The sequence below is a fragment of the Chryseobacterium gleum genome, from assembly GCF_900636535.1.
Lineage (GTDB): Bacteria > Bacteroidota > Bacteroidia > Flavobacteriales > Weeksellaceae > Chryseobacterium > Chryseobacterium gleum.
Genome location: NZ_LR134289.1, coordinates 4,690,356 through 4,732,500, shown reverse-complemented (window position 1 = coordinate 4,732,500; position 42,145 = coordinate 4,690,356). Strand labels below are relative to the sequence as shown.

Genomic DNA, 42,145 nt, shown 5'->3' with positions numbered 1-42,145 from the left:
CCTTCCTCTCTACTTGCGTAGGCAGTCTCACTAGAGTCCCCAACTTAATGATGGCAACTAGTGACAGGGGTTGCGCTCGTTGCAGGACTTAACCTAACACCTCACGGCACGAGCTGACGACAACCATGCAGCACCTTGAAAAATGTCCGAAGAAAAGCCTATTTCTAAGCCTGTCATTTCCCATTTAAGCCTTGGTAAGGTTCCTCGCGTATCATCGAATTAAACCACATAATCCACCGCTTGTGCGGGCCCCCGTCAATTCCTTTGAGTTTCAAACTTGCGTTCGTACTCCCCAGGTGGCTAACTTATCACTTTCGCTTAGTCTCTGAATCCGAAAACCCAAAAACGAGTTAGCATCGTTTACGGCGTGGACTACCAGGGTATCTAATCCTGTTCGCTCCCCACGCTTTCGTCCATCAGCGTCAGTTGTTGCTTAGTAACCTGCCTTCGCAATTGGTGTTCTAAGTAATATCTATGCATTTCACCGCTACACTACTTATTCCAGCTACTTCAACAACACTCAAGACCTGCAGTATCAATGGCAGTTTCACAGTTAAGCTGTGAGATTTCACCACTGACTTACAGATCCGCCTACGGACCCTTTAAACCCAATAAATCCGGATAACGCTTGCACCCTCCGTATTACCGCGGCTGCTGGCACGGAGTTAGCCGGTGCTTATTCGTATAGTACCTTCAGCTACTCTCACGAGAGTAGGTTTATCCCTATACAAAAGAAGTTTACAACCCATAGGGCCGTCGTCCTTCACGCGGGATGGCTGGATCAGGCTCGCACCCATTGTCCAATATTCCTCACTGCTGCCTCCCGTAGGAGTCTGGTCCGTGTCTCAGTACCAGTGTGGGGGATCACCCTCTCAGGCCCCCTAAAGATCGTAGACTTGGTGAGCCGTTACCTCACCAACTATCTAATCTTGCGCGTGCCCATCTCTATCCACCGGAGTTTTCAATATTAAGTGATGCCACTCAATATATTATGGGGTATTAATCTTCCTTTCGAAAGGCTATCCCCCTGATAAAGGCAGGTTGCACACGTGTTCCGCACCCGTACGCCGCTCTCAAGATCCCGAAAGATCTCTACCGCTCAGCTTGCATGTGTTAGGCCTCCCGCTAGCGTTCATCCTGAGCCAGGATCAAACTCTCCATTGTATGTTTGTCTGACTCACTCAAAGTTTTTAACGCTTTAGTTTTTCCTTACTTGGTTGTTATATTGTATGTCAATGATCTTTATATCTTCCGCTTTTCCCGAAGTACCCTCTCTGTCAGTAGCGCTCCGTATTTGCGAGTGCAAAAGTAAAACTTTATTTTTTAATGACCAAATGTTTTTGAAGAAAATTTTAAAGTTTTTTAAGTAACCTTAATCCTTCTCAAACCCTCAATCTCTCTACTCCTGCGCTCCGATTTATTCGGACTGCAAAGATACAAACTCTTTTTTATCTTACAACTCTTTTTGCAAAAAGTTTTAAAGTTTTTTTTCGTCTGTCTCTTGTGAAGTAAATAATGTTCCTGCTTACCTAAAAGCTCTTCTGCGCTTACTGTTCTACTCTCGTTTTCAGTGGGGCAAAGATAGCAACTTCTAACAACGCAAAACAAGTTTATTTAACATAAATTTTACCGTTTCGTAATATTTACTCTTAAAGCACTGGATTGCAGGGAGAAAAATTTTAAACATTTGTTTGGGGTATTGGGTTGGAGGGTTGGAGAGTTTACGCGTTGGAGAGGGTGAGAGGGGATGATTCGCGATGCGGGGTTTTCGGGGTGTGGAAGGATGAAAAATAAGGTCTATAGAATTATATAGAATAGCTTTTTTTAAGTAAATAGCCTATATATATGCTTTGGCTACAGCCGAATTATCATATATATATAATGAAGGGAGATTGTTGATTTTTATGTATGGGGTGATGATTGCCCACAGATCTCGCAGATTGACACAGAGAAGGAGTTCTTGTTATATACATTTATACTATATATAGAACGGTAAGCCTTGGAAATGCTAAAGAGTATACTTATATATATAATATAGAGTGATAAGGTGTAACTCCTATACCCGTAAAATGCCTCGACTCAGCTCAGCATGACATTGCTAATACTAACGGCTAAAAGGTCTGAGACTCTATACTATCATTTTACTTCCTTTAAGACTCTCGTAAAGAAGTTGGGATTCCTGCGGAATGACAAAAGGGAAATGGAGGTATGTTCGTATACTAACCACTTTCTATAGAAATCAGAAATATTGAGAACGCAATACTAATGTTACTGCTCTACCCGGCAACCCGAAACTCAATAACCCGAAACTCATCATTCATCATTCATTATTAAAGACTCCTACCCTAGCCTTGATAGGAATGGCTACCCGCAGCAGGAGCTGGAGCGTGGGTGGGTTTGAGCGTGGGAGTGAGAAATTATAAAGGGAAAGAAAATCGTAATTGCTAATCTGAAACTCCTTATAGTAATGGTTTTCTTTTGATGATTCAAGTTTTCAACTATAAGAATAGATGTAATAATGATAAAAAGCAGCTGACATTTTTTTTGATTCCTTACATTTGTACTGCATTCCGGTTTCTAAGGAATGAAATGAGTTTTATATATGACAGACAGAAAATATAAGGAAACGGTTCACACAGATAAAAACCATTACGAATATATTACAGTAACAAACGACGAAAATAACGTCCGAATCTATACTTTGAAGAATGGATTAAAGGTTTTTCTCGCTCAGAATTTTGATGCTCCGAGAATACAAACCTTTATTCCGGTAAGAACAGGAAGTAATAATGACCCTGCCGATAATACTGGGCTGGCTCATTATCTGGAACATATGATGTTTAAAGGGACTTCCAAAATAGGAACCCAGAACTGGGAAAAAGAAAAGGAACTTCTTGATCAGATTTCAGCATTGTATGAAGAACATAAAGCAGAACAGAATCCTGAGAAGAAAAAGGAAATCTACAAAAAGATAGATGAAATCTCACAGGAAGCCAGTCAGTACGCCATTGCCAATGAGTATGACAAGGCAATTTCTTCTCTGGGAGCAAGTGGAACAAACGCACATACCTGGTTTGATGAAACGGTTTACAAAAACAATATTCCAAACAATGAGCTTGAGAAATGGCTGAAAATAGAAAAGGAAAGGTTCTCTGAAATTGTCCTTCGTCTTTTCCATACTGAGCTGGAGTCGGTATACGAAGAATTCAACAGAGCACAGGACAATGATACAAGACTTGTAAGTTATGAGTTGATGGATGCTCTTTTCCCTACTCATCCTAACGGACAGCAAACCACCCTTGGAAAACCGGAACATCTGAAAAATCCTTCAATGAAGGCTATTCACAAGTACTTTGATGAATATTATGTTCCTAATAATTATGCCATGGTACTGGTGGGAGATCTTGATTTTGAAAAAACGATTCAGTTGATTGATCAGTATTTCGGTACTTTACCTTATAAAGAACTTCCTAAAAAGAACCCTGTTATTGAACAACCTCTAACAGAAATTGTCACAAGAACAGTAAAAAGCCCTACTACTCCACGGACTCAGATTGCATGGAGAACGGAAAGCTATGGGACAAGAGAAGCTATGCTGGCCGATATTGCAGCCAATATACTCAGCAACAGAGGAGAAGCCGGATTATTGGATTTACATATCAATCAAACGCAGAAAATGCTATGGGCACAGGCCTTTTCTGTGGGATTAAGACAGTACGGCTACTTTTCCATCGTTGCTGTTCCTAAGGAAACACAAACGCTGGAGGAAGCAAAGAATATGGTACTTGATGAAATTGAACTGATCAAAAAAGGAGATTTTCCGGATTGGATGCTACCTGCCATCATCAATGATTTCAAGCTTCAGAGAATGAAAGGGCTTGAAACCGCAGAAGGACTCGCCACTACACTTTATGATTCTTATATAAAAGGAAGAACCTGGGAACAGGAACTGAATGAAATGGATGAATACGCCTCTTTCACCAAGGAGGATGTAGTAAATTTTGCCAATGATTTTTTCAGGGAAAACTATGTGGTAATCAATAAAGAAAAAGGAGTAAATGATAAGTTGATCAGAGTTGAGAACCCCGGTATCACTCCTGTTAAGATTAACCGTGATACCCAGTCTGAGTTTTTAAAAGAGATTTTAGCGGATAAAACTGAGGATATTAAGCCTGAATTTATCGATTATCAGAAAGAAATCATCACTGATCAGCTGAATGGGAAAAAATTAAGTTTTGTAAGGAACAAGTACAACGATATTGCCCAGCTGCATTTTATTTTTCCTATGGGAAGTGATCATGACAGAGATTTAGGAATTTCCACTCAACTGCTTCAGTATTTGGGAACCGATACGCTTTCGCCGGAAGATCTGAAAAAAGAGTTTTTCAAAATAGGAATCAGCAATGATTTTAAAACAACGAATGATCAGCTGACCCTATCTTTAAGCGGACTGGAAGAGAATATTGAAAAGGGAATTGCCCTTCTTCAGCACTGGATGCATGATGTAAAACCTGATCAGGAGATCTATAACCAATTTGTAGGAACAGTACTGGAAAACCGCCAGGCTGTCAAGAAAGACAAAAACCGTATTATAACAGCCCTGAACAACTATACAAAATTAGGAAGCAATTCACGTTTTACGGATGTTATTTCGAAGGAAGAACTTGAAAACAGCAATGCGGAAGTTTTTACAGACAGAATGAAAAAGCTATTCAAATATCCTTACCAGGTATTTTTCTATGGTAAAGACTTTGAAAATTTCAAGGAATATATCGGAAGGTATGTAGAACCTGAAAGTCTTAAGATCCCTGATGCCAAGGAATATCCTGAACCTGCGACAGGAGGAAACGTCAATTTCATCAATTATGATATGGTTCAGATGGAAATGAGTAAGATCGGGAAAGGAAATGAGGTGAATCCTAATCATTTTGGAAAGATCAATGTATTTAATGAATATTTCGGAAGAGGATTGTCTTCGATTGTATTCCAGGAGATCCGTGAAAGTAAAAGTCTCGCCTATTCAGCGTATGTTTCCTATGCAGCGAATTCTGAGCTTAACCATCCTGACTACGTGACTACTTATATCGGAACCCAGCCGGACAAACTGATGATTGCGGTGGATACCCTGAATGAACTGATGACAGAACTTCCTGAAGTACCTATTCAGTTTGAAAATGCAAAGAATGCAGCCCTGAAACAGATTGCTTCAACAAGAGTTACCCGAAACAATATATTTTTCAACACTTTAAGATTGAGAAAGCTTAATATTTATCATGATTTCAGAAAGGATATTTATGAGCAGATCCAAAGCCTGAAATTTGAAGATATCAAACATTTCTATCACACAGAAATCAAACCGGTGCAGTTTAATACAGCCATTATCGGGAAAAAAGAAAATCTGGATATGGAAGCCGTCAATAAAATGGGAACATTTAAAGAAGTAAGTCTGAAAGATATTTTCGGACATTAAAAAAACAAACGCCTGAAAAGATTATCAGGCGTTTGTTTTTTTATAAATGATGAATGATAATTGATAAGTGATAATACCTTATTCTACTTACGTCATCATACAATCTCCGTCGCCATCCTGATAGTTTGGGTTAAAATTATCGGGTAATAATGCCAAAAGGTTCTTATGGAAAAGATATTCTCTTCTGAAATCACGCTCGTAGATATGGGAAAATACTTTTGAGTTTTGTATCGCTTTGTTTAATCCGGTTTGATAAGAGGTGAAGCCTTTCACTTTATGGGTAATGATGAAGTAATTTAAAAAACGGACAACCTCATCTGAATTACTATCCGTAAAAAGATAAGGTATTTTAAGATAGCCATCACGGAGCTGCAACAGAAAACAAGATGTAAGTTTATTGGTTTGATCAAAGATTTTAATCCAGAAGTATTTAAATGTCCCGGCAAAACTCGAAAAAAAGTATTGGTCATCTTTTTTGCCCTCCAGCACCCAGGGGTTGTCTATAAAGATGTTAATCTCATCTGCATTACGCCTGTTAGGAAATCCATTAATGAAAACAGCACTTTCCTGATCGATTCTATCCAGCATTTCATATTTGAAATCCGGTTTCTGTGTGGAAAGATTTTTTATTGAGATCAGTCCATTGGCTGTAACATCCAGAATTTTTAAAAGTGGCTTCAGGGATTGCGTTCCCGGCTTTTTTTCAGGAATCATTTTAGCAGCATCTGTTCTGAAATAATAGCGCTTTCCTTCTTTAGGAAAAACATACTCAAACACTCCCATAATATTGTAAAGTGCCTCTGCTTCTTTGGTAAATTCTGTAATGGCAATTCTTCCTTCGTACTCTTCAAAAACTTTTTTCAATAATGCTTTTGCCGGTCTTTTCTTTCTGTATTCCGGATTCACATACAATGTACTGAGCCAGGCATAACGGATTTTTTTTCCATCAATTTCAAAATGATCTGGAAAACACCCCACATAACCCACCAGTTTTTCTTCATAGAAAGCCAGAATAAGAAGAGTGTCTTCAGCTGATGCTTTTGGATTCTGGATATGAGACAATGAACGATGCCTGGTAACCGGAAGAAAATCATATTGCTGAAAATCTCCGGAGGATATAAAATCTCCCAGTTCTTTTCTGTTGTATGTTTTCAGTGTTATCATTTTCTCAGAATCATATTTTTATTGATCAGCTTTTTCAGCCTGAAATAAGCAATTTCCTTTTTCAATATCTGTGCTCCGCTCTCTCCCATTTCCATCGGAATTCTTTGAAAATTTTTCTTTACACTGTCCAGCTTTATGCCGGCACATCCGAAGCTGCAGTAAATTTCTTCATTTTTATAGAGTTCATCAAAAAAATCTTTCTTGACTTCAAAATCGGTAAACGGGAATGCAAAACTTTCGTACAAAAAACCATTTTCTTTTACATAAGCAAAAGCTTTATCTGTTGTTTCCATCTGTTCTTTCAGAGATAACTCTCCGTATTTCGGGTGGTCCCAGCTGTGCGATGAGATTCCAAAGCCTTTGCGGGTAAGATCTTCTAATTCTTCTGTTGTTAAATAAGGTTTAAATTCCTTTGAATAAGCCTTAAAATCTATTTCAAGTTTTTCAGCAAGCTGATACAGAATATTTCTTTCCTGATAATTTACGGATAAAATTTTCTTTTGTAGAACGCGTCTATCTATGTTTTTTAAGGATAGAATAAAATAAATTTCAGGATCTATGGTTTTTCTTTTTTCAACAGCATCGGCAAGCAGACTCGCCTTACACCTGAACATCATCTCTTTGTTATCAATGAAAGCAGGATTGATAAAATTACAGGCATAAATTCCTTTACGTTCCAAAACAGGAGCCGCAATATCATAAAACTCTCTGAAACCGTCATCAAAAGTAAGCAAAGCAATTTTTTTTGCAGGCTTAAAATTTCCTGACATAAAATCTTTGAACTCCTGCCAGTTTACAAACTGAAAATTCTTTGAGAGATGATCTAGATCTTCTTCAAACTGCCTGGTATTCTTATAGCGGATTATGTGTTTCAAATGAGGAAGTTCCTTGTCTGAGACACTATGATAAAGAGGCAGACAGTAATCCAGCGGAAAAGATTTCCCGATATGATCAGATCCGAAGGCTGCCAGTACATTGATGATCCTGTCTTTCATCTTATTTAAAATAAAAAAGAATCTATTCAAAACTCAATTCAAATAGATTCTTAAAGGTATAACTTTTAAATTATTTTATAATTTTCATTTCATCAATAAGCCACTTTGAGTCAGCAAACTTATCAATGATGAAAAGGATATATTTCGTGTCTACCATGATGTTTCTGCTGAAACGCGGATCATAGTTTATATCACTCATAGTACCTTCCCACTGTCTGTCGAAGTTCAATCCGACAAGGTTTCCGTTGGCATCCAGAGCAGGACTTCCTGAGTTTCCTCCGGTTGTATGGTTGGTTGCTGTAAATCCTACAGGAACATCACCTGTTTTATCTTTATAAATTCCGTAGTCTTTTTTGTTGTAAAGATCAATCAGTTTCTTTGGAACATCAAATTCATAATCTCCAGGAACATATTTTTCCATTACTCCTGCCAGGTGAGTCTGGTATCCGTAAGATACGGCATCTCTTGGTGTAGAGCCTTTCACTTTACCATAAGTTACACGAAGCGTTGAATTCGCATCCGGGAAGAACTTTCTGTCCTTATCCGTCTGCATCTGCTGAGCCATGAACGTTTTCTGTAAAGCATCGATTTTTGCCTGCATTGAAGTATATTGAGGATCTGCAGTTTTCATATAGGTTTCCTTCATGGCAACATACAGCTGATAAATCGGGTCTTTCTTTAAAGTTTTGATCAATTTATCCTGATTGGAAAACGCTTTATCAATATCTGTTGTCAAAGTTGCTCCGTTTACAGCAGTTCTTCCTGTGACAACAGAGTTTTTAGACATATCTTCCACTACAGGAATGTTGGCATTCTCATCTTTATATTTGTTGAAGCCTGCCGGTAAAAACTGTGGTGCTGTTTTATTAACGTACAATGCCAGTAACTTTGCCGTTACTTTAGCATCAAGCTCTGCACTGTAGTCTTTATAAAAAGAAGTTAATTTTGATTTTAATTTTGTAAGCTCCTTTTCATCCATTCTTCCGGCTTCCACAGCAGCTACGAAATCATAATAGTCTCCTGCAAGCTTTAAAGTCTCTGCATTTCTGGTTACTTCTGTATAGTAAGCATTGTTTAATGCATAAGGAGCCTGATCATTGTATAGTTTATTCAGCTGATCCAAAGTATTCTTGATCTCAGGATTTTTAGCCACCAAAGAGCCTTCGTACATTACTTTCTTTTCTACAGCATTGGATTTTTTCAATCCTTCAACTTCACCAATCCACTTTTTCCAGTAATTGGCTACTGAAGCATATTTTGAAGCGTATTTGATACGTGTTTCATTATCAACACGCATTTTCTCATCTAATGTTTTTAAAGCCACATCACGTACGGCAATCTTAGCAGGATCAATATCTTTCATGATCTTTTCTACCGCAACGGCAGGAAGGTATTCCGTAGTTCTTCCCGGGAATCCGAATACAAAAGTAAAATCGTTTTCGTTTTTATCTTTTATGGAAACCGGTAAATAGTGCTTAGGTACGTAAGGTACATTGTCTTTTGAATATTCCGCAGGTTTGTTGTTTTTGTCTGCATAGATTCTGAACATAGAGAAATCTCCGGTATGTCTTGGCCAAACCCAATTGTCCGTATCACTCCCGAATTTCCCGATACTTTGAGGCGGTGCTCCTACAAGCCTGATATCTTTATACGTTTCGATGGTATAAGCATAGTATTTGTTTCCATAATACATAGGCTTTACCATGATCGACTGGTAAGATTCAATTTTCTGGGCGTTTTTATATACCTCAATATTATTATTGATCTTTTTGGTAAGTTCCGGTTCTGTAAGATTGTCCGTACCTTCCAAAATATGATCCGTAACTTCTTTTATATCTACAATAAAATCTACTTTTAGTCCGGGATTAGAAAGTTCCCCTTCTGTATTTTTTGCCCAGAAACCGTTTGAAAGAAGATCATTCTGAACGGTAGAGTGCGCCTGAATCTGGCCGAAACCGCAGTGATGATTGGTTAACAGCAATCCTTTCGGTGAAATAATTTCCGCAGTACATCCGCCGTTAAACTGTACTACTGCATCCTTAATGCTCGGTTTCTGAGGGTTGAAAATATCTTTAGCAGAAATCTTCATTCCCAAATCCTTCATTTCCTTTTCATTCAGCTCTGTAGGAATCCACATTCCTCCATATTGTTGTGCAAATGCCATTGCAGCTGGCAAAAGAAATACAGATAAAAGTATCTTTTTTGTCATAATCAAAATTTTGCCCCAATTTACGAAGAAAAATATGAACAGGCTTTATAAAACAGGTGGAAAAGTTATTAAGAGTAGGTTTTTGAAAATAAGGAGAGTCAATAGTGAATTTTGCTTCGCAAGTGAATGGTGAATTTTTATAATCAAATGATAAGTAATTTCATTAAGAATTAACAAGCAAGCGAATTGCCTATGCACCATTCCTTAGAGATGATGTTGAATGCTCTTCTGGCTCAGTTTTTGTTGATTGGAAGTATCTTTATTATTAAAAACATACTTAAATCTATTATTATGATGAAAAGCAAAATGCTCATCTTGGGAATGGGAGCCGCTCTGTTCCTTGCTTCATGTTCTAAAAAGGAAACAACTGAAACAACAGCAACAACAGATTCTGCTGCCACTGTTCAACCTACCGCAACAGACAGTATCACAAAAGCAACTCCAACTGCTGCCGGAGATACTTCAGAGAATGCACTGGACTGGGCCGGAACTTATGAAGCCACTGTTCCATGTGCCGACTGCCCGGGAATCAAGACTTCTTTAACGTTGAATAATGATAAAACATTCAGCATTACGGAAGAATATCTTGAAAGAAACTCTAAAAATCAGGATAAAGGATCTTTTACATGGGATGCAACAGGAAGCATAATCATTTTAAAAGGTAAATCGGCAAACTACAAATATAAAGTGGGTGAAAATATGTTGATCCAGCTGGATATGGAAGGAAAGGAAATAGACGGTCCGAACAAGGATCTTTATGTATTCAAGAAAAAATAAAAATAAAGGCTCCGGCCTTTATTTTTTTGTTCTTATAGTCTAGAACTGATAAGCAGTAATTTTAGGATCATTTACCAGACGCCGTATTACTTCTTCATGGTGACTGTTTTTTCCTACCAGCCTCCAGACAACAGTAAAATTGTCCTGTGAATATTGTTGCCTGATCATCTGATATCTTAAATGATGTTCTTTAAAGATATTCTCGCAATAGCTGATGTCTTCTGCCCTGGTTACAGCAATTCTGTATTCCCTTACTTTATTATAATCATCAATAAAATTCTGAAGATAGGTTAAGGCACTCAGAACGATGAGTACCAAAGCGGTTCCGAGCATGGCAATATAAACATATCCTGAACCAACTGCCATTCCTATAGAAGCTGTAGCCCAAATGGTTGTTGCGGTCGTAATACCTTCAATTTTATTATCTCCTTTGAAAATGACTCCTGCTCCCAGGAATCCGATTCCGGTAATGATATTGGCAGCAAGGCGGTCCGGGTTTTCAACTCCTATCTTTATAGAAAGAATGGTAAAAAGACAGGCTCCAAAACATACGAGAATAAATGTTCTTAGACCGGCAGATTTATTCCGGTATTCCCGTTCAGCACCAATGAACAGTCCCAGAATAACAGAAATGAGAATCAGCAGTAATTCATTTTTGACAATATAATGGTCCTGAAGGAAATCCATAGCTTTTAATTTAAACCAGGAATAAATTTACAATAAAATACAATTAAAGAACTACTTTTGCCACTCGGATTTTGTCTCGTACATTAAAAAAATATTTCACGAAAAACTTTTGTAATATTACACCTTAACAGCAACAATTCCTGAAATAAAGAATTATGAAGGTAATCAACAGCAAATTCGCTCAAAAAAGATCAAAAAATAATACTTATATACATTATGGATAAAGAAATTTCACACTTCTGGTTAGGATATTTTAAAAATGAAGAAGACTTTTACAGTTTCGTTGAAGAAGACGAAAATTATTATATCGAGGAGGAAAGCGAAGATCAGTACGTTTCCAAGTTTGCGGAATCACAGAATATCAAATGGTTTGATGATGATTTTATAGAATATGGTTTCGAAGATGAAAGCCTAAGTCTTTATGACAAGTTTGCAGAATATTCTTATGCTGACCAATGGCTCCCGATCCTGGAAAGAAAACTGAATGAATTAAGCCTGGATACTCCTGTGAATGCCATTATTTTCGCCACAAGATTTGTAATTCCCAATCCTGTTTCTGTGGAAAATGATGATTTTTCACTGCATTATGTGGGTGAAATAGAATATGATATTTAATATCAGAGATCAATCTGCTCAATAATTGCTGGCAACAAGTGATTTTATTATACTGATCATCTGTTGCCATTTTTTAATCAATAAAAATGAAGATAATAAAGCTATATATTTGAATCATGAAAGAATCTAAACCTAATCAGTTCTACTCTTTTCTGAAGAAATGGTTCATTAGTACTGCTTTTATTTCATTGATTACATTCTTACAATTTTACTGGTCAATGGGAACCTTTTCAGACCGTATTTCAAGCGGTTGTCCGGAGTGTTCATTTTTTGAAGATGCGGTATTTATATCGCTTATAACCGGTAGCTTTTTATCAATTGTCTTTTCTCTGTTTTTCTTTGTTAAGAGAATCATCCTTAGGGCTTCTGTTGAGTTCTTATTACTGATCTTGCTTTGGTTATTTTGGAACTACACCATATTTGTAGACAGAGAATCTTCCTGGAGCACTTACGACGTCACTTCGGAAATTCAATATACTGTTTCGCTTTCTTATCTTTCTGTTATCTTGCTGGGATGTTTGTGTATTTGGATCTTACATTATCAGGAAATAAAAGCTAGATTTGTATTTTGTAAAAATAAACACCATTGAAAAAAAACATTTCTATTTTACTTTTAGCTTCTTTAATTGCTTATTCATGTAATAAAACCCAAACAGATCCTCCTAAAGCCTCTACAGCCTTAAAAAAAAGAGATACAGCACAAGCTCAGAAGGAGCAATCAGCAGCAGGAAAACAAGTGTCAGATTTTGTTTCCAAGGAGTATGAAATCCAATATGAAACAGAAGGTGACCTCAACCAGGACGGATTTCCCGATAAGGCTTTAGTTCTAAGGAAAAAAGACGACACTTTAGCACAGAGAACAATGATTGTCCTTTTAAAGAATCCTGACAAAACTTACCGTCTATATAAAACTTCCAAAACAGTCCTGCCCGCCGAATACAATGATTCAGGTTATAAGATGCATGATCCTGAAGACATCAGTATTGAGAAAGGGGAATTACATATCAGTTTATATGACATCGGGCCTTACGGCAACCAGTTCAGTAAATTCAAATATATGAATGACAACAATCTGGTTCTCACTTATATCGAAACCTATAATATGGGAGCGGGTTCTCATTCTGCTCTCTATTACGAACCAGTGAAAGGTAAAGTAACGCTTGAAACGGTAAATACTATGGAAGAAGAAATGCCGTCAGAAACTAAAAAGGTAATCTTGAAGAAAGAAAGATTCTTATTTGAAAACGTTTCTCCTGATGATGTTGTTACCAATGTTTACCATTCTGTAGAACAGCAGGAGTAAGCTGTCCCGATCTAATAAAATAAAACTTCCGTCTCCAGGACGGAAGTTTTTTATTTAAGGTATTATTTTTAGTCTGATTAATGGGCTTCCAGCCAATTATCCCCTACTCCAATCTCCACCAATAACGGAACCTGTGTTTTTAAGGCATTTTCCATTTCTGTTCTGATCAGATGGGAAGCAGATTCAATTTCATCCGCCGGGGCTTCAAACACCAATTCGTCATGGACCTGAAGAAGCATTTTTGTTTTCAGCTGCTGCTCTTCCAGTTCCCTGTCAATTTTAATCATAGCAATCTTAACAATATCTGCTGCACTTCCCTGAACTGGTGCATTTACAGCATTTCTTTCAGCGTGGCCTCTCACCACAAAGTTGTTTGAATTGATATCTTTCAAATGACGTTTTCTGCCTAATATTGTTTCTACATAGCCTAACTGACGTGCTTTGTTCACCTGTTCTGCCATGTATTCCTTCAACTTCGGATAAGTCTCGAAGTAGGCTTCGATCATCTGCTTGGCTTCTGTACGGGATAGCCCAGTTTGTTCTGCCAATGCAAAAGCTCCCTGACCGTAGATGATCCCAAAGTTCACGGTTTTGGCCTGGCTTCTCTGGGTTTTGGAAACTTCAGCTAATGGAATTTTAAACAGTTTCGCGGCTGTGGAAGCATGAATGTCCTCTCCATCCTGGAAGGCTTTGATCATGTTTTCTTCTCCTGAAATTTCTGCAATAAGACGAAGTTCAATCTGAGAATAATCGGCAGAGATAATCTTTTTTCCTTCTCCGGAAACGAAAGCTCCACGAATCTGCTGTCCTCTCAGCGTTCGGATCGGGATATTCTGCAGGTTTGGGTTTACACTCGCCAAACGGCCTGTTGCGGCTGTAGTCTGTGAGAAATTGGTATGTACTCTGTTGTCGTCTTTATCGATCTGCGACGGTAAGGCATCTACATAAGTTGATTTCAATTTCTGGTAAGTTCTGTACTCCAGAATATGTTTGATGATCTCATGTTTTGAAGAAAGCTTCTGAAGAACATCTTCCGAGGTTGCATACTGCCCGGTCTTTGTTTTCTTGGCTTTTGGATCAAGCTGCATTTTTTCAAACAGGATTTCTCCCAGCTGCCTTGGTGAATTCATGTTGAACTCTTCGCCTGAAAGTTCAAAGATTTTTGCTTCTAATCCTTTCAGATCATTTTCAAGATCTACACTTTCCTGTGCTAGCCATTTTTCATCCAGGGAAATACCAGACAGTTCCATTTTGGCAAGTACTTCCATCAGAGGCATTTCGATATTGTAGAAAAGTTCTTCCAGGTTTTCTTTTTTAAGCTGTGGTGCAAAAAGTTCATACAACTGGAATGTTACATCTGCATCTTCGGCCGCATAATCGGTCTGGGTTCTGAGATCTGCATCTCTGAAGTTTCCTTGTTTTTTACCTTTTTTTCCAATGATGGTTTCAATGGATACAGGCTTGTAGTTCAGGTACACTTCAGAAAGATAATCCATCCCGTGTCTTCCGTCCGGATTCAGCAGATAATGGGCAATCATGGTATCAAACATGGCCCCTTTCACCGTAATATCGTATTGTTTTAAGACTTTATAATCAAATTTGAGATTGTGTGCTACTTTCAGCAGGTCTTCTTTTTCAAAAAACGGTCTGAAGATTTCCAGGGTCTGCAAAACTTCTGCCCGGTCTTCGGAAAGCGGAATATAATAGGCAAGCCCTTTTTTATAAGAGAAGCTCATTCCTACCAATTCAGCTTCCAGCTCGTTCAATGAAGTGGTTTCTGTATCGAAACAAACCACTTTTTGCTGTAAAAGATTATCTACAAGTTTTTTCTGAGCTTTCGGATTATTGATAAACTGATACAGATGATCGTTATGCTCAATAGTTGATTTTGTAGAAGTAGCCTGCTCCAGCTCTTCAAAATTAGCAAAAAGGTCAAGCTGCATTACCTGTCCCTTAACTTCTGTTCCTGCCGGAGTCTGTTTTACTTCTACCTCGCTTACGACAATAGTTTCTGCCGGCGCAGGAGCAAAAGCTCTGTAAAGGTTTTCGTACAGCCTTCTGAATTCTATTTCATCAAAGACTTCTTTTACTTTTTCAAAATCCGGAGTTTCAAGATCATATTGTTCCTGATGGAATTCTACGGGAGCATCACAGATAATGGTTGCCAGTTTTTTAGACAAAATTCCACGTTCTGCGGAGGCTTCTACTTTTTCCTTCAGTTTCCCTTTCAGCTTATCAGTATTGGCTAACAGGTTTTCAATGGTTCCGAATTCTTTAAGGAACTTCATCGCCGTTTTTTCTCCTACCCCTTCCAGTCCCGGAATATTATCTACCGCATCTCCCATCATGGCAAGAAAATCAATAACCTGTTTAGGGTCTTCAATTTCATATTTTGCCTTTACTTCTTCTACTCCGAGAATTTCGATATCACCTCCTTTTAAACCTGGCTTATAAATTTTAATTTTATCCGTAACCAGCTGTGCAAAGTCTTTATCGGGTGTCACCATATACGTGGTATATCCTTCTTTTTCTGCTTTACAGGCAATAGTACCTATTACGTCATCTGCTTCATATCCTTCTACTCCAAGAATTGGAATATGCATTGCCTCCAGAATTCTGTGGATGTATGGAACAGCAATTTTGATTGCTTCGGGAGTTTCACTTCTGTTGGCTTTATAATCAGAGAAATCATCCGTTCTTACGCTAGCTTGTCCTACGTCAAAAACTACGGCCAGATGAGTAGGTTTTTCTCTCCTGATCAATTCAATTAAAGAATTGGTAAAACCAAAAATAGCAGAAGTATCCAGCCCTTTGCTGGTGAGTCTCGGATTCCTGATTAATGCGTAATATCCTCTGAAAATCATCGCATACGCATCGATGAGAAACAGCCTTTTATCTTGTGTTGCGTCCATATTATCTATAATGAACAAATATAAGAAAATAGGAGTAAAAGTTGATAGTTTGAGGAAGGGTTTCAGGAATGAGATTGGGGTTTCGGGGATATGGGATACGAGGTGCGGGATGCGGGATACGGGATACGTATTATAGTAACCACTTTTTAGCAGTTATTGTTTTGAAATGGAATTGTTCATTCTTATCTCGATGGCTTTCCATTTTTATTATTTTAACAACCACTTTTTATAAAAATAAAACAGCATATCCAAAGACATGCTGTTTCTTTTTTTATTTAAGTTTATGGGATTATTTACCAGATGTAGGCCATAGTCCTGCGTACTGAGAATTACCGTAGTCAATAGTTTCAGCACTTACTACGAAGCTGATCAGCATACTGTTGCTGTCAATGGCATCAAAGTCTACTTCGTGCTGGATTACATATCCGTTTTCCCATTTCAAAGTAATTAATGTTCCTTCTTCGTGAGATTTATTGAATGTGATTTCTCCTACTGTAGGCTTATATTTACCGTTTAACAAGCTTTCAAGGATGTCTGATTTTTCAGTAGCTTCTACCGTAACCTTGATTAATGCATTGGAAGGATCTGATGCTACACGTCCTGATACGTCTGTAGATCTTGATACACTGTAGTTCATTTTTAACAGCTTCTGCCCTTCTCCGTTGTTGAATTTTAAGATTCCTCTTGAATTTCTTTCTGCCATGATTGTAAATTTTAATCGTTAGTAATAAATTGTAATTCAATAATTATATAACAAAGATAAAACCCTTGTTTTTGAAAAAAAAGCATTTGAATCTAAATCTGAAAAAGTGTCGTAATTGTACGATTTGATGTCGTAGTTCTACGATTTATTGTCGTAATTCTACGACAACAGATTTAAAAACAGAACATAAACGCCTTATTACAAACATATTAAAAGAGAAGTTATTACTACACTATAAAGAGATATATTACCTCTGAAATTATCCTCAAAATCTGATAATGTTAAATAAAAAACAGAACAGCGTCTCTTGCCCGCTGTTCTGTACCAATTTTATTTTTACTAAGATGATGAATAGGCTTATTTACCTGCTGAAGGCCATAATCCTGCGTACTGAGAAGTACCGTAGTCGATGGTTTCAGCACTTACTACGAAGCTGATCAGCATACTGTTGCTGTCAATGGCATCAAAGTCTACTTCGTGTTGGATTACATATCCATTTTCCCATTTCAAAGTAATTAATGTTCCTTCTTCGTGAGATTTGTTGAATACAATTTCCCCTACTGTCGGCTTATATTTACCGTTTAATAAACTTTCAAGGATGTCTGATTTTTCAGTAGCTTCTACCGTAACCTTGATTAATGCGTTGGAAGGATCTGATGCTACACGTCCTGATACGTCTGTAGATCTTGATACGCTGTAGTTCATTTTTAACAGCTTTTGTCCTTCTCCGTTGTTGAATTTTAAGATTCCTCTTGAATTTCTTTCGGCCATGATTGTAAATTTTAATCGTTAATATTTTGTGATTCGGTGATTGTGTTAACAAAGATAGAGGCTCTTTACCGCTAAAAAAAACTTTTCAATATAAATCTGAAAAAGTGTAGTAGTTCTACGATTTGTTGTCGTAATTCTACGATATTAGATTTATATACAACATTAACATTCTGTTTATAAGTATATTACATAAATTTAACAAGAATTATAAAATTAAAATATTTCACTCAAAAAAGATAATTAACATACGGAAAATCATATTATTAACCCTTTATTATGTTATTTTCCTTTAATTCTGTTTAAATCCTCCTGATAAAGATTTTCTCCGTAATTGTTCTTAAAATTTACTGATAGCTTATCTTTAGAACTTAAAGACTCATATTGTTTTATTCTGAGTTTTGCTTCTTCCAATGTGTCCTTCTTATATGGAAATGCTACATTATATTTCTCAACCAGCTGTCTTTTAATTCTGAATAATTTTTCATAATAAGGAGAATCAGGCAGGTTACGATCATTTTTCTGCTTTTCCTTATACTGAATATAATCTGCGATCGGGCAAAGGTTCGTTCCTTTAATTTTAGGCAATCCTCCTTTAGTTAAAAAATATTCTGCCATATCCAGATCGTCTCTGGCAGCACTTTCCATAATATTGCTTCCATTATAGGAGACATTATTGATGTCAGCTCCATTCTGAAGTAAGTAATCAATCATTTTCTTTTCGGTACTTTCATCACCTCCGAGGGTCATCGCATCAGATAAGGGGGAATTCCCTAAAGCCGGGTTAGGACTGGCTTTATATTTAAAAAGCAACTGCAGCATTTCGTAATTATTAAGTGCTACAGCATGATTCAAAGGAGATTCAAGACCTTCATGTGGCACTACGATATTGGGATCTGCCCCAAGTTCTAAAAGCTTTTCCATTGCTTTTAAATCTTCAATAATGGAAGCATACATCAGTAAGGTATAACCTGTATTCTCCTGCAGTTTATTGATGTCAATATGTTTTTTCCTAATGAGCTCTTCCATGCCTTTAAGATCTCCATCAAACATTTTCTGGGCTGCTGATAAAGCGTCTCCAGCAAACATTCTTGAAGGAGGATATTGATTTCTATTTTCGTTTTTACGCGACCTAAGATTAAAATCTGAACAGGAAAAAAGTGTCATGATGGAAAATATTATTAAAATAATTGGTTTCATATTATATATTATTAGCTACAACATCAGTATTTATAGTGGCCAGCATTGCCTGGAACGCGTCATTATATGCGCTATGACCGCTTCCAATGGTTTTAATTCCAAGCCCTTCATTATCATCAATATACCCGAAGATTTCATGCTGTTGTCCTAAAGCCCTTGGAACTCCTCCCGTGAGGCCTCCAAAAATTGCAATTTTGTTAAGCCCCGGAATTCTGGATAAAGCCAATGTAGAGAGCAGACCTTCCCTGTTATTTTGCAGCCCGTTAAGAATATCATTACTTGTACTGTAATTGATAATGTTTGAAGTTGATTTTACAGCTCCTTTTTTATCGAGATAATCAAGTGTATTGCCATGTACTCCTCTTGCATTGAAGGTATATCCCGGAAGACCGGTATAATAGGAAGCCATGGCGCTGTTTCCTCCTCCTAATGAATGTCCGGTGAATTTCACTTTTCCTCCGGTAGCATTATCCATTTTTTCAGCGAGCATTCTCGTTTTTTCTATCTGAGGGGTTGCAAAGCCAAGAGCCTGCCCTCCATCTTCAATAAGCCAGTCATGATAAAACTGCATTCCTTTAGGTTCGGATCCCCTGAATGCTACAAAATAATCTCCTGTTTCTTTGTTATAATATAAAGAGGAAAAGAAACCGTTATCTTTATTGGTGTTGAAATCTTTGCTGTTTAACACTCCGGGACCGAACAGCTTATCCAGCTCGGCCTGATCATCTGTATTGATTCTTGTATATCCTTCAATATTGGTATTCTTCCCGTTATCCTCGTAAGAATCCTGGGCCATTCTACTGGCAATAGAGGCTTCCTGTAACTGGGCAACGGGTAAATGAAAGGTTATTTTACCTCCAATGAAACAGTGTAAACTGGAATTTTGCAACAGAGGTTTTTTATTTTCAATTTTTACTTTGGGATGGGTATTTTGCCAGTCGCTTCCCTTGCATAAAAAGGAACAGATATTAAGGCAGTCATCTATGAGAGCGCTTCCTGCCCAGGCTGCGGCTGCCAAAACAAAAAGCCCTCCGGAGAAAGCTGCTGCTACTGCCACACCTGCTAATGCTCCTGCCATCATCATTTCGGGACAAATAAAATTATCTTTAAACCGGTCCTTTTCCGTAGCCATCAGCTTAGCTCCTTTTTTCAACTTTACTGAAGACTGGGAACTGACCCCAATTCCTATAAGTCTCCGGCCTTTACTACAAGTAAGCGGAGTATCCTGTGCGATATATAATTGACTCATAGTGACGGTATTAATTGTTATTTTTTATTTAACTTTATCTGGTATCTGCAAACATAGATCATCTTTTCATTGAGTTCTTCTTTCACATGGAAGATCACCTCTGATAATACAGAATCTTCATTGTAAGTATACTCACCTTCAATGGTGTACTTATATTCCAGAGCATTTCCAAGTGTTCTCTGATATTTATCTTTATAAATACTTTCAAAACGGGACTGGTTCCCCTTACTTTTGCCATCCAGTTTGACTATGAAACCTCCTTTATTTTTTAAAATTTTGTACGAGGAACTATATTCAAGTTCTTCTCCCGGGAAAAGGGTTGACAAAGTTGTTCTTGCAGGAATTTCATCTGTAAAACTTCCTCCGCTGAATATAGGTAAAGGATAAAACATGATCTGATACAAAAAATTTCGACTGATATTACGATCTATATTGTTAAATTCCTGATCATAGATCTGAATAAATGCCTTGTAACTTTCTTTTATCAGTTCAAAAAAATGCAGATCCTTTTTTATCTCTTCCCACCTGCGTAGAATTTCATTTTTATTGGTGACTTCATGAATACTTTTATCGGTATTTAAAGATAGTTCAACAACTTCCGTTGCTTTGTTTATTTTCTCAAGAATTTCATAAAACGGCTGCATTTGTCCGTCTGCCTGAATATATCTCTGGGTAGAAGAATGGATGTTAATATGATTGTATTCTCCAGGTGTTACGATCCAGTCTTCTTCTATTTCTGTCTGGTTAGCTTTCCCTGTTCCCAACGTAAGATAGGATTTGATATTGATGTGATATTCTCCTTTTTTATACCAGGCATATTTAAATCCTGACAGATGGTCATTTTTTTCAGCTTTATTCGGTTCCAAAGTCATGTTTTAATACGTTTTAGAATACATTCACGATATTAGTTGATATCAACATTACTTCCGGTAATAAATATATCTCCTGTCGCATTCATTGAAGTGACTGCTTTACTGTGAATACTCAGGTTATCCTGTGTTACCAATAATGCATTTTTCAATGAATTCAAATCCAGCATTCCTTCTTTTGCAGATATAGTAATGCCTTCTTTAGTAATTGTGATACTGTTTTGACCTACCCTTAATTCAATTTTTGTTTTTCCTTCGAGAGAAATATTTCCGTCTGCGTCCATTGTCAGGACAGAATTGGCTGCCCCGCCTTCTTTTCCTCCGACATTAATGGAATTTGTACTGCCGGCATTTACCGTATTATTATTTCCTACGTTTACCGTTTTATTGTTATTAGCATTAGTCTGGACATTTCCTGCCCCGTCAAACTTCATATTGGCTCCGCCCTGATCCGTTAGAAATACAGATCCTTCACCATCATTTAATTCTAATTTATTTCCACTTCTGCTGCTCAGGCTCTTTATATTGTTACCGGTTCCTCCACCGCCGCCGATTCCACCATGGAACATTCCTCCCATCACAAACGGACGATCAGGATGCTGATGTACAAAGTTGACAATAACCTGGTCTCCTACTTCCGGAACAGCCATAAATCCTCTGTTCTTACTTACTTTATCACTACTTCCGGCATCCGGAGTCATTACGCGGATAAATTCGGTAGTATCAGGTCCGTTTTGCCAATCGAACTGCACCCGTACTCTTCCCTGATTTAAAGGATCGGTATTTGAAATTACTTTTCCAAACTGGGCTTCTGCTTTTGGCATCTGAAATTCGGGACGCGGAATAAATCCTGTATCTGCGGCAATTGCTTCAAATTTACCATCGTAATAGCCTCTGGCATCTACTTCGTGAGTGACTTCAATAATCATCAGCTTGGTAAAATAAGCCGTTTCATTACTCCCGGATTTGCGCATTTCGATATCTGCTGTACATCCCGGGTATAAGAAAGGAACTGTTGTAGTTCCTGAAGTAACGAAAACTTCTGAAGCTTTGCTTCCTGCGGTTCCCTTCTGCGAAGCATCAATATCCATGAAGGAAGAAGCTTTGATAGGAGCAACCCTCAGAGAAGGGGTTGTAAAAGTTTTTTCTGATATTTCGTAAGCACGTCTTGCAATATCTGATGTATGGTTAATTTTTGAACTGCCAGTTGTCAGCTTCTCATTTTTACTGCTGTTATAGCCATAAAAAGTAGGACTTACATGCTGGGCCTTCATTTTGATGGCAATATCACTTACACTGCTTCCATAAGTAAGCCTTACAGGTTTTTCCTGAGGCGGCAGTTTTCCGAAGTGCAGAACTTCCCCATCATAATAAAACTGCTCTCCATAGGCTTCGGCCATTCTGGCGAGATAGTTATAATGGGTTTCTTCATATTGTGAGCTATAGGATATATTTCCATGTTGTGCATCTACTCTGAAATCGAATTTATGCTGTCCCAGTCCTTCTTTAATTACCTGATCAGCAATACTGTTCAGACTTACAGGCTGGCTTCCTCCAAAGCTCTGAATATGAGGAGCAGCATCTAAAAGTACAGTTGGGCTGTAGCCTTTGATCATAATATTTCCAAGACTTCCTTTTTCCTGGCTGAATCCCACTTCTGTAATCACTCCTACAAAATTACGTTCAGCACCTTTCTCAATATCTTTATATTTGAAAACAACAGTAATTCTTTTTCCTAAAAATCTCTGAGCTTCTTCCAGGTTATGATTTTCCGGTTTACCTAAAGTATCATGGGCCAGCATCAGACTGAATTCATGATGCCTGGTAGCACTCTGTACCAGCTTAAAATGATTAAAATGATTAATGATCTGTCCTTCTATGATGACATCGAGCTTGATGACCCGGTTGATTCCTGCTATATAACTCTGAGAAATAGCTTCTGCATTATGTATTTTTGAAGTAGGCTGCCTGGCCCACACTTTTGTCTCAACAACGGAAGGATCATTGGAAACCAATGTTTGATTCAGAAACTTACCTGTTTCCTGTGCTGAGTTTACATGCTGTGCGGTTTCTGCTGTCTTTTTTATTTTATCCCCTGCTTTGCTTACTTTTTCCTCTGCTTTCGCAACCGCATTTTCCTGTGCAGTTTTTTTGATCGTCTCTGTATCCTGGCTGATAGATTGTTGAGAATTCTTTATTTTGGTTTTATCATCTTGAAACATAGTGTTACGTGTTTAAGTTAATAAATATTGAATTGAAGCTGTCGGTATTATTACCAGCTCGTTAAATTCCAGATATCGTTTTCTATGTACTGGATTATTTATCTGAAACTTATTGTAAAGCAGAAAACAGAACAGCAAACTTTTACAAGGGCTGTTCTGTACCAATTTTATTTTTACTAAGATGATGAATAGGCTTATTTACCTGCTGAAGGCCATAGTCCTGCGTACTGAGAATTACCGTAATCAATAGTTTCAGCACTTACTACGAAGCTGATCAGCATACTGTTGCTGTCGATGGCGTCGAAGTCTACTTCGTGCTGGATTACGTATCCGTTTTCCCATTTCAGAGTGATCAGTGTTCCTTCTTCATGAGATTTGTTGAATGTGATTTCTCCTACTGTTGGTTTGTATTTACCGTTTAATAAACTTTCAAGGATGTCTGATTTTTCAGTAGCTTCTACCGTAACCTTGATTAATGCGTTGGAAGGGTCTGATGCTACACGTCCTGATACGTCTGTAGATCTTGATACGCTGTAGTTCATTTTTAACAGCTTTTGTCCTTCTCCATTGTTGAATTTTAAGATTCCTCTTGAATTTCTTTCGGCCATGATTGTAAATTTTAATCGTTAATATTTTGTGATTCGGTGATTGTGTTAACAAAGATAGACGCTCTTTACTGCTAAAAAAAACTTTTCAATATAAATCTGAAAAAGTGTAGTAGTTCTACGATTTGTTGTCGTAATTCTACGACATTGGATTTAACAAATTCATTATAAACACGATTAATAAAGGCTTTCAACACATTTAAAAAGGATAATTAAAATCAATAATTTTACACATTACTGAGAAATATTAAGATTCTTTTAATAAAATTAGTATGTTTTTAACAATACAAAAAAGCAGCAAGTAAGAAACCTGCCGCTTATTTATTTTATTCAATTTTATTTACTGTTTACTGTTGAGTCTTTCCTCCTTCTTTTATGGAACGAACCAATATTTTATTTTTTCTCAGCAGAAAATCGGGCATCAGATCAACCGGAAGATAGAAAGGGCTTTCCCCTTTTTTCTGCAGTTCTTCTACAATTCCCGGATTCCAGGCAAGAATTTTATCTACTCCTATATTCAGTTCGGCTGCAACTACGTTAAGATTAAATCCGGCATTGATTTCTGTTTCTGAAAGTGCAGCAGCAGTTTCTTTCCGGTCTCCTTCAAAAAATACCTTATTGATCCTTGATGAATTATAATTATTCAGCACACTCTGAAGCTCTCCGGTAGCATAACATGCATTCAGGTATTTCTTTACGTGATTAATAGTTTCCCCCGGAAGATATTTATAAAATTCATGATATTGAGAGGAACCTGCAGCTTCCATTGCTTTCGCTATATTTCCTTCGCCACAGTTGTAAGCAGCTACTACCGTCACCCAATTATTATACTTTTTATAGAGGTTGCTTAAAGAAATAGCCGCTGTTTTGGTACTTTTATAGAGATCCGTACGTCCCTGCTCAGTAAGTCCGTACTGGTTGGCGTGTGCAGTCATAAACTGCCAAACCCCTACAGCTCCGGCTCCTGAGGTGATATTTCTGTCAAAATTAGACTCAATCAGAGCCAGGTTTCTCAAATGTTTGGGAAGTCCTTTCTGGAGAAGTAACTGCTCAATAAATTCTACCAGATCTTTATTGGCATTAATGATACTTCTGTACTTTTTCACACTGCTTTCCGAGGTATCGGAAGCGGCAAGAAACTGTCCGTTTACCAAAACAACAGTTCCTATTAATAGTAAACCTGTAAAGATATTTCTGACAATCGTTTTCATGTTAATTTTATTTATAAGCAAAAGGCAAAAAAGCGGTTTGCAGATCTGCCTTTTTACTGTATACTTAATCTACTTTCCAGCTTAGTTTTTCTTCTTCTTTATTCCAATCTACATGGATAGTCTGCCCGGATTTCACTTCTTCTCTGACAATCATTTTAGAGATAGGTCTTGCCAACTGTGCACGAATGACTCCAGAGATCTGTCTTGCTCCGTACTTACTGCTGAATCCACCTAAAGCAAGGTTTCTCACAGCATCATCACTTATTTTTAAAGTGATACCGAGCCTTGTCAAGGATGTATGAAGTGATTTCAGCTGAATATTAAAGATTCTCTCTGCAATGGATTCTGTAATTGGTGCAAAAGGAATGATCTCTGTAATTCTTGCCAGGAACTCAGGTCTGAACCGTCCTGAATTTGACATAATCTGCATCAGTGAAGATGATTCCGGAATTTTTCCTTCTTCAAACTGTTTTACAATTTCTTCACTTCCGATATTGGAAGTAAACAGAATCAATGCATTACTAAAATCTCCTTCTTTCCCTAATTTATCATGAACTTTCCCTTCATCCATAATCTGAAGGAATACATCAAACACAGAATGATGGGCTTTTTCAATTTCATCAAATAAAACTACAGTATAAGGCTGTTGTCTTATTTTATTTACCAGCATACCCCCTTCTTCATATCCTACATATCCCGGAGGCGCTCCGTATAGCAATGCTGCGGAATGTTCTTCTTTAAATTCTGACATATCAAAGCGTACCATTGCCTTTTCATCGTTGAAAAGTAATTCTGCCATTGATTTCGCGAGCTCTGTTTTACCGGTTCCGGTAGGTCCCAGAAGGAAGAAGGATCCGATAGGTTGCCCCGGCTTATTCAATCCGCTTCGATTTTCAACAATAGCGTCCGAAAGGATTTTCAATGCATGGTCCTGTCCTACCACTCTGTTCAACAGAAGGGATTCCATATTGAGGAGTTTTTCTTTTTCCTGGGCCTGGATTTTCCCGATTGGGATATTGGTTTTTGCAGCCATTACAGCAGCCAGTTCCAATCTGTCTACCTTTTCTCTTTTCTTGGCCGCATGTTGCAGAAGTTCTGCATAAGTATCTTCAATAATCTTCTGGATCTGATCTACGGGCATAGAGTTGTCAATCGAAGGCTGTTCACTCAGTGATCCCCAAAGAATCGGGCTTATTTTGTCTCTCAACAGGTTGTAAGTCCAGATCAGTTCATCTGCTTTATCTTTGCTGTCTGCATATTCTTCCTTCAAAATTGCATCATAACTTTCTTTCCAGCTTTCAAGTTCTTTTTCGGAAAGTTCATCAAGCATTTTGATCGCGGCCATTGTTCGGTCTAACAAATCAATAGCTGCATCCGGCAATTTTTTACCTTTGGCATATCTTTTTGCAAGACGTACGCATTCCGGAAGGGCTGTTTTTTCTACTTCAATACCGTGGTGTTTTTTGTACCCTTCAAGGAGTACATCTATCATTTTGACACAGGTCTTCTCGTCCGGTTCAAGAACGGTTAACACTTCAAAACGACGGTTGAAAGCCTGTTCAGGCTCAATAATTTTTCTGTATTCTTCCTGTGTCGTGGCTCCAATTACGGTAATTTCACCTCTGGCAAGCTCAGGTTTCAGGAGATTGGCAACGTTTCCGATGCTTCCTTTCGGGTCTAATAGGGTATGGATTTCATCAATGAAAAGAATGGCTTTTTCAATTTTCTTACATTCATTGATGACTTTTTTCAGGCGGTCTTCAATTTCACCTTTATAAGAAGTTCCGGCTAGCAATGCTCCGGTATCAAGTTCTAAAAGGGTTCCGTTTTTAAGCATTTCAGGAACATTTCCTTTAATAATTTCTGTAGCAAAGCCTTCTACCAAAGCTGTCTTTCCTACTCCCGGCTCCCCGATGATGATCACATTCGGTTTGCTTCTGCGACAAAGAATTTCCACCAGCATTCTGAGTTCTTTGTCCCTGCCGATGATATTTTCGATTTCTCCTTTTCTTGCCTGTGCCGTTCTGTCTACACAGTAGCTTTTAATAGAAGGAAAGGAAGAATCTGAATAGTCTGAACCATTTGAAAATAATGATGAGAAGTTCCCATCTTCTGAAACAGTAAACGGAGTATCTTTTCTATATAGATTAAAGATTTCATGTTCTCTCAAAGGAAGTGATTTTAACTGCTGAAGAGAGAATACAACCTGTGGTTTTACAATGGCTGTAAGGATGCAGATAGGAGTAATCTCATCCAGTCCTAATTTTAAACGGATATCGTCAGCTTCTTCAATAAGGGTATCCACTGCATCATCCTGCCCTACTTCATCGGGAAGATGACTGGTTTTCGGATATTCTTCGATGCGGACATCTGCCCATTCATAGAAGTATCCCGGATCTTTATCTATGCTTTTCAGGAATTCATTAAGTCCGATATCTTTATGCATTAAAGCCTGCAGGATGTGCGGGCCACCATAAGTTCCATTATAATTTTCCTTCGCTATCGACTGAGCAATGTGAAATAGTTGCTTTACGGTTTCGTTGGTTACTAGTACTCCCATTTATAATTTTCTTATATTAATATATTTGCGTTCTGTTTTATGTGCTGATTTGATGGTTTCGATCCATATTTTCCATCCCTTTTATCAGGGTATAAAAAATTGTTCTTTTTATGATGCTAAAATTAGTTATTTTATTCTAAATGATATAAAGATAGTTAATTCTTCAAATAGAGAAGAAATATGATTTTTTGTTTTACCCTGATGACCTCTATCGGATTATAACTAAAAGAGGTTATTAATATTGCTGAATTAATGAATTCACCCTATCTACTTCATAATCAAAAACAAATTCTTTATTCATTTCTTTTTTTGAATGATATTGTCTGTTTTTTTCCTCCTCTTTATGCCCATATTGCTGATATTCGCTTTCTATTTTTCCAACTCTTACAAATTTATTTTGCTTCCAATCCTGAAAATAAAATTTTGCAACAATATTTTCTTTTACTGTAGAATTTGTAAAATCTGTATGTTCTGCATTCGTTATCGTATTTTTTTCTCTAATAATCAATATGGGAACTTTATTTTTGAGATAAACAATCAGGTTGTCATGACTCCATTCTTCTCCGGCGGATTCTATTTTTATGATATCAGGATCTGATAGTTCTTTATTTATTTTAGATATCAATTTTTGCTCAGATTTATTTTGAGAAAAAACTAAAACGGATAAAAAAATTAAGGACGTTTTTATTACTTTTTTTATCATAAGTAATCTTTTCAAATTCATTACTAACTTTTGGAATCATTGTTTTTTGTAATTCCTGAGATTGGCATTGTAGAAAAGACCCAACAAGAATTATGGATTATAAAACGGTACTGTTTTTTTCTGAAGCTCTTTTCCTGTTTTACCATCCAGAATGATTTCTTCTATTTTGTCGCCTGCAATTTGATGAGAAATTCTCCATACTTTTTTGCCTTCAAAATCCTGTTTTAATACTCTGGACTGGTAACCAGAATCATGGTAGCCTTTAGGCAGATCAATTTTATTCTTTTCGCAGTATGCAATAATATCTGCAGGTTTAAAGTCGTAGCCTTCATCCATGTTTTCCTCTTTAAGGAGCTTACCAGATTCGTCAAAATGATACCAAATACCAACTACTGAGCCTTCATTGAACAAACATCCTTTTTTCTCAATATTACCATTACCATAGAAAAATTTAGTGACCTTATAAAACAAATTATCATTATAAATTATTTCTCTATAACCTGGTGATTGAAAATCCTGAATGTAGGTATTGTTATTTTCCCGCACTTTCAAGTATCCTCTTACTGATTTCTTTTGGAAATTTTCGATATCAAATTTTTCATACTTATTATCAACAATTGGTATCATATATTTGTCTATTTTTTGAGATTGGCATTGTATAAACATACTCAACCACATTAACACTATTATTTTATTCATAACAACCTATTTTATAGATGAATTAGCTTTTTTCCATTGCCAATAATATAATGAACATCGCTTATTATCATTTCCTCCATGATGCGAATAATCTAATAAATTATCTGTCTTTCTATATTCATACGTATACAATGCATGAGAAGATGCCTCCTTATTTGCAAATGTATGGGCTAAATTCATTGAATGAAGAAATTCATGTGCTGCTGTCTGCTCGTTTTTACTTTTAAATACGACCACATAATCTGCTCCATAATTTGAATATCCGGAAACGTGCCCTCTTGCAGCATAACCATGCTCAGCAAAATAAAATGCTTTGAAATGCTTTGTATATTTCTTAGGATAAGCCTTTTCCAATTGAACTTTCAAATAATCCTGTAGTTCTTTTCCACCACTCATTTTACCAGGATCTACTTCACCACTGGTTACGAAGTCAATAAAATTTTTATCTGCTGTTAAATCTAATTCAACAATATCTGAATCATCCGATAATTTGATATATGCTTGCTCAAGATATTGATTTATCCTATTTTTTTCATCATTAATATTAGGTTTATTCTTCCCTGATCCTGTTGACAATTCCGGAGTTTTTATCTCAACAAATACAACATCTTTTTTCTTCTGTTTTGTATTATCATTGGCCCAGACATTTATTTTCCCGGCAATTGATTCAACAGTTGCTCCTGCTTCAGTTTTAAAAGCTTTTAACTCTATAGTCTGGTTACTTGTTAACTCTTTTATGCATTTGATTGTAACTTCATAATCGTTCAAAGCTATTTTCTTTTTACCTTTTATTTCTATTTTATCAGGAGTAAAAGTAAAATAATCAGATTTGGTAAACTCCAAATAATCAGCTTCTTGTTGGATTTCCGCAAAAAAAGTAATCTTAATTTCTTTATCTTTTAGGATAGATAGCCACGGTATGAAGTATTCTTCAGGAACATCTTTTCCTGTTTTATCTTTTTTCGTTTTCCATGCAACACTGAAAGGATTATACTCTTTTTTTAAGTTATTAAACATCGTTTCGCTAACCTTAAAGTATCCATCATATTTATTGCCGTTTTTTACTTTTGTTGTAAACTTGGCATCTTCATACTGATATGCTACAATATCCTCAAATTTTTGATCATTAAAAAGGCTCGTATCTCCTATTCTCATCCAATCAAAACCAAACTCTCCTTTCCAGTTTTTATTCGGTCTGAATTGCACAATCAATTGTATCAGCTGTTGTAGTGGTGGAGATTGGGGAGTATTATGACTCACCCCTTTAGCATTCCCCTTTTCAGAAATCCATTTCATGGCACGTGAAATAATACTCTCCTGAGAATACATATTATGATTTTCATGTGAGATTTTGTTGTAGGTGCCTTTTACAATTCTCGTTCTGCTCATGGTTAATGCGCTTTAGATTTCTCACCGCTGTTATTTTGTACTTCCTGCTGGGCATGTTTATTAATGGAAGCATTGGAAGTAATGTTGATTTCCTTCTCCGAAATCTCATTTCTTTCCTTCTTTGTTTCACTATGCACATCTCCTTCAATGATCTCAGTAAGCTTACCCGTAATGAATGTACTCACATTTCCTATGACCGAGGTAAGTTTCATAGCGCCTACAGTCTCGGTATTATTTAATCCGATACTATCAGACTTATTCATTCCCACCGTCGTAGTCATATTCTCCCCGACATTAATGTTCATATTTTTGCAGTTCAGGGTCATGGTTTCCGGTGCTGTGATATTGATATTACTTCCTGTAGTATCCAGATGGATCTCATTTCCGCTTTTATCAGTAATAATAATACTTTCATCTTCTGTAAAAACGATTCTGTGGCCGCTTCTTGTCTGGATAGATTTTACACGGTTATCTGCTCCACCGCCAAGGCCTATTCCTCCATGGAACATTCCTCCCATCACGAAGGGTCTGTCCGGATGGCTATGGACAAAATTCACCATTACCTGATCTCCCACTTCAGGAATTGCCACATACCCACGGTTCTGAGTAATCTGATCGGTTCCTCCTGCATCCGGACTCATTACCCGGACAAAGTGAGTGGTATCATTCATCTGCCAGTCAAATCTTACCTGAACTCTTCCCTGGCCTTCCGGATCAGCATTTGAGATTACTGTTGCTATCTGCGGTTGGGCAGCAGGTACTTTAAATTCCGGTTTGGGTAAAAAGCCTGTATCAGCCGCTATGGATTCAAAAGTTCCTGTGTAATGCCCAATTGTATCAATTTCATGAACAGCTTCAGTGACCATGACCTTTGTAAAGTAGGAAGTCTCATTGCTATCCGGCTTTCTCATGTGAATATCTGCAACGCATCCCGGATGCAAAAACGGAACGGTTGTAGATCCCGAAACAGAAAATACATTAACGGCTTCGCTTCCTGATGTACTTCTCTGGGAGTGCTCTACATCCAGATGTGTGGTTGCTTTGATAGGTGCAACCTGTAATGCCGGAGTTTTATATATTTTATCGTTATGGCTATATGCCGTACGGGCCAGATCACCCAAATGACTGACCGGTGTTTCACCTGAAGTCAGTTTTTCGTTTTTACTGCTGTTATATCCGTAATATTGAGGTTTTGTATGAACAGCTTTTAACTCTACTCTGATATTATCCGCATTGCTTCCATACATTAGCTTTATAGGTTTATTCTGAGGTGGAAGTTTTCCAAAATGCAATACTTCACCATCGTAGTAGAATTGTTCTCCATACGCTTCTGCCATTCTCGCCAGATAATTGTAATGAGTCTCGTTATATTGGCTGCTGTAAATAATCTGAGAATAATCATTGGTATCCACTCTTATATCAAACCGTTCTTTATCCAGTCCCTGTTTGATTACTTCTTCTGCAATGATTCCCATATTAACAGGTTGTCCACCGCCAAAACTCTGAATATGTGGAGCTCCATCCAGCAAAATGGTCGGACTATACCCTGAAAGCACAATATTGCCAAGACTCATCTTTTCCTGGCTGAATCCTACTTTGGTAATAACCCCAACAAAATTTCTTTCGGGGCTATTCTCAATATCTTTGTACGACATAACGGCCGTGAGACGTTTTCCAAGAAATTTATTAGCTTCTTCAAGAGTATGGCTTTGCCTGTCTCCCAGCGCATCATGAGCAAGGATAAGATTGAATTCGTGGTGGTGCCCCGCTTTTTGTTTAAGAGTGAAATGTTTATAGTACTTAATAATTTTGCCTTCTACAACCAGTGACAATTTAACCAGCCGGTTGATGCCCGTATGATGATTCTCGGATATTCCGTCGGCATTTTGTGACGGGCGGAAAGAAGATCCCTTTGTCTTTGATTCGGTTTTCATATGCTTTGTGTTTGTGTTGGTATTAAAGATAGTAATATTTTACGTAACAGACATTATATAAGCCTGTTGTAGAATAAAATCCTTTGTGTAAGTTTTTTTATTCAGGCAAAAAAAGACCGCCTTTAATAGGGACAGTCTTTTTCTTATGAATGTTGATAATGTGTGTAATATTAGCTTGACGGCCATAGACCAGCATATTGCGAAGTACCGTAGTCGATAGTTTCAGCACTTACTACGAAGCTGATCAGCATACTGTTGCTGTCAATAGCATCAAAGTCTACCTGATGTTGAATTACATATCCGTTTTCCCATTTTAAAGTGATCAGTGTTCCTTCTTCGTGAGATTTATTGAATGTGATTTCTCCTACTGTCGGCTTGTATTTACCATTTAATAAACTTTCAAGGATATCTGATTTTTCAGTAGCTTCTACCGTAACCTTGATGAGAGCGTTGGAAGGGTCTGATGCTACACGTCCTGATACGTCTGTAGATCTTGATACACTGTAATTCATTTTTAACAGTTTCTGTCCTTCTCCATTATTGAATTTTAAGATTCCTCTTGAATTTCTTTCGGCCATGATTAGTAAATTTTAATCGTTAATAATATTTTGTGATTCAGTGATTGTATAGCAAATATAGAGGCTCTTTTCCGCTAAAAAAAACTTTTCAGTATAAATCTGAGAAATTGTAGTAGTTCTACGATTTGTTGTCGTAATTCTACGACAATAGATTTAAATCCTACCCTATAACTCCCACCAATGAAGCATTTTAAGTTAAATCCCGTTTTCAAGAAAAATATTTATTTTACACATACAAGAGAAATAATAAGGGTGAAAGTTTAAATTTAAGGTACAAAATTTAAGGTTGTTATAAATTAAAACAGAGAGGTTCATTTTACAACACAAAAAAAGCAGAAGTAAATACTCCTGCTTTAATATGATTAACTTAAAAATCTTAATGTTTTGTATATTCCGGCTGTTCTGTAGGCATTCTTGACGGAGTAAAGTATTCATTAAGCCAGTAGAAAGTCTGTCCGTTCTGCTGGATTTTTACCGCTGGGTTATTTCTGTTCGCAAGCATTCTGTCTGCCAGGTTTTTATAGTGGTAAAAATAGTTTTTCACTGTTTCATTAGGAACAACTTTTGACTTCTTCCAGCCTTTCAGTTTATACTTAGCCATCAATTCTTCTTCAGAAAGATCAAATCCTGTGCTCATTCCGATAGCATAAGACATTGGCAGCTCGTAAAGCGCTCCTTTATCCAGGAATTTTATCGTAGGATTATATTTCTTAAGCAGCTTAACGTATTCTTTAATAGCTCTTGCCTGATTAAAGTCTGCACGGTCAGCCTGGGTATTTCTGTATACTTCTGTGTAGAAAGCTTTCAGATTATCATATTCCGATTCAGAAATAAGGATTCCTTTTTCTATTGCCGGTGTAAATTCTTTCAGATCTTTTGGAATATATCCTTTCACAAGGAACGGGCTTCCATAATTGATCAGCTGTGCTGCAATACCTGCAGAAACCGGATTGGTAAGCCCCGGATACAGATATTTATATTTTAAATCCACATCTGTTCTTCCTGCTCCTACTGATGAATGGAAATATTCATTAAGGGATTTATCAACCGTCTGGTTGTCCAAAGTAACCTGTGCAATAAGGCTGTCAACTGATTTCTTCAGGAATCCCGGAGTCGTAATGTCTCCTTTTTTAGGGAAGATAACGAATCCCTGGGACATACTCTGCTTAGGGTAAGCCAAAGAAAAGAATCCTGCATCACCTTCCACAAGGCTGAAATTATTCTTAGTCAAAACATCATTTTGGTCGATGATCTTTTGTTTTTTGAGTTCAGCAATATTCTTAGCCGTATTGGTAACCACATTTTCCGCCATCAATACAAAATCATTATAGGTATCGGAAGATCGTGCGCTGGTCTGGAACATGATCAGTCTTGCCTGAGCCTGAGTCAGTGAACTGATTACGCTGTACATATTGCCGCTCTGGTTAGCAGTAGTTCCTACAGTTACAACAATATTGGTTTCATCAGGAACATTTGAAAGAAGATTCCCGGCTGCAGTAAGAGCTTCTCCCACCGGCTGATAACCGTTATTGCTTGCGCAGTTCATTTCATTCGTTTTCTGATCAATAAATGAAGTGATTTTACTGTAATCTGTACTTAAAGTGGATACCGCAACATTATCCCCACATGGATTATTCTTATATAAAACCGCTCCATATTTAACATTGTTAAAATATGATGGTTTTTCAAATCTGAGCTGAAGATCCTGCAGCAATGATTTTACAATAGGGGCATAAGGCGCATTGGAAGCACTTACATCTAATGCAAACACAATATTGATATTTTTATCTTTTTCCGTGATTTCTCTGTAACGGTCAAAATAGATAGGCTCACCTAATACGTTGGATACAAAGTTTTTGCTGTAATCTAAAATATTGGTGAAATATTTTGTCTTGATATCAGGAGTTGGCGTTTCTTCTAACGGAAGATTTATCGGATAAATGTTTTCCAGAGGGGTTCTCTTATTTACATCGGTAAGAAGAATAGCTGTTTTATTAGTAGCATCTGATGCTGATCCTCCGGGATGCCCTTCATGGATTCCCAATGTTGTATCGTTAATCCCTGTTGTATTTTTAAGTTTGATGGCAGAACGTTCTCCCCATGTAGAAATCACATTTGAGCTTACCCATCCGTAAAGCCCCTTGCTGATACTGTCCATGTCAACAGAAGGTTTTTTACCTACCAGGAAACGTTTGTTATTCTCAGCCATCTTGTATACATATACAATCTGTCCGTTAGGGATTTTCACATTGGCTGTTTCAATAAGACTCGGTGAGTTAAACACCATAATAGAGTCATTTTTATAGTACCTTTCAGCATTTCTGATGACCTCGCTGTTATTAGGAACTACGGCTACTCTTACAGGATAACCTGTTTTTTCACTTTTTAAAGCGTTATTCCAGAGAAGAAGGTCCGATTCAGGAATCCAACCGTATGTCTTAACTGATTTTGACGAAACTTTTTTCATTAAAGCATCCGGAACATATTCCGCTACTTTTACCATTCCGTCTCTATGTTTCAGAACCATTAAAGGCTCAAGGAATTTTACTTCTTTGTAAGACTTCTCATCATCTTTATCCAGGTAAGCCGTATTTCTTGATCTGTCTGAAATGACGATCCATGGAACTGACTTTTTTGGATACCCGTTAACGACAGGGGAAGCATCCACCTGCCCATACTGTGAAGGCTCCGGGGTTTTCTTTGACGGCAGTTTTACCTGGCAACTCGTCAATAATACTGATAACCCTATATAATATGCTGCTAGAGGAAATTTATTTTTCATCCTATTTAATCTTTTTATGATTGGTACATCCGTAATACCGGACGAAATTATTTGCTTTGATTGATATCTACTTTCGTTACACAGTTCTGCGTGTCATCCAGGTTTACTTTTACAGTCTGGATCACCGTATTTTTGTCAAACTGAAGACCTGCACAATACATGTAGAAGTTGTTTACTTTACTGTCATTTACTTTTACCACTGTATTTTCATTGTTACACAGATAGGTTTTTAACAGGTAATTGTAATGCATATTGAAACTGTTTCCGTTTGCAATCTGCTGCAGGTGATATTTGAAATCGTTGTCAACTTTTGCATAAGAATCTTCTACAGAAATTTCATCTTCTGCAAGAGCATCATAGGCAGGAAGAATTTTAATACGGTGGTAAACAGGATCTTCGCTTTCTTCTGTATAAAGCGTTACAAGATAATCACCGGGCTTTTTATAGGAATAAATTGTAAATTTATCTTTAGCATCCGTGTTGCCGGTTTCTCCGAATTTCCATGCAAAACGCTTTGCTTCAGAAACAGCACGGAAAGGTACGTTTTCATTTTGCATTGCCTGTGCAGGAGCTTCGATTGTCGTGGTAATCTTCGCAGTATCCTTTGGCTTCTGAACGCTTCTTGCGCTTACCATTACAGGGAAAGATTTCGTGTACTTATTGTCTACGATCAAACTCACCTGATAATATCCTGGTTTATTATAGAAGTGTATACCACTGTTTTTATCTGAAGTTGTCCCATCTCCGAAATTCCATCTTTTGGTTTTGGCAAACTGGGTTTTATCTTCGAATAAAAGCGTGTCTCCTACCGCCAGTGAAGACGGATAAACCACCCCAACAATATCATCTGCCGAATGTATTACCTTTTTCTGCAGCCACAGAGCAACCAATGCTGCGATCAGCAAAGTTGCAATAACACCGATAATAATGTTTTTCTTGTTCTTTTGAAAATAATTCATAGTTAGTAATTGTGATGTGTTTTATTTATGTTCCTAGTATTTTTTGCTTACTGCATTCTTGCTTTCAGATCCTGCTCGCGCTGATAGAGCTTATTCTGCTTATCTTTAAATCCGATTCGGCATTCATCTACCTGCTTCTGGAAGATTTTAATGTCTTCAGAGGCTGTTGAAAGAACTTTCTTGTCTTCAAAATACATTTTATAGAATTTTGCAATCTGAGGATAGGCATCCTTACGGATATCCACAACGTCTGTACTGTTGAAATAGCTGTTAAGGTCATTAACGCCCAGCTGAATATTGTTTTCCATGAAAGGTTGTGGACCGTCATCGGTAAGTTTGCTGATCATGGTATAAGTACTGTCCATGATAGGAAGAACAATTTTCTGATGTTTTTCAAACGCAGCTTTCTGTTCAAGATTCTGAATTCCTCTTACATCTTCATCAGAAAAGGGAGACTGGAATCCTTTTAAAAAGATTACTCCCAAAAACAACATGGCTGTCACCAGCATCAGTATTAAATAAAAAAACTGATAATGCCTTTCTTTCTTAGATAATGTGATTTGTCCCTGCATATCTTTTCTTTTTATCTTCTTCTTTTACTTCCTGTGAAATTTCTTGTAGGATCTTTTCTAAGCTCATTGTTCGTCACTCTTATCTTACCCATACATTCATCCAGATCCCTTATGATACTTTTCTTCTGATACTCTACCTCAATGATCTTAGCTTTTAAGTTCATCATAGGTACAATCTGTTTCATGAGTACGGCATAATGCTTAAAGCTCTCCACACTGTCTTTACCCATAATGTTTTTGGCATCTCTCACATTATCCATAATATTGGTTCTGAGAAACACTTCATTCTCCACCTTATTAATACTAAGCTGGTTCATTTTGTCGTAAATATCATCAATGTGATCTTTCAGTACGTCACTTCGAAGCATCAGTTCTTTGTAGGCTTCAGCTTCACGGCTGATCCCTTCCCGCTGTATATCATAACTCTTAAAGAAGAGAAATAAGCAAGCAAAAGATACAACCGACAAAACAACAAATGACAGAATAAACTTCCAAATGCCCATTCTGACGTCAGATTTGTTCAATTTTTTTTCCCTGTTAGAAGACATAATTTGCGATTTGTTTGGCCTGTGAAAATATAAAAAAAAAAATTCATGCACAATACGTAATTTCCCCAGCCTTGTTTCGTGAAAACCCTGATTAAATTAATATTAATTTTCACTTTGATAAGTTTTTCATAAATTAGACCTCTGAATTTTAAATATCATTCGCCAAATCGATATTAAGAATGAGCAAAATATTATCTAATACCGTACGTTTTTCCATTGCTGACAGTGATTTTTATTTTAAAAAAATAATGATCAAAACACTTATGGAAAACCCCTTCTATATGCTTCTGAATGATTGTAATAACGGACATGAACTGGTAAACAGAATCTACAGAAGACAGGAAGACGTGTTCATTATTGAACTCTTTATGCCGGTATTAAGCGGGATTGAAGCAATCAAATACATCAGAAAAAACAATACCGAAACTCCTATTATTACCTATTCCGGCACCTATCAGGAGGATATGGCTGAAATTCTTTCAAAGATTCCAAATATCTACTACTGTCAGAAAAAGAGCACCATCATAAAGGATATTATTAAAGGAAGTATTGTTTCTGATGACTTCGATTACCAGGCCTATTCCAAAGAATGGGAACAGCAGCCTCTTGCCGTACAGGAATATATGGACAGGCAGAAAAAAGGGCAGGAAGAGCTTTCACCCTCTGAAATACAGCTCATGAGATTCTGCTATGAGGGATTCAGCAATAAAGAGATTGCAGAAAAGCTTAATCTGAGCACCAGAACTATTGACACTTACATCAACCGTCTTACAGAAAAGCTGGGATTAAAAACCAAGCTTCACCTTATAAGATTCTGCGTAGAAAACGGATATTATAATTCCAGCCTGTAAAATTCTGATTCAAGCAATATTTTTTTAATTCCGGTAACAAATAAGGATAATCAGAGATTCTTTCAATGTCTTTTGTAAGACTACAAAAACCCTGCAGAGCCTTCCAAAACTGTTATTTATTAATTTTTGTTCATGTTTTTTCCGCATCCTAATTCAGCCACATTATTTTATTGTTAATTATTATAACCCTGCCTTAATATGGCATATATATAAAAAGTCCTGCTCTTTGAATAAAAATATTTTGTCACTAATTTGCTAGTATTCAATTTTTTTAACTAAATTTGCACACCTAAAATTTAAAATTAAAATAAGGAAATGACAAAGGCAGAATTGGTAAACACCATCTCAAATAAGTTGGGAACAGAAAAGAATGAAACACAGAAAGTTGTAGAAGCTTTTATGCAGGAGATCAGAACTTCTATGTATAATGGGGATAACGTTTATCTAAGAGGTTTTGGATCTTTTATCATTAAAACAAGAGCTGCTAAAACAGGAAGAAATATTTCTAAAAACACTGCAATTGAGATTCCTGCTCATAACATTCCTGCTTTCAAACCTTCAAAATCTTTTGTTGAGAAAGTAAAAACTAAAGTTGCAGTAAAATAAGAACATTAACTGAATATTAACTAGTTACTAAAAAATTAAAATTATGCCAAGCGGAAAGAAAAGAAAAAGACACAAGGTTGCAACTCACAAAAGAAAGAAAAGAAGAAGAGCAAACAGACATAAGAAAAAATAATCTCTTTTTCCCGAGATTTACAATATAATAATATAGTTGGTGGATTTAATTTTTTAAAGTTCACTAACTATATTTTTGTTTGCAACTATAAGATTCCGCGGAAAACGGAGGGTTTCAAATATTATTTTAACAAACATATAATGGTTTTCATTCAAAATCCTTATATTTAATAGATGAATTAATCAAAAAAACATCCACTTCCTATAATCTTAACAATTTTATCTTATTAAAAAATGAAGAAAGAACTAATAGTTTCGCATGAAGATGATCTTACAAAGATTGCGCTGCTGGAAGACGGAAGACTATGTGAACTTCATGAGCAAGAAGACAAAAGCGATTTTATAGTTGGAGATCTGTTTATAGGAAAAGTAAAAAAACTGGCACCCAATCTGAATGCGGCATTCGTCAATATCGGATATGACAAAGATGCATTTCTGCATTATCAGGATCTTGGACCGCAGTACCTTACGTACCGAAAGTTTTTAAAAGACACTATTTCTAAAAAACAAAGCACTTCGAGCTTAAAAAATTTCGAGATACAACCCGAAATAGACAAAAACGGAACTGTAGACAAGGTAATCGCCAAAGACGATCTGGTTTTGCTACAGATTACCAAAGAACCAATTTCTACCAAAGGTCCCAGGATTTCTACCCAGATTTCATTAACAGGACGCTTTCTGGTTTTAATTCCTTTTGACAATAAAGTTTCTATTTCCAAAAAAATCAGAAGCTCTGAGGAAAAAGAAAGACTGAGAACCCTTATCGACAGTATTAAGCCTGAAGGATTCGGGGTGATCATCAGAACGGTAGCAGAAGGAAAAAAAGTAGCCGATCTTCATAATGATATGAACCAGCTGGTTCAGAAATGGGAAAGCACTTTTAAAAATATCCAGAGAAATAAAGTTCCGTCCAAAGTTTTAAGCGAAGAAGACAAAGCTTCAGCTATTTTAAGAGACAATTTTAACCAGGACTTCGTGAATATCATCTGTGATGATGAACAGATGGTGAACGAAATGAAGAATTACATTGAAGTAATTGCTCCTGAAAAGAAAAATATTGTCCAGTTTTATGATTCTCATATTCCACTTCTGGAATATTACAATGTTGAAAAACAGCTTAAACAGAGCTTCGGAAAACACGTAAACATTCCAAGTTCTAAAGGAGCCTATCTTGTTATTGAGCACACAGAAGCACTTCACGTCGTTGACGTTAACTCCGGAAACAATATTACTACCGGAACAGCGGTCAATAAGGAACACGCACTGAAAGTGAACAAAATGGCTGCTACTGAAATCGCAAGACAACTTCGCCTCCGCGATATGGGAGGAATTATCGTTATCGATTTCATAGACATGCCGAATTCTGATCACAGAAGAGATCTTTACGAACATCTCAAAGAGGAAATGAAGCGCGACAAAGCACGCCACAAAATACTTCCTCCAAGTAAATTTGGTCTGATCCAGATCACCAGACAAAGAAACCGTCCGGAAAAGCAGATCGAAACCAAAGAAGAAAACCCGAACAAAGACGGAGAAATTGTAGCTCCTATTGTTATCGTGGAAAGAATGGGTGAAACCTTAAGAAACATTCTGCAGAAAGAAAAAGGAAAAATCTACCTGCATGTACACCCATTTGTGGAAGCCTACCTTACAAAAGGCATTAAAAGTATCCAGATGAAATGGTTTATGAAATACAAAAAATGGGTAACCATTGTTCCAAGAGATTCTTTTAAATATTTAGAATACAAAATCTACAATGCTAAAAAAGAAGAATTAATAGAATTCTCTAATTAAAAAATTTAAGACCTTCAGTTGTACTGGAGGTTTTTTTATTATCTTTCTTGATATAACTTTCGGCTAAAGCCAATGGATGTTTTTGTTTATGCAGGCTGGGCTAAAGCCCACCCCTATTGATGTTGATATCCGGATGCATAATAGTTGTTTAAGAAAAAGATCTTTTATCTTTTATCTTTTATCTTTTATCTTTTATCTTTTATCTTTTATCTTTTATCTTTTATCTTTTATCTTTTATCTTTTATCTTTTATCTTTTATCTTTTATCTTTTATCTTTTATCTTTTATCTTTTATCTTTTATCTTTTATCTTTTTATCTTTAAAATATGAAAAACCACCATTACAAAACCACCATCCACTGGACAGGAAACAAAGGTACCGGAACCAGCGGTTACCGAGACTATGAGAGAAGCCACACTATTTCAGCAGAAAATAAGGCTATGATTGAAGGCTCATCTGACCCGGCATTCCGTGGAGACCGAACAAAATATAATCCTGAAGAAATGCTTTTATCTTCCCTCTCTTCCTGTCATATGCTCTGGTATCTGCACTTCTGTTCCGAGGCTGGTATTATTGTGACAGAATATACAGATGAAGCTTCAGGTATAATGGCAGAAACAGCAAATGGAAGCGGTCATTTTACAGAAGTGACCTTACATCCAAAGGTGACCGTTGCAGAAGCATCCATGATTGAAAAAGCAGAACAGCTTCATCACAAAGCGAATGAGTATTGCTTCATTGCCAATTCGGTTAATTTTCCTGTAAAACATATCCCTGCTATATTAGTGAAATCAGAAAAATAAATTCAGATCATAAAATATCAATTCACTATTCACTTGCGAAGCAAAATTCACCATTAACAAACTTTTCCTATTGGTTAATTAATGTTAAGGCCCTTATTTCTTCAAGATATATTGCTAAATTTGAGTTATGGAAAATTTTGGAAAAGATTTATTGAGAAAAATAAAAAGTGTGGAACTTCCCGGTGAGCACGCACATGGAGTCTTCTCACCTCCCTACCGTCCTGTTTTTACTTATGATGAAGTATTGGCAAAGAATCCCAAATTTGCAGCAGTCAAT

Annotated in this window: 33 protein-coding genes and 1 rRNA gene (2 of these 34 only partly in view); 10 read left to right on the top strand and 24 right to left on the bottom strand. The window is 36.9% G+C overall.

The window, feature by feature from the left end; translation table 11 throughout:
* A 16S ribosomal RNA gene (locus EL165_RS21780) occupies window positions 1-1,164 on the bottom strand; it reaches 352 nt to the left of the window's first position.
* Between the two features lie 1,438 nt (window positions 1,165-2,602).
* Between EL165_RS21780 and EL165_RS21775 the strand changes: the two genes are divergently transcribed.
* On the top strand, window positions 2,603-5,470 hold the full coding sequence (locus EL165_RS21775) for a M16 family metallopeptidase (RefSeq protein ID WP_002984135.1): 2,868 nt from the start codon (window positions 2,603-2,605) through the stop codon (window positions 5,468-5,470).
* A gap of 87 nt (window positions 5,471-5,557) precedes the next feature.
* Here EL165_RS21775 and EL165_RS21770 read toward each other — a convergent pair whose 3' ends face one another.
* The 3 genes from EL165_RS21770 to EL165_RS21760 form a co-directional block, all read right to left on the bottom strand.
* Window positions 5,558-6,634: a GNAT family N-acetyltransferase gene (locus EL165_RS21770; RefSeq protein WP_002984136.1), complete on the bottom strand. Its 1,077-nt coding sequence runs from the start codon at window positions 6,632-6,634 to the stop codon at window positions 5,558-5,560.
* Window positions 6,631-7,629: a polysaccharide deacetylase family protein gene (locus EL165_RS21765; RefSeq protein ID WP_002984140.1), complete on the bottom strand. Its 999-nt coding sequence runs from the start codon at window positions 7,627-7,629 to the stop codon at window positions 6,631-6,633. The genes EL165_RS21770 and EL165_RS21765 overlap by 4 nt, the downstream gene beginning before the upstream one ends.
* Before the next feature lie 70 nt (window positions 7,630-7,699).
* Entirely contained in the window at window positions 7,700-9,838 is a 2,139-nt protein-coding gene (locus EL165_RS21760; protein WP_002984143.1) for a S46 family peptidase, read from the bottom strand.
* Between the two features lie 291 nt (window positions 9,839-10,129).
* On the opposite strand from EL165_RS21760, the gene EL165_RS21755 reads away from it, so the two are divergent.
* Window positions 10,130-10,615 (top strand): copper resistance protein NlpE, encoded by a 486-nt coding sequence (locus tag EL165_RS21755; RefSeq protein WP_228370584.1) that lies wholly within the window; start codon window positions 10,130-10,132, stop codon window positions 10,613-10,615.
* Window positions 10,616-10,654: 39 nt separating this feature from the next.
* On the opposite strand, the gene EL165_RS21750 is transcribed toward EL165_RS21755, so the two are convergent.
* Complete coding sequence (locus EL165_RS21750; RefSeq protein WP_002984149.1) at window positions 10,655-11,302, bottom strand: MgtC/SapB family protein; 648 nt, start codon at window positions 11,300-11,302, stop codon at window positions 10,655-10,657.
* A gap of 216 nt (window positions 11,303-11,518) precedes the next feature.
* Between EL165_RS21750 and EL165_RS21745 the strand changes: the two genes are divergently transcribed.
* The 3 genes from EL165_RS21745 to EL165_RS21735 all read left to right on the top strand — a co-directional run bounded on the left by EL165_RS21745 (window position 11,519) and on the right by EL165_RS21735 (window position 13,220).
* A complete protein-coding gene (locus EL165_RS21745; RefSeq protein ID WP_002984151.1) occupies window positions 11,519-11,917 on the top strand; it encodes an immunity 22 family protein in 399 nt (132 codons plus the stop codon).
* 116 nt (window positions 11,918-12,033) lie between these two features.
* Entirely contained in the window at window positions 12,034-12,507 is a 474-nt protein-coding gene (locus EL165_RS21740; protein ID WP_228370585.1) for a hypothetical protein, read from the top strand.
* Window positions 12,504-13,220, top strand: a complete 717-nt coding sequence (locus EL165_RS21735; RefSeq protein ID WP_002984156.1) for a hypothetical protein — start codon at window positions 12,504-12,506, stop codon at window positions 13,218-13,220. The genes EL165_RS21740 and EL165_RS21735 overlap by 4 nt, the downstream gene beginning before the upstream one ends.
* Window positions 13,221-13,297: 77 nt before the next feature.
* Here EL165_RS21735 and polA read toward each other — a convergent pair whose 3' ends face one another.
* The 19 genes from polA to tssO all read right to left on the bottom strand — a co-directional run bounded on the left by polA (window position 13,298) and on the right by tssO (window position 37,683).
* Complete coding sequence (gene polA, locus EL165_RS21730) at window positions 13,298-16,132, bottom strand: DNA polymerase I (RefSeq protein ID WP_002984159.1); 2,835 nt, start codon at window positions 16,130-16,132, stop codon at window positions 13,298-13,300.
* Between the two features lie 289 nt (window positions 16,133-16,421).
* On the bottom strand, window positions 16,422-16,835 hold the full coding sequence (gene tssD, locus EL165_RS21725; RefSeq protein ID WP_002984162.1) for a type VI secretion system tube protein TssD: 414 nt from the start codon (window positions 16,833-16,835) through the stop codon (window positions 16,422-16,424).
* A 357-nt stretch (window positions 16,836-17,192) separates the two neighbouring features.
* Window positions 17,193-17,606 (bottom strand): type VI secretion system tube protein TssD, encoded by a 414-nt coding sequence (tssD, locus tag EL165_RS21720; RefSeq protein WP_002984165.1) that lies wholly within the window; start codon window positions 17,604-17,606, stop codon window positions 17,193-17,195.
* 279 nt (window positions 17,607-17,885) lie between these two features.
* Complete coding sequence (locus EL165_RS21715) at window positions 17,886-18,803, bottom strand: ankyrin repeat domain-containing protein (protein WP_228370586.1); 918 nt, start codon at window positions 18,801-18,803, stop codon at window positions 17,886-17,888.
* A gap of 1 nt (window position 18,804) precedes the next feature.
* Window positions 18,805-20,052, bottom strand: coding sequence for a Tle-like phospholipase domain-containing protein (locus tag EL165_RS21710; RefSeq protein WP_002984172.1), 1,248 nt, complete (start codon window positions 20,050-20,052; stop codon window positions 18,805-18,807).
* A 17-nt stretch (window positions 20,053-20,069) separates the two neighbouring features.
* Complete coding sequence (locus EL165_RS21705; protein ID WP_002984175.1) at window positions 20,070-20,924, bottom strand: hypothetical protein; 855 nt, start codon at window positions 20,922-20,924, stop codon at window positions 20,070-20,072.
* 32 nt (window positions 20,925-20,956) lie between these two features.
* Entirely contained in the window at window positions 20,957-23,143 is a 2,187-nt protein-coding gene (locus EL165_RS21700; protein ID WP_002984178.1) for a type VI secretion system Vgr family protein, read from the bottom strand.
* Window positions 23,144-23,337: 194 nt separating this feature from the next.
* Window positions 23,338-23,751 carry a type VI secretion system tube protein TssD gene (gene tssD / locus EL165_RS21695; protein WP_002984181.1) on the bottom strand — a complete coding sequence of 138 codons (414 nt, stop codon included), beginning with the start codon at window positions 23,749-23,751 and terminating at the stop codon, window positions 23,338-23,340.
* Between the two features lie 344 nt (window positions 23,752-24,095).
* The gene (locus EL165_RS21690) at window positions 24,096-24,959 is read right to left on the bottom strand and encodes a lytic transglycosylase domain-containing protein (RefSeq protein ID WP_002984184.1); all 864 of its coding nucleotides are present in this window, start codon (window positions 24,957-24,959) and stop codon (window positions 24,096-24,098) included.
* Between the two features lie 64 nt (window positions 24,960-25,023).
* Window positions 25,024-27,519, bottom strand: a complete 2,496-nt coding sequence (locus EL165_RS21685) for an ATP-dependent Clp protease ATP-binding subunit (RefSeq protein ID WP_002984186.1) — start codon at window positions 27,517-27,519, stop codon at window positions 25,024-25,026.
* 235 nt (window positions 27,520-27,754) lie between these two features.
* Window positions 27,755-28,222, bottom strand: a complete 468-nt coding sequence (locus EL165_RS21680) for a hypothetical protein (RefSeq protein WP_041462124.1) — start codon at window positions 28,220-28,222, stop codon at window positions 27,755-27,757.
* 90 nt (window positions 28,223-28,312) lie between these two features.
* Window positions 28,313-28,921, bottom strand: coding sequence for a toxin-antitoxin system YwqK family antitoxin (locus EL165_RS21675; RefSeq protein ID WP_002984192.1), 609 nt, complete (start codon window positions 28,919-28,921; stop codon window positions 28,313-28,315).
* Between the two features lie 6 nt (window positions 28,922-28,927).
* Window positions 28,928-30,217, bottom strand: coding sequence for a hypothetical protein (locus EL165_RS21670; protein ID WP_126358691.1), 1,290 nt, complete (start codon window positions 30,215-30,217; stop codon window positions 28,928-28,930).
* Window positions 30,218-30,312: 95 nt separating this feature from the next.
* Window positions 30,313-32,244, bottom strand: coding sequence for a type VI secretion system Vgr family protein (locus EL165_RS21665; RefSeq protein WP_002984196.1), 1,932 nt, complete (start codon window positions 32,242-32,244; stop codon window positions 30,313-30,315).
* Window positions 32,245-32,414: 170 nt separating this feature from the next.
* Window positions 32,415-32,822 (bottom strand): type VI secretion system tube protein TssD, encoded by a 408-nt coding sequence (gene tssD, locus EL165_RS21660; protein WP_002984198.1) that lies wholly within the window; start codon window positions 32,820-32,822, stop codon window positions 32,415-32,417.
* A gap of 376 nt (window positions 32,823-33,198) precedes the next feature.
* A complete protein-coding gene (tssR, locus tag EL165_RS21655) occupies window positions 33,199-35,604 on the bottom strand; it encodes a type VI secretion system protein TssR domain-containing protein (protein ID WP_002984199.1) in 2,406 nt (801 codons plus the stop codon).
* A 47-nt stretch (window positions 35,605-35,651) separates the two neighbouring features.
* Window positions 35,652-36,563 (bottom strand): PKD domain-containing protein, encoded by a 912-nt coding sequence (locus EL165_RS21650; protein WP_002984201.1) that lies wholly within the window; start codon window positions 36,561-36,563, stop codon window positions 35,652-35,654.
* A gap of 47 nt (window positions 36,564-36,610) precedes the next feature.
* Entirely contained in the window at window positions 36,611-37,135 is a 525-nt protein-coding gene (locus tag EL165_RS21645) for a type VI secretion system transmembrane protein TssO (RefSeq protein ID WP_002984205.1), read from the bottom strand.
* 11 nt (window positions 37,136-37,146) lie between these two features.
* A complete protein-coding gene (gene tssO, locus EL165_RS21640) occupies window positions 37,147-37,683 on the bottom strand; it encodes a type VI secretion system TssO (RefSeq protein WP_002984208.1) in 537 nt (178 codons plus the stop codon).
* A 179-nt stretch (window positions 37,684-37,862) separates the two neighbouring features.
* Between tssO and EL165_RS21635 the strand changes: the two genes are divergently transcribed.
* The 5 genes from EL165_RS21635 to EL165_RS21615 all read left to right on the top strand — a co-directional run.
* Window positions 37,863-38,534, top strand: a complete 672-nt coding sequence (locus EL165_RS21635; protein WP_002984210.1) for a response regulator transcription factor — start codon at window positions 37,863-37,865, stop codon at window positions 38,532-38,534.
* Between the two features lie 315 nt (window positions 38,535-38,849).
* Complete coding sequence (locus EL165_RS21630) at window positions 38,850-39,140, top strand: HU family DNA-binding protein (RefSeq protein WP_002984212.1); 291 nt, start codon at window positions 38,850-38,852, stop codon at window positions 39,138-39,140.
* A 366-nt stretch (window positions 39,141-39,506) separates the two neighbouring features.
* Complete coding sequence (locus EL165_RS21625) at window positions 39,507-41,066, top strand: Rne/Rng family ribonuclease (protein WP_002984215.1); 1,560 nt, start codon at window positions 39,507-39,509, stop codon at window positions 41,064-41,066.
* A gap of 325 nt (window positions 41,067-41,391) precedes the next feature.
* Complete coding sequence (locus tag EL165_RS21620) at window positions 41,392-41,868, top strand: OsmC family protein (RefSeq protein ID WP_002984222.1); 477 nt, start codon at window positions 41,392-41,394, stop codon at window positions 41,866-41,868.
* A gap of 127 nt (window positions 41,869-41,995) precedes the next feature.
* On the top strand, window positions 41,996-42,145 hold the 5' end (the start) of the coding sequence (locus EL165_RS21615; RefSeq protein WP_002984226.1) for an NUDIX hydrolase. It continues 480 nt past the right edge of the window; 150 of the gene's 630 nt are visible here — the first part of the coding sequence; the start codon lies at window positions 41,996-41,998; the stop codon falls past the right edge of the window.

Excerpts from the sequence above, each read along its gene's own strand:
- EL165_RS21770 (WP_002984136.1), bottom strand. The coding sequence starts at position 6,634 with ATGATAACACTGAAAACATACAACAGAAAAGAACTGGGAGATTTTATA.
- EL165_RS21620 (WP_002984222.1), top strand. The coding sequence starts at position 41,392 with ATGAAAAACCACCATTACAAAACCACCATCCACTGGACAGGAAACAAA.
- tssR (WP_002984199.1), bottom strand. The coding sequence starts at position 35,604 with ATGAAAAATAAATTTCCTCTAGCAGCATATTATATAGGGTTATCAGTA.
- tssO (WP_002984208.1), bottom strand. The coding sequence starts at position 37,683 with ATGTCTTCTAACAGGGAAAAAAAATTGAACAAATCTGACGTCAGAATG.
- EL165_RS21765 (WP_002984140.1), bottom strand. The coding sequence starts at position 7,629 with ATGAAAGACAGGATCATCAATGTACTGGCAGCCTTCGGATCTGATCAT.
- tssD (WP_002984165.1), bottom strand. The coding sequence starts at position 17,606 with ATGGCCGAAAGAAATTCAAGAGGAATCTTAAAATTCAACAACGGAGAA.
- EL165_RS21755 (WP_228370584.1), top strand. The coding sequence starts at position 10,130 with ATGATGAAAAGCAAAATGCTCATCTTGGGAATGGGAGCCGCTCTGTTC.
- tssD (WP_002984162.1), bottom strand. The coding sequence starts at position 16,835 with ATGGCAGAAAGAAATTCAAGAGGAATCTTAAAATTCAACAACGGAGAA.
- EL165_RS21740 (WP_228370585.1), top strand. The coding sequence starts at position 12,034 with ATGAAAGAATCTAAACCTAATCAGTTCTACTCTTTTCTGAAGAAATGG.
- EL165_RS21680 (WP_041462124.1), bottom strand. The coding sequence starts at position 28,222 with ATGATAAAAAAAGTAATAAAAACGTCCTTAATTTTTTTATCCGTTTTA.
- EL165_RS21645 (WP_002984205.1), bottom strand. The coding sequence starts at position 37,135 with ATGCAGGGACAAATCACATTATCTAAGAAAGAAAGGCATTATCAGTTT.
- EL165_RS21635 (WP_002984210.1), top strand. The coding sequence starts at position 37,863 with ATGAGCAAAATATTATCTAATACCGTACGTTTTTCCATTGCTGACAGT.
- EL165_RS21690 (WP_002984184.1), bottom strand. The coding sequence starts at position 24,959 with ATGAAAACGATTGTCAGAAATATCTTTACAGGTTTACTATTAATAGGA.
- EL165_RS21650 (WP_002984201.1), bottom strand. The coding sequence starts at position 36,563 with ATGAATTATTTTCAAAAGAACAAGAAAAACATTATTATCGGTGTTATT.
- EL165_RS21715 (WP_228370586.1), bottom strand. The coding sequence starts at position 18,803 with ATGAAACCAATTATTTTAATAATATTTTCCATCATGACACTTTTTTCC.
- EL165_RS21710 (WP_002984172.1), bottom strand. The coding sequence starts at position 20,052 with ATGAGTCAATTATATATCGCACAGGATACTCCGCTTACTTGTAGTAAA.
- EL165_RS21630 (WP_002984212.1), top strand. The coding sequence starts at position 38,850 with ATGACAAAGGCAGAATTGGTAAACACCATCTCAAATAAGTTGGGAACA.
- EL165_RS21750 (WP_002984149.1), bottom strand. The coding sequence starts at position 11,302 with ATGGATTTCCTTCAGGACCATTATATTGTCAAAAATGAATTACTGCTG.
- EL165_RS21745 (WP_002984151.1), top strand. The coding sequence starts at position 11,519 with ATGGATAAAGAAATTTCACACTTCTGGTTAGGATATTTTAAAAATGAA.
- EL165_RS21670 (WP_126358691.1), bottom strand. The coding sequence starts at position 30,217 with ATGAAATGGATTTCTGAAAAGGGGAATGCTAAAGGGGTGAGTCATAAT.
- EL165_RS21625 (WP_002984215.1), top strand. The coding sequence starts at position 39,507 with ATGAAGAAAGAACTAATAGTTTCGCATGAAGATGATCTTACAAAGATT.
- EL165_RS21685 (WP_002984186.1), bottom strand. The coding sequence starts at position 27,519 with ATGGGAGTACTAGTAACCAACGAAACCGTAAAGCAACTATTTCACATT.
- tssD (WP_002984198.1), bottom strand. The coding sequence starts at position 32,822 with ATGGCCGAAAGAAATTCAAGAGGAATCTTAAAATTCAATAATGGAGAA.
- EL165_RS21705 (WP_002984175.1), bottom strand. The coding sequence starts at position 20,924 with ATGACTTTGGAACCGAATAAAGCTGAAAAAAATGACCATCTGTCAGGA.
- EL165_RS21775 (WP_002984135.1), top strand. The coding sequence starts at position 2,603 with ATGACAGACAGAAAATATAAGGAAACGGTTCACACAGATAAAAACCAT.
- EL165_RS21760 (WP_002984143.1), bottom strand. The coding sequence starts at position 9,838 with ATGACAAAAAAGATACTTTTATCTGTATTTCTTTTGCCAGCTGCAATG.
- EL165_RS21675 (WP_002984192.1), bottom strand. The coding sequence starts at position 28,921 with ATGAATAAAATAATAGTGTTAATGTGGTTGAGTATGTTTATACAATGC.
- EL165_RS21700 (WP_002984178.1), bottom strand. The coding sequence starts at position 23,143 with ATGTTTCAAGATGATAAAACCAAAATAAAGAATTCTCAACAATCTATC.
- polA (WP_002984159.1), bottom strand. The coding sequence starts at position 16,132 with ATGGACGCAACACAAGATAAAAGGCTGTTTCTCATCGATGCGTATGCG.
- tssD (WP_002984181.1), bottom strand. The coding sequence starts at position 23,751 with ATGGCCGAAAGAAATTCAAGAGGAATCTTAAAATTCAACAATGGAGAA.
- EL165_RS21665 (WP_002984196.1), bottom strand. The coding sequence starts at position 32,244 with ATGAAAACCGAATCAAAGACAAAGGGATCTTCTTTCCGCCCGTCACAA.